Genomic DNA, 56,481 nt, shown 5'->3' with positions numbered 1-56,481 from the left:
GAGTACGCCCTGCTGCGCTTCCTGGTGCGCAACGGCGGCCGGATCGTGCCCAAGGAGCAACTCCTGCGCCACGTCTGGCAGTACGAGCACACGCCGCCCGAGTCGACCGTCGTGGAGACCTACATCAGCTATCTGCGGCGCAAGCTGGACACCCTGGGACCGCCGGTGATCACCACCCGGCGCGGCGTCGGATACGGGCTGGCATGAGGCTCGCCGGGATCCTCGACGTCTGCCGCCGGCGCGGCATCCACTCGCTGCGCGGCAAGCTGACGCTGGCGAACGTCGCGCTGCTGGCCGTCGGCATCGTCGTGGCGACCGCGGTCAGCCTGATGACCGCGCGGTTCTACCTGCTCGACAAGGTGGACACCGAACTCCAGGGGGCGCGGACCGCCCTGCGGAACGCCGGGTTCACCCTGCGGCAGATCGAGTCGCTGAGCGAACTGGGCATCGCGCTGGACAGGTTCAACGGCGGCGGAGCCACGGACACCGATCCGCTGCCGAGCCCGAGCATGGTGTACGTCGCGGTCGGCTCCGGCGGGAAGCCGGTGGCCCTGGGCCCCTTGCAGCCGACGCCCCGGCAGCAGGCCCTCGCCGCCGCCGCGAAGGACCCGGTCGCGTTCGCCGCCGACGAGGAGCCACGGGACGTACGGGTCGAGGGTGACCGGCACCGGATGGTCGGCGCACGGCTGTCGGACGGCACCGTCGTGCTGATCGCCATGCCGACCGAGGGCCTGCACGAGGGCATGGGCAAGGCACTGCGGATGGACCTCGCCGTCGGTGCCCTGCTGCTCGCCCTGCTCGGCTGTCTGACGATGTTCAGCGTGCGCCGCCGGATGCGCCCGCTGGAGGACATGGTGGAGACGTCGTCGGCGATCGCCGAGGGCGATCTGACCCGGCGCGTCCCCTCCAGCCGCGACCCGACCCTGGAGGTCGAACAGCTCCGGGTCGCCCTCAACTCCATGCTCCACCAGGTCGAGTCGGCCTACCGCACGCGCGAGCGCAGCACGGCCCAGCTGCGCCGGTTCGTCGGCGACGCCTCGCACGAACTGCGCACCCCGCTGTCCGCGATACGCGGCTACCTCCAGCTGTATGACAAAGGGATGCTCACCGACCCGGCCGAGCGCAGACGGGCCTGGGACCGGATGAACGGCGAGGTCGACCGCATGGGGCGCCTCGTCGACGAGCTGCTCACCCTGGCCCGCCTCGACCAGCGGCCCGAACTGCGCCTGCGCAACGTCGACTTGAGTCGCCTCGTGCGCGAGGCCGCCGAGGACCTGCGGGTGCAGCAACCGGAGCGGCCCATCGCCGTCGACGCCGACGGCACGCTGCTCGTGCACGCCGACGAGTCGGGGCTGCGGCAGGTGCTGGGCAACCTGCTGAGCAACGTCCGCACGCACACGCCGGCCGGTGTGCCGGTGCGGCTGGGGGTGGAGCGTGAGGACCGGGTCGTACGGCTGTGTGTCGCGGACAAGGGGCCGGGGCTGTGCGAGGAGGACGCGGCCCGTGTCTTCGACCGGTTCTTCCGGGCCGGCGGGGGCGCGGGCAGCGGGCTGGGGATGGCGATCGTGCAGGGGGTGGTGGAGGCGCACTGCGGGGAGGTCGCGGTGCGGACCGCGCCGGGTGAGGGGCTGGCGGTGACGGTCACACTGCCCTCGCGGTGAGTCATGAGTTGGCGTCGGCGAGGACGAGTGCCCACACCGTCTTGCCGTGCCGCCCCCGGCTCCACACGCCCCACGCCGCGGCCAGGTTCTCCACCAGGTGCAGGCCGCGGCCGGCCTCCTCCGACTCCCCCACCGACCGCAGGCGCGGCGCGTGTTGCCCCTCGTCCGACACCTCGATCAGACAGGAACCGTCGGCGAGTGCGGTCACGGCGACCTCGAACTCGCGCTCCAGCAGAGGGCCGTGGCGCACGACGTTGGTGGCCAGTTCGGAGACGAGCAGCACCGCGTCGTCCAGCGCCGCATCCCGCTGCCCGTGCCCCCAGTCGGCCAGGTGGTCACGGACCCGGCGCCGGGCGAGACCTACCGACGCCGGATGCCGGGGCAGCCGGAAAGCGTTGCGTCTCAGCACGTTTGCTCCTCACCCCGCGCACACCTTCGACACATGGTGCAGCGCCGAGTGGTACCTGGCATCACCGGGCGGATGTCAAGGGCGCGAGAATGCGTCAGATCCGGGTGAGGCGTCAGGGTCGGATGGGACATCAGGGATCGGATGGGACGCAGGGTTCGGGTGGGACGTCAGGGTTCGGGTGGGACATCAGAGATCAGGTGAGACATCAGATCCAGTTGAGGCTCCAGAGGCGGAAGAGACCGGTGCCGTCCGACAGATACTGGCCGCCGCCGACGTCCTCGCTGGTGACCGCGTACTCCTTGGCCTGCCACAGCGGGATCACGGGGACGTCGCGGGCGACAGCCTCCTGCAACGAGCGGAAGTCCTTCGTGGCCTCACTTCGGTCGGCGTACTGCTGACTGGCCGTGATCAGCCGGTCCACGGCCTTGTCGCTGTAACCGGTGTTCATGGTGCTCTTGGTGCCGACGAGCGGGCCGCCGTAGGTGTCCGGGTCGGGGAAGTCGGCGACCCAGCCGACGGCGTACGCGTCGAGCTTGCCGTCCGCCCAGCGCTTCTGGAAGTCGGTCCACTCATAGCCCTTGACCGTCACCTTGAACAGCCCGCTCGCCTCCAACTGCCGCTTGAGCTCCGCAGCCTCCTCGGCGGTCGCGGCGCCCCGCCCGGTGGCGTAGCCGTAGGTGAAGCGGACGGGCAGGCTGACGCCGGCCTCGTCGAGCAGGGCGCGCGCCTTGGTGGGGCTCAGGCTGGGGTAGCTGTCGAAGAACGACGTGGTGTGGCCGGTGATGCCCGTCGGGATCAGCGAGAACAGCGGGTCCACGGTCCCCTTGTAGACCGTGGCCGCAAGCCGCTCGCGGTCGATCAGCCAGGCCAGGGCCTGCCGCACCCGGACGTCGTGCAACGGCGAGCCCGCCCGGGTGTTGAAGTACAGATTGCGGATCTCGGAACTGTCGGCCTCGGAGACGCGCTGGTCCGGGTCGGCGGAGTTCAGACCGGCCAGGACCTCGGGCGGCAGCGTGCGGGTGGCGACGTCGATCCGCTTCGCCTTCCACGCGCTGTCGAGGGCGTCCGCGTCGGAGTAGTAACGCAGTTCGACGGGGCGGCCGGTTCCCTTGAGGGTGCCCTTGTAGAGGGAGTTGGGCGCGAGGACGGCCTTGTTGTCCTTCGTATACGCGGTCAGGGTGTACGGCCCGGTGCCGTCGACAGCGTTGTCGGTGCGCAGCGCGTCGGCCGGGTACTTCTCACGGTCGACGATCGCGCCCGCCCCGGTGGCCACCTTGAGCGGGAACGTCGCGTCGGGCGACGACAGTTGGAAGGTGACCGTACGGCCGTCGGCGCTCACCGAACCGAGGGTGTCCAGCAGGGAGGACGGGCCGACGTCCGACTTGATCCGCTTGACCCGGTCGAAGGAGTACTTGACGTCCTGCGCGGTCATGGCGCGCCCGCTCGGGAAGGTGAGTCCCTCGCGCAGCTCGCAGCGGTATGTACTCAGGTCACTGCCGACGAACTCGCAGCTCTGGGCCGCGTCCGGCACGGGTGTGACCCCGCCCGGCTCGAACGTCAGCAGTGACTGGAAGACGTTGTTGAACAGCGCCCACGAGCCGGCGTCATAGGCGCCGGCCGGGTCGAGCGACGTGACGGCGTCCGTCGTGCCGACCGTGATGGTCCTGTTCTCGTCCCGCTGCGACGGCAACAGCTGCCAGCCGCCCACTCCCACGGCCGCCAGCACGAGCAGCGTCGCGAGAATCCGCATGCGAACCGAACGCATGGGTGTGCCCTCTCCCCGGCCCTGAACGGGCCCCGCATGAGCAGTGAATTGCGCCGCCTCCCCTTGGCGGCGCGCACACCTAATCACACGTGTTTCAGCAGGGGGAAGAGGATTCTGGTGACATGGGAAAGAACTTACCTACGGGCGTTTCGGCCGTGTTTCACAGGTGGTCCGTAGTTCATTCACAGGCCGGGAAAGGCGAGTTCAGTTTCAGGCCTGACGGGACGCCAGCTCGATCACCGTGATGTCCGAGGGGGCGCCCACGCGCGTCGGAGGGCCCCAGGCGCCCGCGCCCCGGCTGACGTACAGCTGGGTGTCGCCGTACCGGTCCAGGCCGGCCAGGGTCGGGTTCGCCAGCTCCGCGACGAGATTGCCCGGCCAGAGCTGGCCGCCGTGGGTGTGGCCCGAGAGCTGGAGGTCGACGCCGTGGTCGACGGCGTCGTGGATCTGGATCGGCTGGTGGGCGAGGAGCACGCACGCGCGTGCCGTGTCCCGGTCGCCGAGGGCCTTGGCGAAGTCGGGGCCCTGGCCCTCGCTCTCGCCCGCGATGTCGTTGACGCCGGCCAGATCGAAGTGGGGCAGTTCCGTGCGGGCGTTCTCCAGGGGGCGCAGGCCCAGGCGGCGTACCTCCTCGACCCACTGCTCGGCGCCCGAGAAGTACTCGTGATTGCCGGTGACGAAGAACGCGCCATGTCTCGCCCGGAGCCCGGCGAGCGGGGCCGCGGCCGGGCCGAGGTCCTTCACGCTGCCGTCCACCAGGTCGCCGACCACCGCGATCATGTCGGGCTGCGTGCCGTTGATCGTGTCGACGACCTTCTGCGCGAAACCACGGCCCAGTACCGGGCCCAGATGGATGTCGCTGACGACGGCGATGCGGTAACCGTGCGCCGCTCGCGGAAGCTTGGCCAGCGGGACGGTGACCCGCTTCACCTTGGGGCCGCGCACTACTCCGTACGTGCCGTAACCGACGGTCCCCACGGCAGCCGCGGCCGCGGCACCGGCGAGGACTCTGGAGACGAAGAGGCGGCGGGTGGGGGCGGCCAGGGGGCGGGAAGGGGCTGTGGGGTCGGGGGTGGGGGTGAGGGCTGGGGTGGAGTCGGGCGCGGTTGTCGGGGCCGATCCGTTCGCAGACGCCGGAGCCGCCCCGTTGGCAGACGCCGGGGCCGATCCGTTCGCGGACGCCGGAGCCGCCCCGTTGGCAGACGCCGGGGCCGATCCGTTCGCGGACGCCGGCATCGGGTCCGTCACGGGCGCCGAGGACGTGCTGGTGGTGAGGGTCGGAGACGGGTCGGTCGTGAGCGCCGGGGCCGCGCCGGCCTTGGTCGCTGCGGTAGCGCTCGTCGAAGGGGCCGCGGTCGAACCTGTCGTAGGTGCCGTGGCGGGGCCCGCCGCGGGCGCCGTGGCCGGGACTGTCGTGGGCGCCGTGGCCGAGCCCGTCGCAGGCTCCCCGGTCGGGGCGGCCGTACGCGCCGAGTCCGGAGCGGCCGTACGCATCGGCGTCGGGCCGGACGCGTGGGTGAGGGTCTGGCGGTCGGCTGTGCCCGTGTCGGGTGACGTGACCGGCGCCACACCGGCCGGCACCGGCTTCGGCTCGGGCTCGGGCTCGCCCGCGCGCGCCCGCCGCTCAAGCCACCGTCGCAGCAGTGGTCGTACTACCTCACCGGCCAGCACACCCAGCATCAGGTACATCGACAGCGCCAGCCACAGGAAGCCCGGCCAGGCCAGGACCTGCTGGAGCCAGAAGGGCGCGCCCGAGCGCTCGGCGACGAGGGCCCCGATCGTCAGCGCCCAGCCACCGGCGATGACCACGACGCCCGCGCGGCGCACGAACCCGGGGCCGCGGGTCGTGTCGCGGAACAGACGGCGCCACAGCCACCAGTTGCCCGTGACCAGGACGGACAGCACCAGCAGTGCGACAAGCGCGAAGACGATGACCACGCGGACGTTCCCTTTCCGTTGCGTGCTGAGTGAACGCCCGACGCGATGGCCGAGTTCCTATGACGTCCGGCGCAGTGCGCGCACTCCACGCAACCCGATGACCCCGACGACCGTCCCCAATACGAAGGAGACGACGGCGAGCAGCAGATGCACCCAGAAGTACGCCGTCGGGTGACCGTCGTCGAACGCGAGCCCGCTGCTGTCCTTGATCAGGTTTTTGACGAAAGTGACCCAGATGACCCAGCTCCACACCCCGAAGGCGAGCAGGAACCAGGAGACGGGGCGGCTGAGCTTCATGCGTTCAGTATCGCCGTCGCGTGTCCGGCCCTCCGAGCGGGGTGGGGGCAGAAGCGGGACTTCCATGGGAACGGCATGTACGTTCTCGCTCGTGTCCGCACCCAAGAAGACCACCGGGCGAGCCCTGCTGGTCACTTCAGCCGTCGTGTCGTCCCTCGCGCTGACCGCGCCCGTCTCCTACGCGGCCCCCAAGCCGTCACCGAGTACGAGTCCGTCGGCCACTCCCCCGGCGAACATGTCGACCGTGGGCGGCGAGCGGCTGGGGCAGCCCGGCACTCAGGCCAACCTCGCGAGCGGCGTCCCCGTCCTGCCCAAGGACCTGACCGCTCGCTCCTGGGTCATCGCCGACGCCGAGTCCGGCGATGTGCTCGCCGCGCACAACGCGCACTGGCGGCTCGCGCCCGCGAGCACCATGAAGATGCTGTTCGCCGACACGGTGCTGCCGAAGTTCCCGAAGGCCACGGAGCACAAGGTCGTCCCGTCCGACCTGGCGGACATCGGGTCCGGCTCCAGCATGGTCGGGATAAAGGAGGGCGAGACGTACAGCGTCCACGACCTGTGGCTCGGGGTCTTCCTGCGCTCCGGCAACGACGCCGTGCACGTGCTGTCGAAGATGAATGGCGGAATCGACAACACCGTCAAGGAGATGAACGAGCACGCCGAGGAACTGCAGGCCCTCGACACGCATGCGGTGTCCCCCGACGGCTACGACGCTCCGGGCCAGGTCTCGTCGGCGTACGACCTGACGCTGATCGCCCGCTCGGGGCTGCAGAAGAAGGACTTCCGGGAGTACTGCTCGACCGTCAGCGCCAAGTTCCCGGGCGAGACGAAGAAGAACAAGAAGGGCAAGTCCGTCCGGGAGACCTTCGAGATCCAGAACACCAACCGGCTGCTCAGCGGCGACTCCGACATCTCCGTCTACCAGGGCATCGCGGGTGTCAAGAACGGCAACACCACGAACGCCGGCTCCACCTTCACCGGCGTCGCCGAGCGCGACGGCAAGGTGCTGCTCGTCACCGTCATGAATCCGGAGAAGAGCGAGCACAACGAGGTCTACAAGGAGACCGCGAGGCTCTTCGACTGGGGCTTCCAGGCGGCCGGCAAGGTGCAGCCGGTGGGTGAGCTGGTGCCGCCGAAGAGCGCGGCGCAGGCCACCGCCCAGCCGGGTGCGAACGACTCCGGGGAGGCCGGCGGCGCCGGGGACTCCGGGAAGTCCTCGAAGTCGGCGGTGGGTGCCTCGGCCGCGGACGGCTCAAGCGGTGTCGGGGTCGCGCTCGGGATCACCGGCGGGGCGCTGGTGCTGCTCGCAGCGGGCGCGTTCCTGATCAACCGCCGGTGGCCGCTGCCCGACCTGGTGCGGCGTCGGGGCCGTTCCTGACCTCGGGCTGCCCGGGCTGACCCTTTCCGGGTTCGTCCGTCCCGGGCTCACTCGTCTCGGGCTCACCGGGGTCTTCGGACTCGTCGGCGAGCTCGACCTCCTTGCTCTGCGTCGCCGTCCAGGCGGCGCAGAAGACCACCAGCTTCGAGGTGAAGTTGATCCACAGCAGCAGGGCGACGGGCACACCGAACGCGCCGTACATGCTCTTCGTGGCCACGCCCTGCATATAGCCGCTGAGCAGCAGCTTCAGCAGTTCGAACCCGATCGCGCCGATCAGTGCGGCCACCAACAGCCGGCGGCGCGGCGGTTCGACGCCGGGCAGCAGGGTCAGCACGTAGAGCAGAAGCAGGAAGTTGGCGAGTACGGCGACCAGGATCGCGGCGATCTGCAGCAGGATCCCGCCCCAGCCGCCCTCGTCGATGCCCAGCTGCCGGGTGATCCAGCCCACCAGGGCGGAGGCGACCGTGGAGGCCGCGATCGTCACGAGTACGGCGCCGCCGAGGCCGAGGAGGACGCCCGCGTCCTTGGCCCTGCGCAGGATGGGGTTCTCCTCGTCGTCGGGGAGCTCCCACACCGCGCGCAGGCACTCGCGCGTGGCGGTGACCCAGCCGATGCCGGTGAACAGCAGGGCAGCACCGGCGATGAGGCCGATGGTGCCGGCGTTCTGCACCAGCGCTTCGATGTTGAGCTGGTCGGAGATGCCCGGCACCTGGTCGGCGATCTTGTCCTCGAGCTTGTTCTGCTGCTCCGTGCTCAGCGTCGCGGCAGCGATCGCCGCGGCCACGGTGAGCAGCGGGAACAGCGCCACGAAACTGGTGAACGTCATCGCGGCGGCCAGCCGTGTCCAATGCACCCGGTCCATGCGCTCGTACGACCGCCACGCGTGCGTGGTCATCAGCCGGGTCACCGCGGACCCGACGACGGGGAGCTTCTTCAGCCAGTCCATGATCCGACTCTGCCCTCCCTCCGGAAGACCAATGTGCGAGTGCCCCAAAACCGCAGGACCGTAGCCAGCACCATCCCGATTCCGGCTCCGGAGACCGTGTCCGCGCGCTGGGAGGTGAAGCCGAGCCCGTAGTGGCTCACGGTGAGACACAGCAGCTGTACGGCCGCTCCGGCGGCGTTCACCACGAGGAAGAGGGCGTAGGGGCGTAGCCCCCTCGGGTGGGTGTGGCGGTAGGTGCCGAGGGCGTTCCCGGCGTAGGCGACCGTGCAGGCGGCCACGAAGGAGAGGGCCTTGGCGGTGAGGGGGTCGAGGGCGGCCGGGCCTCGCAGCCAGGTGAAGAGGGCGAGGTCGACGGTGTAGGCGAGGAGGCCGGCGCCGGCGAAACCGAGGAGTTCCCGCCGGTCCCCCCTCACACGCGTGCCACCCTCGCCCTCGCGCTCCCGCTCCCGCTCCCGCTCCCACACACGCGTACTCCCCGCCTCACCCCAGGGCTCGCCCACACGCGTGCCGACTCCCTCACCCCCGCTCTCCCCCTCACGCAGGCCATCCCCGTCACCCCCGAGCTCAGCCACAGGCGCCCCGATCCCCTCGCCCCCGCCTTCCCACGCACGTGTGCCGGCCACTTCGCGCCGGCCCCCTCCACACACGCGTGCCTACCAATTGGCCACCGCCAACCCGTACATGGCCAGCCACACCACGCCGATGAGGGCGAGCGCGCGGTCGCGCAGGACGACGTCCTCGGGTTCGCCCGCGGTACCGCGGTCGGCGAAGACGGCGTAGCGCAGGATGGCGAGGATGAAGGCGACCATGGACAGCTGGCGCCAGGGCAGCACGCTCGCGTGCGGGACGCCGCCCTCCTCCAGGGCCCACAGGCAGTAGGCGAGCACGGCGACCCCGGCCGCCAGCTGCCAGACGAAGCGCAGATAGCCGGTGGTGTACTCGGTGAGCAACGCGCGCGTGGCGCCCGCTTTCCCGGCCATCTGCACGGCTTCGGAGTACCGCTTGGCCGACACCATGAACAGCGCCCCGAACCCGGTCGTGATCAGGAACCAGCGCGACAGCGGGATGCCCAGCGCGAGCCCGCCGATCATCGCCCGCATCAGGAATCCGGTCGTGACGACGGCGAGGTCGACGACCAGGACGTGCTTGAGGCTGACGCAGTACGCCAGTTGCATGCCGATGTACGCCGCGAGAAGGGCCGCGGCGGCCGGTGAGGTCAACCAGGCCGCGGCGGTCGGCGCGAGGGCGGCAAGGGTGCCTCCGACGGCGTAGGCGACCGGCACGGGGACCTGTCCGGCGGCGACCGGGCGGTGGCGCTTGGTGGGGTGCGCGCGGTCCGCCTCGGCGTCGCGGGCATCGTTGATCAGGTAGACGGCGGCGGCACTGGCGGTGAAGAGGGCGAAGACGAGGCCGAGTTGAGTGAGGGCGTGGGCCGAGAAGAGCCGACCGGCGGCTGCCGGGGCGGCGATGACCAGGATGTTCTTGATCCACTGCTTGGGGCGCGCGGTCTTGAGGAGGCCTTTCAGCAGCGCGTGGAGGCCGCCTCTGGGGGGTGGCGGTACGGCCCGCCGCGGGGGTGTGCGCTGCTCGTGGAGCGCCGCCTGCCTGATGCGCGCGGCGCTTGTCAGGTGCGCGGTCTCAGGCACGGGCGTCCCCCGTGCTCATCCAGCGCGCCCCGGCGCGCGCCGTGAGCGCCCCGAGCGCCACGCCTGCCGCCACGTCCGAGGGGTAGTGCACCCCGACGACCAGGCGCGACACGCACATCGCGGCGGCGAGCGGCACGATCATGTGCGCGCCGAGCGCGCCGTAGGCGACGGCGGCAGCCGCCGCGGAGGCCGCGTGGGAGCTGGGGAAGGAGTGCCTGCCCAGTGTGCGCACCAGGGGCTCGACATGCGCCGGACGCGGGCGGCACACCACCCGTTTCACACCCATGCTGACGAGGTGCGCACCCGCGGTGAGCGCCGTCCCGCGCAACCATGCGCCACGTCGCGCACCGTCCACAGCGGCCCCCGCGACGCCTGCCGCCAGCCACAGCGCGCCGTGCTCGCCCGCCCGGGAGAGGGCACGAGCGGCGGCGGCGACCCGTGGGTCGCCGCCACGGGCATGAAGTGCGGAAAGGATTCGGCGGTCCGCGCCCCGAAGGCTTCGCTGATCGATGTCGTCGAGCTGGTCCATGTGGACTCACTGTTCACGCCCACAGGGCCAGAATTACGGCAATATTGAGCGACATCCCATTAATCACCCATTTCGGGGAGAAGCTGGATGTTTCAGAAGTAATCCCTCAGAGACGGGCGCTACGGTCGCCGACATGCCTGCCGACACCGTCTCCGTCACGGGATGGGGCCGCACCGCCCCCACGACAGCCCGCCTGATCCGCCCCAGGACGTACGAGGAGGCGGCGGCCGCCGTCCGGGGCTGCGGGGCGCGCGGAGGCATCCCGAGGGGCCTGGGGCGGGCGTACGGGGACGCGGCGCAGAACGCCGGGGGCGCGGTGTTCGACATGACCGGCCTGGACCACATCCACGCGATCGACGCCGACGGCGGCATCGTGGCCTGCGACGCGGGCGTCTCCCTGCACCGGCTCATGGAAGTGCTGCTTCCGCTCGGCTGGTTCGTGCCGGTGACGCCCGGCACCCGCTATGTGACGGTCGGCGGCGCCATCGGGGCCGACATCCACGGCAAGAACCACCACGTCTCGGGCGCCTTCTCCCGGCACGTCCTGTCACTGGAACTCCTCACCGCCGACGGCGAGATCCGCACCGTCCGGCGCGGTACGCCCCTGTTCGACGCGACCACCGGCGGCATGGGCCTGACCGGCGTGATCCTTACGGCCACGCTCCAACTCCAGCCGGTGCAGACCTCGCTGATGTCGGTCGACACGGAACGCGCGCTGGACCTCGACGACCTCATGGCCCGCCTCGCCGCCACCGACGACCACTACCGCTACTCGGTGGCGTGGATCGACCTGCTGGCACGCGGCGCGACGACGGGGCGCGCAGTGCTCACCCGCGGCGACCACGCGCCCCTGGAGGCGCTGCGCGAGGGCACACGCGCGTGGCGAGACCCGCTCGCCTTCCGCCCCTCCCGTCTGCCGGCCGCGCCCGCGTTCCTGCCGGAGGGCCTGCTGAACCGCCGTACCGTGGGTTGGTTCAACGAGTTCTGGTACCGCAAGGCGCCACGCGCGCGTACCGGCGAACTGCAGCGGCTCTCCGCCTTCTTCCACCCGCTGGACGGCGTCCCGCACTGGAACCGGATCTACGGCCGGGGCGGCTTCGTGCAGTACCAGTTCGTCGTCGGACACGGCCAGGAGGAGACGCTTCGCCGGATCGTGCGGCGCATCTCCGAGCACCGCTGCCCGTCCTTCCTGGCCGTCCTCAAACGCTTCGGGGAGGCCGACCCCGGCTGGCTCTCCTTCCCCGCGCCCGGCTGGACCCTGGCCCTGGACATCCCGGCCGGTCTGCCCGGCCTCGGCACTCTCCTCGACGCGCTGGACGAGGAGGTGGCCGCGGCGGGCGGGCGCGTGTACCTCGCCAAGGACTCCCGGCTGCGGCCCGAGTTGCTCGCCGCGATGTACCCCCGCCTGAACGCCTTCCGCGCGCTGCGCGCGGAGGTGGACCCGCACGGCGTGTTCGTGTCCGACCTGGCCCGCCGCCTGAGCCTGTAGCACCGACCAACGGACCTCTCGCACCGTACGGACCTCTCGCACCGTCACCCCCTCATCCCCCGGACCCTCAGATCCCTAGGAGCTGTCGTGAAGGACGCCTTCGGCCTCCCCCAGTCCCTGCTCGTCCTCGGCGGTACGTCCGAGATCGCGCTGGCCACCGCACGCCGCATGATCGCGCGCCGTACCCGCACGATCTGGCTGGCCGGCCGCCCGTCGCCCGCCCTGGAGCAGTCCGCGGCCGATCTGCGCGCTCTGGGGGCCGACGTCCACACGGTGGCCTTCGACGCGCTCGACCCCGAGTCCCACGAGACGGCGCTCGGCAAGGTCTTCGCGGAGGGCGACATCGACATGGTGCTGCTCGCCTTCGGGATCCTCGGCGACCAGGCCCACGACGAGCGCGAGCCGCTGAGCGCGGTGCGGGTCGCCCAGACCAACTACACGGGTGCCGTGTCGGCGACCCTGGTCAGCGCGAGCGCCCTCCAGAACCAGGGCCACGGCTCCCTGGTCGTCCTGTCCTCGGTCGCCGGCGAGCGGGCCCGGCGCGCCAACTTCATCTACGGCTCCAGCAAGGCCGGCCTCGACGCCTTCACCCAGGGCCTTGGCGACGCCCTGCACGGCACCGGCGTCCACGTCATGATCGTCCGACCCGGATTCGTACGGTCCAAGATGACCGCCGGCCTGGAGGAAACCCCGCTCGCGACCACCCCGGAGGCGGTCGCGACGGCAATCGAAGTGGGCCTACGGCGCCGCTCGGAGACGGTGTGGGTCCCGGGCGCACTCAGGCTGGTGATGTCAGCCCTGCGACACGTACCCCGAGCAATGTTCCGCCGCCTGCCGATCTAGGCCCCGCTGCAACCCCCTAGGGGCGCGGGAAACCACGCGACCGGCCACCACAAGCCCGCCGGCGAAGAGGGGCCACCGCACCAATACCGCGGCCCGTCAACGCCCCTAGGGGCGCGGGGAACTGCGCAACCAGCCACCACGAACACGAACCCGCAGCCAATCAACGACCCAGCACCACCAGCGAAGCCAAAATGGCGCCACCGCACCAACACCGCGGCCCGGCAACGCCCCTAGGGGCGCGGGGAACTGCGCAACCAGCCACCACAAGCCCGCAGCCAATCAACGACCCAGCACCACCAGCGAAACCAACTGGGGCGTCGCATCAATACCCCGCCCCGACAACCCCCAGGGGCGCGGGGAACTGCGCAACCAACCACCACGAACACGAACCCGCAGCCAACGACCAACCGCCCCCGCCAAACCAGCGGAGCTACCCCGCCGGGATGGACCCGCGCTCCACCGCCCCCGCCTGCGGCGGCACCACGGAGCCGCCGAAGGCGAAGTCCCTCAGCCTGCGCCACACGCCGTCGGCGCCCTGCTCGTAGAGGGCGAAGCCGTTGCAGGACCACGCGGCCTGGTAATCGGCCAGCTCCTCGAAGGCGCGGTCCATCGACGCCTCGTCGATGCCGTGCGCGACGGTGACATGCGGGTGGTACGGGAACAGCAGTTCGCGGGCGACCGGCCCGGAGGCATGGCGGATCTGCTTCTGCAGCCAGGTGCAGGCCGCGGCGCCCTCGACGACCTGGACGAAGACGACCGGCGAGAGGGGCCGGAAGGTGCCGGTCCCGGACAGCCGCATCGGGAAGGGGCGGCCGGCGGCCGCGACCTCGACGAGGTGCGCCTCGATCGCGTGCAGCAGCGAGGCGTCGACCTCTGTCGGCGGCAGCAGTGTGACGTGCGTGGGGATGCCGTGAGCCGCGGCGTCGCCGAAGCCCGCGCGCCGCTCCTGGAGCAGGCTGCCGTGAGGCTCCGGGACCGCGATCGACACGCCGATCGTTACGGTCCCCACGTCGTCTCCTGTCGTCTGTCGGTGAGCTCGCGCATCGCGAGGCTCGTCCTGTTGTGAGCTCATACCCCTGTTGGTGAGCGTGAGCGGCCGCCGATACGGTCGCTCGGCTATCGACTGTACGGCCACGGCAGTGCTGCGGGCAGGCGCAACCGTAGTGATGTGCAGCGCTGTGCGGTGGTACGGCCGTGTTCCGGTCGCCTGCCGTGGCGCGGGCTCAGTGCTTGGCGGGCAGGAAGCCCACCCTGTCGTACGCCTGGGAGAGCGTCTCCGCGGCGACGGCACGCGCTTTCTCCGCGCCCTTGGCCAGGATCGAGTCCAGCGTCTCCGGGTCGTCCAGGTACTGCTGGGTCCGCTCCCGGAACGGCGTCACGAACTCGACCATGACCTCGGCGAGGTCCGTCTTGAGCGCACCGTAGCCCTTGCCGTCGTACTTCTGCTCCAGTTCCGCGATTCCCGCCCCGGTGAGGGTCGAGTAGATCGTGAGCAGGTTGCTGACACCCGGCTTGTTCGCGACGTCGTAGCGGATGACGGTGTCGGTGTCGGTGACCGCGCTCTTGACCTTCTTGGCGGTGGCCTTGGGCTCGTCGAGCAGGTTGATGAGGCCCTTCGGCGTGGACGCCGACTTGCTCATCTTGATCGACGGGTCCTGAAGGTCGTAGATCTTCGCCGTCTCCTTGAGGATGTACGGCTTCGGGACGGTGAAGGTCCGGCCGAAGCGGCCGTTGAAGCGCTCGGCGAGGTCGCGGGTGAGCTCGATGTGCTGGCGCTGGTCCTCGCCGACCGGGACCTCGTTGGCCTGGTACAGCAGGATGTCCGCGACCTGGAGGATCGGGTACGTGAACAGGCCGACGGACGCCCGGTCCGCGCCCTGCTTGGCGGACTTGTCCTTGAACTGGGTCATGCGGGACGCCTCGCCGAAGCCGGTGAGGCAGTTCATGACCCAGGCGAGCTGGGCGTGCTCGGGGACATGGCTCTGGACGAAGAGCGTGCAGCGCTCGGGGTCGAGGCCGGCGGCGAGGAGCTGGGCGGCGGCGAGCCGGGTATTGGCGCGCAGGTCCGCGGGGTCCTGCGGGAGCGTGATCGCGTGCAGGTCGACGACCATGTAGAACGCGTCGTGGGTCTCCTGCAAGGCCACCCACTGGCGGACGGCGCCGAGGTAGTTGCCGAGGTGGAACGAGCCTGCGGTGGGCTGGATTCCGGAGAGCACGCGGGGTCGATCAGAGGCCATGTTCACCATTCTCTCAGGTGTCGGGGGCCGATCCGGAACGGCACGGAAACAGATGCGACACGGGTGGGAACCGATCCGGTCCGGGCGGTGTACCAAGAATGTGAGAACGCGGGAGGGGGCCGCATCGTCGATGAGGCCGCGGTGATCGCACGCGTACGCGCCGGAGAGCCGGAGGCGTATGCGCAGCTGGTGCGAGCCCATACGGGCATCGCGCTCAGAGCGGCCGCCGCGCTCGGGGCGGGTGCGGACACGGAGGACGTGGTGCAGCAGGCCTTCGTCAAGGCGTACTGCTCGCTGGGACGGTTCAAGGACGGCTCGGCGTTCAAGCCGTGGCTGCTCGCGATCGTGGCCAATGAGACGAGGAACACAGTGCGCACGGCGGCCCGCCAGCGCTCGCTCGCCGGGCGCGAGGCGGCATTCGTGGAGGCGGAGCCCCTGATAGCGGAGTCGGCGGACCCGGCGGTGGCCGCGCTGGAGATAGAGCGCCGTGTCGCGCTGCAGTCCGCCCTGGAGAAGCTGAGCGAGGAGCATCGCCTGGTCGTGACCTACCGCTATCTCCTGGAGATGGACGAGTCCGAGACGGCCCAGGCCCTGGGCTGGCCCCGGGGGACGGTGAAATCCCGGCTGAACCGCGCGCTGCGGAAGCTGGGGCGCTTGCTGCCCGATTTTCAGCCGCGGGAAGGGGGTGATGAGCATGGGTGACGGACGGAGGCCGTACGACGGCGACGGTCCGGGGGCGTCCGAGGGTGAGGGTGACGGACGGCGTACGTACGGGCGCGACGGCGCCGGGGCCGGCACCGGCGCCGGTCGGAGCGGTCGGGGAGCCGGCAGCGCGGGCACCGGTGATCGCGGCCGACGCGACGCCGCCGAAGGGCTTCCCGCGGAGCTGCGGGCACTCGGGCGTTCGCTGCACGCGCCGGGCGCGGCGGACGGCGCTGAGACGATGGTCGAGCGGGTGCTGGGGCAGCTGCTCGCCGAGCAGGTACCGGTTCCGGTGGCCGAGCCACCGGGCGCCGCGGAACGGCTGCGGGCGCTGCGCCGCTGGACGCGGATGCGGTGGCGTTCGCTGACGGCGGCCCTGTGCGGCCTGCTGGCGGTGCTTGTGCTCACGCCCCCGGTGCGGGCTGCGGTGTTCGACTGGTTCGACTTCGCCGGGGTCGAGGTGCGGTACGACCCGTCCGCCGTCCCCACGCCCGGCGCCGAGGTTCCCGGCTGCGGCCGCTCGGTGTCGCTCGCCGAGGCGGAGCGCCGGGCCGGGTTCGAGCCGCCGGTGCCGGAGGGGCTCGGCATGCCGGACACGATCGCGGTGACGAGTGAGCCGCAGGGAGGGGTCGTGGTGAGCCTGTGCTGGCGCGAGGACGGGCGCACGATACGGCTGGACGAGCGGCGGGCGAGCCTGGACGCCGGCTTCGCCAAGACGGTGCGCGAACCACCGGAATGGATCTCCCTGGGCACCGACACGTCGACCGGCGGCACGACCGACCCGGCCTTGTGGTTCGCCCGACCGCACCTGCTGACTTTCTGGCTGGTGGACGCGAGCGGCCGGCGCCATGCCCACGAGGAGCGGACGTCCGGGCCGACATTGCTGTGGACCCACATGGCCGGGAGCGAGATCGTGACGCTGCGGCTGGAGGGTGTGGCGTCGAAGGACCGAGCGGTGAAGATCGCGCGATCGCTCGAAAGGCCGGCTGAGGTGTCCTCGAATTAGGCAGGACCGACCCCGAAGGAACCGGTCCGGAAATGGTGGGCCGAGGGTGGGAACCCCGACGGGTCGGGCGGTGTACCAGAAGTGACATGCGGCTCGGGGACGGGCCGGACGGGCATCGCTCGACTTGGGGGTTCGGATGTGGGGACATGAGATCGGCAGCTCGGGAGATCGGCCGCCTGGTCGCGGGGGCGGCTGGAGGAGCAGGTGTCGTGAACTGACGGCCATGACGGGGGCGTTGGCCGCCACACTCGCCCTACTGCTGTGGGGTGCGGCGCCCGCCTCGGCCGGAGGGCCGACAAGCGTCTTCCTGGCCTCGCCGGAGAGCCAGAAGACGGCTTCGCTGTACTACTCGGACGAGGAGTACGGCGAGCTGGACCGGCTGCTCGGCACCGTAGGCCGGGGCACGCGGGACAAGCCGCCCGAGGCCGACCTCATGGCGGCCCACCAGGTCAGCGTCACATGGATGGCCCATGACGTGACGCCGTGGCGCCTCGACCGGGTCTACGAGATGGACGACGGGCGGAACGTCTGGATACACACCGCTGTGGGCCGCAACCAGCCGGCGAACGGCACCTGGCATCGCGCCGAGCAGCCGTCCCAGCTGCGCACCCTGTTCAAGGACCTGGGCCTGATGAGCAAGACCTCGGCGGGGGGAAGCCCAGCGGCCGTCCCTCCGCAGTCGAAGGCACCCGGAGAGGGCGAGGGCGCGCAGGACTCGTCCGGCACTGCGACCGACGCCATGGACACCGCGACCGAGGCGCCGCCGGCCCAGTCAACCGGGTCGGGTGACGGCACCGACTGGTGGTGGGCGCTGCCGGGCGCCGCAGCCGGAGCGGTGCTTGCGCTGGTACTGCGGCCCTTTGCCGCACGGCTGACTCTGGCGCGCTTGCGGGGTGAGCCGGGGCCCAGGCAGGAGCTGCGCGACGTGTGAGGGCGGCCTGAGAAGTGGGTCACGGACCGGGGCGGGGCTTGGAGGCCCTGCCGGGCAAGGACCGGTGAGCCCGTTGTGCGGACTGATGTGGCTGATGAGACGTGAGGGGGAGTTGTGGGGGCACGCGTCGGAGGACGGAGAGTGTGGAGATGGTGGAGGCCAGGCAGGTGTGGCACGGCACGGCTCGCGCTGCTCGTCCCGCTGTCGGCTGCGCTGGTCCTGTGCGGAACAGCGACGGCCGCCGCGGCGGGGCCGGCGCAGGGGCGGGACGTTCCCGATGTGGCGGTGGTCGTCGCGGGCGGCACGGGACGGACGACGACCTTGCGCTCCGGCGAGTCGGCCTTCGCCCGCCTCTGGCAGCTGCTGCAGCCGACGTATGTCGGGACGGAGCGGGTGTCCGAGGACTGGGTCGAGGGGCGTCATCCGCAGATGCGCATCACGGTGATCTGGGGACTGACCGGGATTGGAGGCTGGCCCCGGACGAATCGGCCGCCGGGAGGAGACGTGGCCATCCAGCGCCAGGACCAGCTGTTCGTGGCCGGGGACGGCACACCCTGGGTGCGCTCGGATCTCGCTCCCGATGTGGAGGACGACGACATCCGCTGGCACCGGGCGCCACGCTCCGTCTTCGAGCGGCTGGACCTGGCAGGTCTCCTCGGAGAGACCGACGAGCAGCTCGTCGAGGCCACTGGTGCCGTGGATCAGCCCGGCCCGGCGATCGGTGATGCCGGGTGGGCGGTGGCGGGGCTGGCCCTCGGGTTCGCGACCGGAGTGGGCGGCACGCTGCTGATACGCCGCGCGGCGGCCCGGCCGGGAGCCGGACCGCCGCGGGAGGAACCACGCCATGAGTTGATCGACCTGGATCTCTGAGAGCGTCAGGACGAGGCCCGAGGCGTCAGCCCAGGTCTACCTCCGGGTACAGCGGGAAGCCCGCCACGAGGTCGGTCGCGCGGTGGGAGATCTCGTCGGCGACCTTCGGGTCCAGGATGTGCTGAGCCTTGGAGGGGGCGCCCTTGCTGGTGGTGCCCGGCTCGGTCGTGGTCAGGACACGGTCGATGAGGGCGGCGACCTCGTCCATCTCCGCGGTGCCCAGGCCACGCGTGGTCAGGGCGGGGGTGCCGATGCGGATGCCGGAGGTGTACCAGGCGCCGTTGGGGTCGGCCGGGATGGCGTTGCGATTGGTGACGATGCCGGACTCGAGGAGCGCGGCCTCGGCCTGGCGGCCGGTGAGGCCGTAGGAGGAGGCGACGTCGATCAGGTTGAGGTGGTTGTCGGTGCCGCCGGTGACGAGGGTCGCGCCGCGGCGCATCAGGCCTTCGGCCAGCGCCCGGGAGTTGTCGACGATGCGCTGGGCGTAGTCGCGGAAGGACTCCTGGCGGGCCTCGGCCAGGGCGACGGCCTTGGCGGCCATGACGTGCGGGAGCGGGCCGCCCAGGACCATCGGGCAGCCGCGGTCGACCTGGTCCTTGAGGGAGTCGTCGCACAGGACCATGCCGCCGCGCGGGCCGCGCAGCGACTTGTGAGTGGTGGTGGTGACGATCTGGGCGTGCGGGACCGGGTCGAAGTCGCCGGTCAGGACCTTGCCGGCGACGAGACCCGCGAAGTGGGCCATGTCGACCATGAGCGTGGCACCGACCTCGTCGGCGATCTCGCGCATGATCCGGAAGTTCACGAGACGGGGGTAGGCGGAGTAGCCGGCGACGATGATCAGCGGCTTGAAGTCGCGGGCGGAGGCACGCAGCGCCTCGTAGTCGATCAGGCCCGTGGTGGGGTCGGTGCCGTAGGAGCGCTGGTTGAACATCTTGCCGGAGATGTTCGGGCGGAAGCCGTGGGTGAGATGGCCGCCGGCGTCCAGGGACATGCCGAGCATGCGCTGGTTGCCGAAGGCCTGGCGGAGCTCGGCCCAGTCGGCCTCGGTGAGGTCGTTGACCTGGCGGACGCCGGACTTCTCCAGGGCGGGGGCCTCGACGCGGGCGGCGAGGACGGCCCAGAAGGCGACAAGGTTGGCGTCGATGCCGGAGTGGGGCTGGACGTAGGCGTGGCGGGCGCCGAAGAGCTCGCGGGCGTGCTCGGCGGCGAGGGACTCGACGGTGTCGACGTTGCGACAGCCCGCGTAGAAGCGGCGGCCGACTGTGCCCTCGGCGTACTTGTCGCTGAACCAGTTGCCCATCGCCAGGAGGGTGGCCGGGGAGGCGTAGTTCTCGGAGGCGATCAGTTTGAGCATCTCGCGCTGGTCGGCGACCTCCTGGCCGATGGCGTCGGCCACGCGCGGCTCGACGGCGCGGATCACGTCGAGGGCGGAACGGAAGGCGGTGGACTCGTTGGAGAGGGGCTCGGCTGGCATGGGGACCTCCGGACGTCGTGTGCAGCGTTCACGGTTCGGCCCAGGCGCACGGCACTCGGTGCTGGACGACGAGGCCCAGTGGGCCGCTCCCCGATGGTCGGTCCCATCCCAGCGCGCCAGTCACGGCCCGTCGATCAGACTACCGGGCGCGCCGACACGGCATGGTCCCGCGTCCGCCATGCGAGCAACGATAGGAAGGGCCGCAAAGCACTCGAACAGCCAGAAATAGACAGTGGCCACGAGCCTCGTGACTGGCGCAGCGCGAGCCCTCGTGGCAGCGGAAACGGAGAGCCCGTGAGTACGTCGAGCACCACCGAATCCCTGATCGCCGCGGTCGACGCGCACAGCGCCCACAACTACCACCCGCTGCCGGTCGTGGTGGCGACGGCGGAGGGGGCGTGGATGACGGACGTGGAGGGGCGGCGGTATCTGGATCTGCTGGCCGGGTATTCGGCGCTCAACTTCGGGCACGGCAACCGGCGGATCGTGGACGCTGCGAAGGCGCAGCTGGAGCGGGTGACGCTGACGTCGCGGGCGTTTCATCACGACCGGTTCGCGGCGTTCTGCGAGCAGCTCGCCGAGCTGTGCGGGATGGAGATGGTGCTGCCGGTGAACACCGGGGCGGAGGCGGTGGAGACGGCGGTGAAGACCGCCCGGAAGTGGGGCTACCGGGTCAAGGGGGTGCCTGCGGAGATGGCGAAGGTCGTCGTCGCGGGCAACAACTTCCACGGCCGTACGACGACGATCATCAGCTTCTCCACCGACCCGGAGGCGCGGGCCGACTTCGGGCCGTACACGCCGGGCTTCGAGATCGTGCCGTACGGGGATCTGACGGCGATGCGGGAGGCGTTGACGGAGAACACGGTGGCGGTGCTGCTGGAGCCGATCCAGGGCGAGGCGGGGGTGCTCGTTCCGCCGGCCGGTTATCTGCCGGCGGTGCGGGAGCTGACTCGGGAGCGGAACGTGCTGTTCATGGCGGACGAGATCCAGTCGGGGCTGGGGCGCACGGGCCGGACGTTCGCGTGCGAGCACGAGGGGGTGGTGCCGGATGTGTATGTGCTCGGGAAGGCGCTCGGGGGCGGGGTCGTGCCGGTGTCGGCGGTCGTGTCGTCGGCCGCTGTGCTCGGGGTGTTCCGGCCCGGGGAGCACGGGTCGACGTTCGGCGGGAATCCGCTGGCCTGTGCGGTGGCGCTGGAGGTGATCGCGATGCTGCGGACGGGCGAGTTCCAGGAGCGGGCGACGCAGCTCGGCGCGCATCTGCACCGGGAGCTGGGCCTGTTGGCCGGGACGGGGCGGGTGACCGCGGTGCGGGGGCGCGGGCTGTGGGCCGGGGTCGACATCGCCCGGATGTACGGCACGGGGCGGGAGGTGTCGGAGCAGCTGATGGAGCGCGGTGTGCTGGTGAAGGACACCCTCCCTCACAGCCTCAAAGGCGTGGGCGGTGCCCCCATGGCGACGATCCGCATCTCGCCGCCGCTGGTGATCGGGAAGGAGGATCTGGACTGGGGGCTCGCCCAGTTGCGGGGTGTGCTCGGGATGTGAACCGGCGCCGTCGGCCGTCCGGTTTCCGCCGGAAGCGGCGGCCTCGACGAGGGACGTGGGGGTGTCGGCGTTGTACTCCAGGAGTTTCGCCGGGCCGGTGCCGTCGTGGCGGAGGTCAAAGCGGCCGTAAACGGAGGGCAGTTCGGCGCGGCGGTGCCAGGCTTCGGTGACCGCGTGCACGATGCGCGGATCGGTGATGCCGAGGTCGGCGAAGCGGTTCTCGGCGACGATGTGCTCGGCCGCCGTCAGGCACATGCGGTGTCGACGCAGCGGCGGTCCGGGTCCGAGCTGCATGAGGTGAGGGCCGCGGCAATGACTCCCATGCCGCCGAGTACGACTGTGCTGGAGCGCAGCCTGCGTCGTGTTTCCGCCATGTGGGTCTCCCCCGAGGTTCCCGTTGTTCCCGCCGTTCCCGAACAATCCGACTGATCCGATGAACCCAATCAATCCGATGATCCGGTTGTTACTCGTCCGGCGGACAGTCTCGAGATCGTTTCGTGTGGGGCTGTCGAGGGGCTGCCCTTCGACCGCTCACCTAGAGTCGGTTTGTGCTGTTTGGGATGTTGTGTGCGCTGGGTGCGGCGGTCTGTTTCGGTACGGCCACCGTCCTTCAGGCGATGGCCGCGCGGACGGCGAGTGCGCAGGGCGGCCGGGGTGGCGAGGCGGGGGTGCTGCTGCGGGCGCTTCGGCAGTGGCGATATCTCGCCGGGCTGGCCCTGGACGGGCTGGGGTTCGTGTTGCAGGTCGTCGCCCTGCGGTCGCTTCCCATCTACGCCGTCGGGGCGGCGTTGGCGTCCAGTCTCGCGGTGACGGCGGTCGTCGCGGCGCGGTTGCTGCGGGTGCGGTTGCGGCGCAGCGAGTGGGCCGCGGTGGGGGTGGTGTGCGCCGGGCTCGCGATGCTGGGGCTCGCCTCGGGCGCGGAAGGGGATGGGGAGGGGTCGGACGCGCTCAGGTTCGCGATGCTCGGGGTGGCTTTGGCGGTGCTGGGGGTCGGGCTGGCAGGTGGGCGGTTGCCCGAGCGGGGGCGGGGGTTGGTGCTGGGGTTGGCCGCGGGGTTCGGGTTCGGGGTGGTGGAGGTGGCCGTGCGGTTGATCGACTCGGTGGCGGTGCCGGAGCTCTTGGCCAATCCGGCGACGTATGCGCTGTTGCTCGGGGGCGGGGCTGCGTTTCTGGCCTTGACGTCGGCGTTGCAGCGGGGGTCTGTGACGACTGCGACGGCGGCGATGGTGATCGGGGAGACGGTGGGGCCGGCGCTGGTCGGGGTGGTGTGGTTGGGGGATCGCACGCGGGAGGGGTTGGCCTGGCTGGCGGTGCTGGGGTTTGTGGTGTCGGTGGTGGGGGCGTTGGCGTTGGCGCGGTTCGGGGAGGCGCCGGTTGCCGCCGGCGGGGAAGGAGACGGGTACGGGGACGGGGAGGGGCGGGCTCGGGTGGCCGACTGAGCTGTCAGCCCTGCACGGGCCTCGTCCTCAAACGCCGGACTGGCCGAAATGCCTGTACCGGCGCCGCACACCACGGCTCACGCTCCGCACCCCACACCCCGTGCCCCGCAACTCCGTGCCCGCACCCCGCACCCCGTGCCCCGCAACTCCGCACCCGTGCCCCGTGCTCCGCACCCCGGACCCAGCACCCGGCACCCGGCACCCGGCACCCGGCACCCGAGCAAACCCTCCCCCCCTCACGGCAACACCCTCCCCAACGCCTCCAACGCCCCCGCCCACGCATGATCCGGCGGGGTCCCGTACCCCACGACCAGGGCGTCCAGCGGGGGCACCGTCGCCGACTCGTGGCGGTAGGCGGTCAGGCCGTGCAGGGCCAGGCCCTGCCAGGTTGCTGCCTGGGTGACGGACTGTTCCGTGCCGGGTGGGAGGCGGAGGACGGCGTGGAGGCCGGCGGCGATGCCGGTGACCTGGAGATGGGGGGCGTGGGTGGCGATGGTGCGGACAAGGGCGTCTCTGCGGCGGCGGTAGCGCAGGCGGGCGGCGCGGACGTGGCGGTCGTAGGCGCCGGAGGTGAGGAACTCCGCCAGGGTCAGCTGGTCCGGGGCGCCGCAGGTGTCCACGCCGCCCTTCGCCTCCGTCACCTCCTCCAGCAGGGCCGGCGGCACCACCATCCAGCCCAGGCGCAGGCCGGGGGCGAGGGACTTGCTGGCCGTACCGAGGTAGACGACGCGGTCGGGGTCAAGGCCCTGGAGTGCGCCGACGGGCTGGCGGTCGTAGCGGAACTCTCCGTCGTAGTCGTCCTCCAGGACCACTCCGCCGGTGCGGCGCGCCCAGTCGACCACCGTGGCCCGGCGGTCGCGGTGCAGGGGCACTCCCATCGGGAACTGGTGGGCGGGGGTGAGGAGGGCCGCCCCCTCGTCGCTCAACTGCCCCGGGTTTGTGCCCAGTTCGTCGAAGGGCAGCGGGGTGGTGGACAGGCCCGCTCTCGTCAGCTGCCTCCAGTGGGGTGGTAGGCCGTACGACTCCACCGCCACCGTCTTCAGGCCGCGCGCCCGTAGCACGGTGGCGAGCAGATGCAGGCCGTGAGCGAAACCGGCGCACACGATGATGTGGTCGGGGTCGGCGCGGACGCCGCGGGCTCGGGAGAGGTAGCCGGCGAGGGCGGTGCGCAACTCGACGCGGCCGCGCGGGTCGCCGTAGCCGAGGGCGTGGTTCGGGGCGGCGAGGAAGGCACGGCGGGCCGCCTTGAGCCACTCCGTGCGGGGGAAGGCGGAGAGGTCGGGGGTGCCGGGGACGAGGTCGTAGGCGGGGCGTGGGCGCTCCGGACGGGGAGTCGTGAAGGATCGGGCGGGGGCGTGAGGTGGGGCGATCGCGCGGGGTGCGGTGCCGACACCGCCAGGGGCGGACGTGGAACCGGGGGCGGATCCGGTGCCGGGTGCGGGCCTTGCGCCGGAAGCGGGCCCTCCGCCCGAAGCCGTCGCCCCTCCCGCCCCTCCCGTCGCCCCTCCCGTCGGCGGGATCACCTCCCGGTCGGCCACCCTCGTGCCCGAGCCCTGGCGGGCGGTGAGCCAGCCCTCGGCCACCAGTTCGGCGTAGGCCTCGGCGACCGTGTTGCGGGCGATGCCCAGGTCGGCGGCGAGGGAGCGGGAGGAGGGCAGGCGGGTGCCCGGGGCGAGGCGGCCGGTGCGGACGGCTTCGCGCAGGGCGTCTGTCAGGCCCCGGCGCAGGCCCCCTCCCGCCGGTTCCAGGTGGAGGTCGACGCCCAGAGTGGCCCAAGGTTTCGGCATGGAAGTGGACCATACTCCTGGGCTGCTTCACTCCTAGGGTCGAGATCATGACGACGACGGACACGACCTTGACCTCGACCTCGACCAGTACCTCGACCTCGACCTCGACCTCGACCTCGGCCTCGACGATCGAGTACGCCCCCGAACGCCCCGCCCGCCTGCAGTGGGCCCAGCTCGCCCCCGACGTCTACAAGGCGATGATCCGGCTCGACACCGCCGCCAAGCAGGGCCTGGACCACAGGCTGTACGAGCTGGTGAAGATCCGCGCGTCGCAGATCAACCACTGCGCGTTCTGCGTCGACATGCACAGCAAGGACGCGATCGCGGCGGGTGAGAGCGTCGAGCGGGTCATTCAGCTCAGCGCCTGGGACGAGTCGCGGCACTTCTACACCGAGAAGGAGATCGCCGCCCTGGAGCTGACCGAAGCGGTGACCGTCCTCACGGACGGCTTCGTGCCCGACGAGGTGTACGAGCGGGCCGCCAAGCACTTCGAGGAGGCCGAGCTGGCTCAGCTGATCTCGGCGATCGCGGTGATCAACGCGTGGAACCGGTTCGGCGTGACCTTCCGCATGGCCCCCGGGCACCACCAGCCCGCCCAGCACGCAGCCGCGGGCTCGGTCGGGCACAAGTGACCGCCCAAGCAGCCCAAGCAGCCCAAACGGCCCAAACGGCCCAAACGCTCCGGACACGGCGTCTCGACCAAACGGTCGGGCAGGCCATGTCAGCCCTCAGCGCCACCGCGAAGAAGGGGCTCGGCGACCCCGCTCTCGCCGAGCTCGTCGTGATCCGGGCCTCGCAGCTCAACCACTGCGCCTTCTGTCTGGACATGCATCTCACCATCGCCCGCAAGTACGGCGTGAGTGAGCGGCAGCTCGATCTGCTGGCCGCCTGGGAGGAGGCCGAGGACGTCTACGACGAGCGGGAACGAGCCGCGCTCGCGCTGACCGAGGCCGTCACGGTCCTCACTGGGGGCACCTCCCAGGCTTTCGGCTCTGGGGGAGGCTTCGTGCCGGACGATGTGTACGAGCGGGCCGCCGTGCACTTCGACGACTCCGAACTCGCCCATCTCATCGGGCTGATCGCCGCCATCAACAACTGGAACCGGGTGATGGTCGCCCGCCGCATTCCACCAGGGGGATACCCGACGTGACCGAACGACGGACGGAAACCGTGAGCAAGGTCGATGCCTTACGCGCACTGCACCGGCGCCGCTCCCCCGGCGACCCGCTGGTCCTGCCCGGCCCCTGGGACGCCGCCAGCGCCCGTGTCTTCGTCGAGGCGGGGTTCCCTGCGCTCGCCACGCCGAGTGCGGGTGTCGCCGCCTCCCTGGGCCACGAGGACGGGCAGACCCCGGCCGACGAGATGTTCGCGGCGGTCGCGCGGATCGTACGGGCGGTCGACGTGCCGGTGTCGGCGGACATCGAGGGCGGATACGGGATCGCGCCGAAGGAGCTGGTGGAACGGCTGCTGGAGACCGGGGCCGTGGGGTGCAACCTGGAGGACTCCGAGGGCGGGGTCCTGAAGGATCCGCGCCGGCACGCCGAGTGGCTCGCCGAGGTGCGGCACGCCGCCGCCGACCGGCTCTTCGTCAACGCCCAGATCGACACCTTCATCCGGGCACGTCAGGACGCCGACCCCAAGAAGGCCGCCGAACAGACCATCGAGCGCGCCGCCCTGTACGTCGCTGCCGGCGCCGACTGCGTCTATCCGATCGGCGCCCCCGTGGACGTACTGCCACTGCTGCGGTCCGGCATCCAGGGGCCGATCAATGTGCACGGCACGGTGACCGGCGGCCCCTCGCCCGCCGAACTCGGCGAACTCGGGGCCACCCGCATCACGTTCGGGCCGGGACTTCACCGCACCGCCACCCAGGCGCTGCGCGGCATCGCGGCCGACCTCACGACGTGAAGGTCAGGACATCCACGCCTTCCATGTGGACTCGTGGCTGTCCACCCACTTCTTCGCCGCCTCCTCGGGCGACATCTTCTGGTCGGCGATCATCAGGGAGACCTCGTTCTGGTCCTCGGTCGTCCACTTGAACTTCTTCAGCAGGGCCGCCGCCTTGCCGCCCTCCTTCGAGAAGTCGGCGTTGAGGTACTTCTGCAGCGGGGTGTGCGGATAGGCGCAGGCGACCTTGTCCGGGTCCGCGTCGCAGCCCTCCTTGTAGGCGGGCAGCTTCACCTCGGTCATCGGGACCTTCTTGAACAGCCACTGCGGTGAGTACCAGTACGTCAGGAAGGGCTTCTTCTCCTTGGCGAACTGCTTGATCTGCGTGATCTGCGCGGCCTCGGAACCGGCGAACACGACCTGGTAGTCCAGGTCGAGGTTCTTCACCAGTGCCTTGTCGTTGGTGACGTAGGAGGGCGAGCCGTCCATCAGCTGGCCCTTGCCGCCGCTCTCGGCGGTGCGCATCTGATCGGCGTACTTGTCGAGGTTCTTCCAGTCGGTGACGTCCGGGTGCTGCTTGGCGAAATACGTCGGGACGTACCAGCCGATGTGCCCGGTGACCCCGAGGTCGCCGCCGGGCACGATCGTCTTCTTGTCCTTGACGTACCGCTGCTCCTCCTCCGGGTGCCCCCAGTCCTCCAGGAGCGCGTCGACGCGGCCCTGGCTGAGGGCGTCCCAGGCGGGCACCTCGTCGATCTGGACGGTGTCGACGCGGTAGTCGAGCTTCTTCTCCAGCAGGTACTGCACGACGGCCACGTTGGCCTGCGCGCCGACCCAGGACTGGACGGACAGCGTCACGGTCTTGGCGCCCTGCGCGTTGGCGAACGGCGAGGCCTGCTTGGTCATGTCGGCGGCGCCGCAGCCGGTCAGCAGCGCCAGCGAGGACACGCCGGCCACTACGGCAGTCGTACGAGACGCACGAGTACTACGCATACGAAGTCGCATGTCACGCTCCCTTCTTCGCGCGGCGTTCCGTCGGCTGGGTGACGCGGTCCAGCATCAGGCCCAGGCAGACGATCGCGGCGCCGGCCACCAGACCGGTCGCGAGGTCGCCCTGCGCGAGTCCGGCGACGACCTCGTAGCCGAGCGCGCCACCGCCGACCAGGCCGCCGATGATGACGACGGCGAGGACCAGGACCACGCCCTGGTTGACGGCGAGCAGCAACGCCGGCCGGGCGAGCGGGATCTGGACCTGCCGCAGTTGCTGGGCGGGGGTCGCGCCGAGTGAGCGGGCGGACTCCAGGGCGGCCGGGTCGACCTGGCGCAGGCCCTGGGTGGTGATGCGGACCACGGCGGGCAGGGCGTAGACGACGGCTGCGGCGACCGCGGGTGCGCGGCCGACGCCGAACAGCGCAACCACCGGGATCAGGTACACGAACTGCGGCATCGTCTGGAAGACATCCAGGACGGGCCGCAGCAGGCGTTCGACGCGGTCGCTGCGGGCCGCCGCGATGCCGGTCGCGAAGCCCAGGACCAGCGTGACGGCGACGGCCGCGAGGACCTGGGAGAGGGTGTCCAGCGACGGGCCCCACACGCCCAGTACGCCGATCGCGGCCATGGCGAGCACGGCGGTCAGCGCGGTGCGCCAGGTGCCGATCAGCCAGGCGAGGGTGGCGACGATGAGCAGAACCGACCACCAGGGCAGCCACTGCAGGCCGTCGCGCACGGGGTCGAGGACCCAGGTGGTGAAGTGGGCCGCCCAGTCGGCGGTGCCGCCGATGACGGGGACGCCGGAGTAGAGGTGGGCGGTCATCCAGTCGACGGCGCGGTTGACCGGCTCGGCGATGTTCAGGGTCCAGGCGTCGGGCCAGTCGAGGCGGCCCAGGAGACGTCCGGCGACGGCTACCGCTACGGCGGCGCCCAGGGCGTACAGCCAGCGTGCCCGGCCGTTCGGCTGAGGATCGTCTCCGAGGCTCTCCCCGGCCGCGCAGGTCACCCGGTCCAGTACGACGGCGAGGAGCACGATCGGGATGCCGGCCGCGAGCGCCGCGCCGACGTCGACCGAGGCCAGCGCCTGGTAGACGCGGTCACCGAGGCCGCCGGCGCCGATGACGGAGGCGATGACCGCCATCGACAGCGCCATCATGATCGTCTGGTTGAGGCCGAGCAGGAGTTCCTTGCGGGCCAGCGGGATGCGGGCGGTCAGCAGGCGCTGCCGTGCGGTGGCACCGAGCGACTCGACCGCCTCCAGCACCTCCTTGTCGGCGCCGCGCAGGCCGAGGGCGGTGAGGCGGGCCATCGGCGGGGCGGCGTAGACGACGGTGGCCAGGACGGCGGCGGGGACGCCCATGCCGAAGACCAGGACGACGGGGAGCAGGTAGGCGTACGCCGGGAGCACCTGCATGGTGTCCAGGACGGGACGCAGGACCCGGTCCATACGGTCGGACAGTCCGGCGGCGAGGCCAAGCAGCATGCCGACGACGACGGAGGCGAGGACCGCCACGACCATCAGCGCGAGGGTCTGCATGGTCGGGATCCACATGCCGAGGAACCCGCAGGCCAGGATCGCGGCACCGGTACCGGCGGCGAGCCTCCAGCCCGCGACGCGCCAGGCGATCAGGGACGCGGCGGCCGTGACACCGGCCCAGCCGGCGGCGAGCAGCACCAGGTACACGGCGCGTACGCAGATCACGACCGCGTTGCTGAGGTGCCCGAAGAAGTAGACGAACAGCGGGTGGCTGTCCCGGTTGTCGATGATCCAGACGCTGGCCTTGGTGAGCTGGTCGGAGAAGTCGACGGTCAGTGCGGAGGGCCAGGTGCCGCTCGCCCAGCGGGCGTTCGCCAGCGGCACGAGGATCGCGGCGGCGAGGACCAGCAGCAGGAGCTTGCGGACGACCGGGTGCTTGAGGACGCCGGGCGCGGTGGCCCGAGGGGCGGCGGCAGTGACGGTGGCCATCACGCCACCTCCTTACTCTTCTCCGCGCCCGCTGCGGACCTGTTCTCCGCGTCCGCTGCGGCGGCACCGTGCGCCGCACCCGCCGCGGCACCCTGCTGTGTCCCCGCCACGACGCCGAGGAGCCGCTCGTGGTCGACGACTCCCAGGCACCGTCCGCCTTCCATGACCCGGGCCGGGGCACCGGTGCGCGCCACGGCCTCGATCGCCTCGGACACCGTCGCGTCCGGCGCGATCGCCGGGCCGTTGCCGGTCTCGTCCGCCGACGCGGCCCGCATGGCCGACCGCACGGTCATGACCTGCTCGCGCGGGACGTCCCGGACGAACTCGCGGACGTAGTCGTCGGCCGGGGAGCCCACGATCTCCTCGGGCGTGCCCAGCTGGACGACAGCGCCGTCGCGCATGAGGGCGATGCGGTCGCCGAGCTTCAGGGCCTCGCTGAGGTCATGCGTGATGAAGACCATCGTGCGGCCCTCCTCGCGGTGCAGGCGCACGACCTCCTCCTGCATGTCCCGGCGGATCAGCGGGTCGAGCGCGCTGAACGGCTCGTCGAAGAGCAGCACCTCCGGGTCCACCGCCAACGCCCGCGCGAGGCCGACGCGCTGGCGCTGCCCGCCGGACAGCTGGCCCGGCCTGCGGTGCTCCATGCCCTCCAGGCCGACCTTGGCGACCACCTCGGCGGCCCGCTCCCGGCGCTCCGCCTTGCCGACGCCCTGGATCTCCAGGCCATACGCCACGTTGTCCAGGACCGTGCGGTGCGGGAGCAGTCCGAAGTGCTGGAAGACCATCGCGGCGCGGTGGCGGCGCAGTTCGCGCAGCCGGGTCTTGTCCATGGCGCGGACGTCCTCGCCGTCGATGGCTATGGAGCCCGCCGTCGGCTCGATGAGCCGGGTCAGACAGCGCACCAGCGTGGACTTGCCGGAGCCGGACAGGCCCATGACGACGAAGACCTCGCCCTTGCGCACGTCGAAGGAGACGTCCCGCACCGCCGCCGTGCAGCCGGTGCGCGCACGCAGCTCGGCGGGCGCGAGCGAGGCCAGCTCCGGGTCGGCGGGGACACGGTGCGCCTTCGGACCGAAGACCTTCCACAGACCTTCGACAGAGAAAACAGGGGTACTCATCACGCCTCACTTCCCATCAGGTCGACGGCCTTCTCCCCGACCATGAGCACCCCGATCATCGGGTTCACGGCGGTCATCGTCGGGAAGACGGAGGCGTCGGCGATACGAATTCCGTCCAGGCCGCGGATCCGCAACTGCGGGTCCACCACGGCCAGTTCGTCGTCGGCGGCGCCCATACGGCAGGTACCGGCCGGGTGGTACACGGTGTGCGCGACCTTGCGGGCGTACTCGCTCAGCTCCTCGTCGCCGGTGACGTCCGGGCCCGGGCACACCTCGCGCTTGAGCCAGTTGGCGAGCGGTTCGGTCTTCGCGATCTCGCGGGCGATGCGGATGCCGTCCACGAGGGTGCGGCCGTCGTAGTCGTCCTCGTCGGTGAAGTAGCGGAAGTCGAGCGCCGGCTTCACGGACGGGTCGGCGCTCGTGAGGTAGAGCCGGCCGCGGCTCCTGGGCTTGGGGATGTTCGGGGTCATGGACACCCCGAACTCCGGCCGCTCGTAGCCCAGTCGCTCCGGGTTGTCCGTGAACGGGATCTGGTAGAAGTGGAACATCAGGTCCGGGCCCTGGTGTTCGGGGTCGCGGCGGACGAAGAGGCCCGCGTCGGAGTCCATCGCGGAGTTGTCCGGGATCGGACCGTCGGTCTCCCAGACGATCACCGACTCGGGATGGTCGAGCAGGTTCTCGCCGACGCCCGGCAGGTCGTGGACCACCGGGATGCCCAGTTCGGTGAGGTCTTCCTTGGGCCCGATGCCGGAGTGCATCAGCAGCCGCGGCGAGTCGACGGCGCCGGCGCACAGGACGACCTCGCGCCGGGCGCGGACGAGAAGTTCCTCGCCGTCCTTGGTGCGCACGTGGACGCCCTCGGCGCGGGTGCCGTCGAGCTCCAGCTTGTACGCCCAGGTCTCCAGCAGGATCGTCAGGTTCTCGCGCTCGTCCATCACCGGGTGCAGATACGCCACCGACGCGGACGAGCGCTTGTTGTTCTCGGGGTGGTAGGCGAGGTCGAAGAAGCCGACGCCCTCGGTGAAGGGCTGCTTGTTGAAGCCCTCGACGCGCGGGACGCCGAGCGCGCCCTGGGCGGCGTCGACGAAGTCGCGGGCGATGGCGTTGCGGTCCTTCTCGTCGACCGGGACGACGTTGTTCTTCAGCCGGGCGTAGTACGCCTCCATCGGCACCGCGCCCCAGCCCGTGGCGCCGGCCTCCTCCCACTCGTCCCAGTCGGACGGCAGCGGCTTGAAGGCTATGAGGGTGTTGTGGCTGGAACACCCACCGAGGACGCGGGCCCGGCTGTGCCGGATGTGCGAGTTGCCGCGTGGCTGCTCGGTGGTCGGGTAGTCGTAGTCCAGCTCGCCGCCGAGCAGGCCCATCCAGCGGCGCAGCGTGAGGACGTCGTCGCGGCCGACGTCGCTGGGTCCGCCCTCGATCACGGCGACCGTGACGTCGGGGTTCTCGGTGAGGCGGGAGGCGATGACCGAGCCGGCCGTGCCGCCGCCGATCACGACGTAGTCGTAGACATGGGTGCTCTGGGACATGGTGGGGGTGGCTCCAGGGGCGTGCGAGGTCTTACGGGGTTGAGAGGGGCGGGACCGGACCGGTCAGCCGGCGAACCAGCGGACCGGCTTCGGCGCGAGGTTCTGGTAGACGTGCTTGCTCTCGCGGTACTCGGCGAGTCCGGCGGGGCCGAGTTCGCGGCCGACCCCGCTCTTGCCGAAGCCGCCCCACTCCGCCTGCGGGAGGTAGGGGTGGAAGTCGTTGATCCAGACGGTGCCGTGCCGCAGCCGGCCGGCGACCCGCCGGGCGCGGCCCGCGTCGGCGGTCCAGACGGCGCCTGCGAGGCCGTACTCGGTGTCGTTGGCGAGGGCGATCGCCTCGTCCTCCGTGCGGAAGGTCTCGACGGTGAGGACCGGGCCGAAGACCTCCTCGCGCACGACGCGCATCTCGCGGTGGCAGTGGTCGAGGACGGTCGGCTCGTAGAAGTAGCCGTTCACCGGGCGCTCCGACGACGGTTCGGGCCGCCTGCCGCCGGAGCGCAGCACCGCGCCCTCCTTGAGCGCCGAGTCGACGTACGCCTCGACCTTGGCGCGCTGCTGCTCGGAGACGAGCGGTCCGCACTCGACGCCGTCGGCGGTGCCGCGGCCGAGCCGGATCCGGCCCGCCCTGCGGGAGAGTTCGGCGACGAAGCGGTCCCTGACGGACTCCTCGATGATGAGGCGGCCGCCGGCCGAGCAGACCTGGCCGCTGTGGATGAAGGCGGCGTTGAGGGCCTGGTCGACGGCGGTGTCGAAGGCCTCGTCGGTGGCGCAGGCGTCGGCGAAGACGACGTTGGGGTTCTTGCCGCCGAGTTCGAGGGCGACCTTCTTGACGGAGGGCGCGGCGGCCTGGGCCACCTTCGTGCCGCTGACCAGGCCGCCGGTGAAGGAGACGAGGTCGACGTCGGGGTGCTCGGCGAGCCGGGCGCCGACGGTGTGGCCGGGCCCGGTCACGATGTTGGCGACCCCGGCCGGCAGCCCCGCCTCGACGAGCAGCTCGATCAGGGCGATGGTCGTCAGGGGGGTGATCTCGCTGGGCTTGACGACGAAGGTGTTACCGGCGGCGAGGGCCGGGGCGATCTTCCAACTCGCCTGGAGGAGGGGGTAGTTCCAGGGGGTGATCAGCGCACAGACACCGACCGGCTCATGGACGACGACGCTGTGGAGGTCGGGCGAGCCCGCGTCGACGACCCGGCCCGGGGCCTCGGCGGCGACGAGGTCGGCGAAGTAGCGGAAGGCGTCGGCGACGCAGTCGATGTCGACCCGGCCCTCTTCGACGGTCTTGCCGGCGTCGCGGCTCTCCAGCAGGCCGAGTTGCTCGCGGTCACGCGTCAGCAGGTCGGCGACGCGGCGCAGCAGGGCGGCGCGCTCGGCGACGGGCGTGCGCGGCCACTCGCCCTGGCCGCCGTCGAAGGCACGGTGGGCTGCCGCCACCGCCAGATCGGTGTCCTTCTCGTCGCCCTCGGCGACCACGGCGAACGGCGTGGCGTCCGCGGGGTCGAGGATCTCGCGCGTCGCGCCGGAGACGGCCGCCCGCCACTCTCCTCCGATGTGGAGGGTGCCGCGCGCCTGGAGTTCCGTACTGTCCGCCATGATCGGTGTTGCCTTCCGTTCCTGTTCAGAGCCCCTGTGTCACACACGTGTCACTCACGGGACCGAGTGCGCCTGCCCCCGACCCTCGAATGCATGCGCGATCCGCGGTCGAAAGTGCGCTGCGTCACGGAAGATGCGAACAAAAGCGACAAAAGCCAGCGGATTCCTCCCCCGCTCGGCGCAGCGTGTCGGGGCGGGAGGCCGGCAGCGCCGGAGCTATCGTCGCGGTCCGACCGTCGACATCACGGCGAGGCCGGCGCGACGTCGGATCGGAGCCGGACGGAGTGCCATGACATCAGCGGGGTCCGGGCAGCAGCAGCCGCGCGCACGCGCGGTCGTCGTCGCGCGGCACGGAAGGCTCTGGTTTGTGCCGACCGTCCTGTCGGCGCTGGTGGCACTGTTCCTGTCGCTGCTCTACATGGGCGGCATCGTCAATCCGAACGACAGCCTGCGTGATCTGCCGATCGGCCTGGTCGACGCGGACGAGGGCCCGCCGCTGCCGGGACAGCGGCAGCCCGTGGGGGCACAGTTGAGCCGGGAGGTCATCGCGGCGACTCCGTCGAAGGCGGTGCAGTGGCGCAGGCTGAACCAGGCCCAGATGCAGGAGCAGTTGGCCGCGGGCAAGATCTACGGCGCCCTCGTCGTCCCGGCCGACTTCACCAAGTCGGTGGCGGCCCTGACGACCTCCCGTGCCACGGCACGTCCGGCCCTCACCATCCTCACCAACCCCGGCCTGGGAAGCCTCGGTTCGTCCCTGGCCAACCAGATCTCCCAGCGCGCCGCTCACCAGAGCTCCCTGAAGATCGGCCGACAGCTGACGGACCAGGCAAAGGCCGGCGGTTCCGACGCGACGCTCCGCGCTCTGCTGGCCGACCCGGTCACCGTCACCACCCGTGTGGGCCACCCGATCGGCCGCCACAGCGGCCTGGGCCTGTCCGCCTTCTACTACACGCTGCTCCTGGTGCTCACCGCGTTCGTGGGCGGCAACATCATCAACAACGGCGTCGATGCGGGCCTGGGCTACACCGACAACGAGATCGGACCCTGGCACTCGCGACGCCCGACGGTCCCGATCAGCCGTACGCAGACCCTGTTGCTGAAAATGATCATGTCTGCCGGCATTGCCGTGCTCACCACCAGCCTGACCATGGTCGCCACGGTCGCGATCCTGGGCATGGACGCGTCACATCTGCCGTTGCTGTGGATCTTCTCGTACTGCGCCAGCCTGGCCGTGGGCCTGGGCGTGCAGGCCATCAACGCGGCCTTCGGCGGCATCGGCCAGGTGGTGTCCATGTTCGTGTTCATCGCCCTGGCCCTCCCGTCCTCGGGAGCGACGGTGCCCCTCCAGGCGGTCCCCGACTTCTACCGCTTCCTGGCCCTGTTCGAGCCGTTCCGCCAGGTGACCGACGGCGTGCGCGCCATCCTCTACTTCGACGCCCGCGCCGACGCCGGCCTGACCCGAGGCTGGACCATGATCGCCATCGGCCTCGCCGTCGCTCTGCTCTTCGGCTTCGCCATGACCCGCTACTACGACCGCAAGGGGCTGCACCGCCTGGCCCTCCAGGAGGCCTGAGTGGCGCGTGTGCCGCAGCCGCTGCCTTCGCCCAAGTGACTACATGGTGTGCAGGGGCTCCTTGAAGGACTTGCGGAACACCGGCCCGGCGAAGGGAATGATCGGAGACATCATCTTCGCCTTGAGCGAGGTGGGATGCCGTTCGAGGTCGACGTCGATGCGCGTGCCGTCATCCGTGGGAGTCATCTGGAACTCCCACCCACCCGAGCCGAAGGGCTTCGAGTCGCGGGTCGTGACAGTGACGTGGTTCGTCGACGGGTCCCATTCGTAGCGAGCCCGCTCCCACGATTTTTCATTTCCCTCGGTGACCTCGGCCCAGGTGTCCCCCCGCTCGTGGACCTGGAAGTGCTCGGCGTCGATGGAGGGCCACTCCTCGACGCGGGTGGGGCTGAAATTGGTCAGTACCCCCATGACCTCGGATGGGCTCATCGAGGAGTTCACGTGGAAATGCAGGGATGGCATGACCTGCTCCTTCGTTCGAGAAGACCGCTGAAGGACCACTTCTCAGGATGCACCCCCGCCCAGCGCCGCGCACCGGCAGGTTCGCGGCCCGGCCGGGGTATGGACGCCCGCGACACCTTTGACTAAAGTCAAAGAAATATGGAGCCAGTGACGACGGACCATGTGACGGCCTTCCGCCGCTTCAACCGTTACTTCACGCGCCGCATCGGCGTACTGGACGACCACTACCTCGGCCAGGACCGCCCCCTCGGCGAGGCCCGGCTGCTGTTCGAGATCGGGGACGGCGCGTCCCTGCGGGAGCTCAGGAGCCGGCTCGGTCTGGACGCCGGGTATCTGAGCCGGATGGCCAAGGCGCTGGAAGCCCAGGGCATGGTCAGGCTGAGCGCGCACCCGCAGGACAACCGGTCGCGCATGATCGAGCTGACCCCGGCGGGGCGGGTGGAGGTGACGGAGCAGGACCGGCGGGCGGGCGTGGCCGCGGCCGGGCTGCTGGCCGGCCTGAGCGCACCGCAGCGCGCCGAACTGACCGGGGCGATGGCCACCGCCCAGCGGCTGCTGCGCCTCGCGGGCATCACCGTCGCCCTCGTCGACGGCGCCGCACCGGACGCCCGGTCCTGTCTGGACGCCTACGCGGCCGACCTCGACGAGCGGTTCCCCGAGGGGTTCGACAAGGACGACCTCGTACGGCCCGAGGAGGTGTCCGGCGACGCCGGCGCCTTCTTCGTCGCCTACGAGGAACGCCGCCCCGTGGGCTGTGGAGCGCTACGGCGCCTCGAACCCGGCCTCGGCGAGATCCGCCATGTCTGGGTGCACCCCGACGCCCGCCGCCTGGGCCTCGCCCGCCGTCTCCTCGCCGCCCTCGAACAGGAGGCCTCCGCACGGCACCTGACCGCGGTACGCCTGGACACGCACACCGCGCTCACCGAGGCGCAGGCGATGTACCGGGCCTGCGGATACACGGACATCCCGGCGTATGACGACAACATCTATGCCAGCCACTGGTTCGAGAAGCGGCTGCCCACCCCCTGACCGCCCGCTGCCCCACCCGCTGACCGCCCCTGAAGGCTTCAGCTCGGCGTGAACGCCGCCCTGACCGTCTCCAGCGTCTCCTGCGTCCCGGGCCAGTCCTCCGTCGTGCCGCGCACGACCATCGCGTACAGGCGCCCGTCGTCGGTCTGGAAGACCCGGTCGACGGCCTTGACCCGCTCGCCGAGGTCCTTGCTGTCGTACTCGTAGACGAGTTCGCTCGCATACGTCTCGCCCGGGACGGCTCCCCGGCTGACCTGGGTGAAGCCGGGCTGCCCGGAGAGGCTGTCCACGGCGATGTCGAGGGCGTCGTCGGGGGTGTAGCCCGGTTCGACCACCTCGAAGATCTGCAGCAGGCCGAGTTCGTCGGGCGAGGTGTAGAAGACGACGGCTCCGCCCTTCTGCTCGCTGCGGGTCCAGTCCTCGGGGACGACGGTGGAGAAGCCCGAGGGATCCTCGACCGCCCGGAACCCGCCGGGCACCTCGGGCGACTCGGAGGCCGCGGTGAACGGGTCCTCGGAGGTGGGAACCGGGTCGGACGAGGCATCCGAGGGCGGTTCGGACCGGCCGTCCCGGGACGTGGTGGCCGTACTCGACGCGGCGCCGCCCGCCTTGTCGTCGTCCCCTGCCCGGTCGACCGCGAGCCAGGTCGCGAGCGCGGTGACCGCGACCGCCGCGCCGACCGCGCCGGCGATGACCCTGTTGCGGCGGCCACGCGGGGCCCCGGGCGGTACGGCGGGCGGCTGCGGCCAGTCGGGGCCCGGGGCAGGCGGTAACGGCCCGCCCACCTGTTCCCCGGCGGGCCACTCCCCCGGCCCTCCGGCCGTCGGCGGCCTCTCGGGCGGCGGAGGCGGGGCGGAGGGACCGCCTGGGCCCACCGGCTCCCACGACTGTGTGTCCTTGTTCCACCGGACCTCGCCGGCGCCCCCGCCGCGCATCGCTCAGCCCCCGATGAGGCCGGCCACGGCCGTGCCGAGGGCGGTCGCGGAGGTGATCGCGCCGAGGACTCCGCTCGACGCCTCCAGGGCGGTGCGGAGCCGCTCCAGGACGCCGGGCTGGGCGCGGCCGGTGGTGGTCACCTGTCGCTCGGTCTCGTCCAGGCTCGCGGAGAGCTCCTCCGTCTCGGAGGTGGCGGGATACCTCTTCAGGTCCTCGCTGAGATCGCGGACGGCCTTCAGCAAGGCCTGATGCGACTCGTCGGCCGGCGCCGACATCGAGGTGTACGCGGCACTGGCACCGGCACCGACGGCGATGCCGTTGCCGGTGACGGATCCCCCGACGTACGTACCGGAGCCGGGTCCGTCGGCCGCTGGCGGCTGGTTCATGTGGTCCCTCCGTTGTCTGCTGCTGTTCGACGGGCTACTTCGACGCGCTATTTCGACGCACTGCTCCGACGCGCTATTTCGACGCGCCGCCGGCACCGGCCGACGAGGCCGGGGGCGGCTTGCCCGCCGGGGAGCCGACCTTGCTGTCCTTGCCGATCGCGATCCCGTTGCCCTGCACGTTGCCTCCGACGAAGGTCCCGCTGTTGTTGAACACGTTGGTGACCTTCTGCTCGAACTCGGCGACCTCGTACCCGGCGTTCCACAGCGCCTCACCCACCCCGCTCGCGATCCGGTCCTGGATGGACTTGAGATAGCGGGCGATGTCCATCTCCTGGAAGAGGGTCGCCCGGTCGTCCGCGCCCAGTTCCCGCACGGAGGCACCGGGCCCGTCCGGCAGCGTGTCCGCGTGGACGTCGGTGAGCTGCCGCCACGTCTGGGCGATGGCACGGGCGAGGACCCGCAGGGCGTCGCCGGTCGCGGCCGGGATGCGCAGCAACGCAAAGAGGTAGCGGCCGAAGCCGCCGCGGTGCAGATGCTCGTGCGCCTTCCTGTCAGCGGTGGCGAACAGCGCGTTGACCGGCGGCAGTACGTGCGGGGCGACCTCGAGCATCAGCATGCCGCCCTGGGTGTGGACCCGGACGAAGACGGTGACGACGATCTCCTCGTCCCACCCGCCGACGCGCACCCGCAGGAAGTGCCGCCGCTGCTCGCCGCCTTCCTCCACCGCGTCCGTGCGGTGCATCAGATACGTGTCCTTGGTGTACGGGAAGGCCATCCGCCCCGGCAGCCCCTCCGCGGGCAGGAACACGCACTCGTCCACGACGAGTTCGCGCAGCCGGTCCAGCACGGCGTCGGCGGCCTGCGGGGAGGTGCGCGCCGAGGGCTCCCGCAACTGCTCCACCAGGGGCTTGATCTTCTCCAGGACCGTGGCGTTGTCGAGCGGCTCCGCGGGCGTGGGCGTGGCGTCGGTCTTCCTGAGCGCGTCGAGGGGGGAGTCCCCGTCGCCGGCCGTGCGGGGGCGCAGTTCGATCGACAGGGACCACGGTTCGAAGGGCAGTCCCGCGCCGCGGAACGGCTCGGCCTTCGTGTAGAGGATGAGCGGCGCGTGCTGCTCCTGGCGGATACGCCGGCTCAGTTCGCCGAACCGAGGTGCGGATGCCGCCTCGGCCGGGTCGTCGGCGACGTTCGGGAAACGCTGCTTGGACAGCTCGCCCGCGATCGTGCGTGCGAACTGGCCCCGCTGTCCCACGCTGAGCAGGGCCAGCAGCAACGGCAGCGCCAGCAGGCACGCGGCGGTGAAGCGTCCGGGTTCCGCGAGGGTCGCGTTCAGCAGGTCCAAGGGGGTGCCGAGGTCGGCGCCGTCCGACGAGTCGAGGAAGCTGTCACCGGAACCACCGTAGGAGTCGGACGCGTACTCGTCCGGACCGGCGATGAGCAGCCGGAACAGGGTGACGTAGACGAAGAGCAGGGTGAGACGCCCGTACCAGCGCAGTACGAAGGCGAGGAGCCGCCGGAACATGGCGAACTGCGGGAACTTCCCGTCGATGTCACGGCTGCCGCCCAGCCGGCGGCCCAGCGCGATCAGGAGGATCGGCCAGATCACCACGGTGATGTGGAACTTGGTGAGCGCCGCCACGACCACCCACAGGGCGATCATCCCTGCCGACCACGCCACTTCCTGGCGGCGGGAACGCAGGGCGTGGGCGAGGACGCGGGCCGCGTCGTAGCCGTAGGAGGGCGCGGCGAACCGCTCGCGGTGCACGTACAGTTCGTCGATCACCGCGTCCCGGTAGCCGACGTGCAGATACGTCCCCGCACAGAGCAGGCGGCACGCCTCGCTCCGCGCCGGGTCGACCGGACGGCGCGGCCCGGATCTCGGCTCTTGCCCCCGCTGGGGCGGGAGCTGCGGCTGGGTCATGGATCGTCCCCCGATTCAGGAACCAGTCATGGCAGGTTGCCCTGTCATGGCGCGACCAACTCTCTTACCCTGCACAGGAGTTGACCGCATCAGGATCGACTAGCATAGGCCACACGTGTGACACGGGTCACCCGAAGCCGCGGTCTCCCCCCTTCCGCTCACGTTTCCTGCGCAGCGCCTGCACCAGGCCGGTGCCGAGGGAGTGGGTCCGCGGTGAGTGGCGAACTTGGCCTCCTGTCACGGGAGTTCAGGCCACAATGTTGCGGTGTCCACCTTCTTGGAATCAGAGTTCGACGACGGAACGGCCGTAAGGTTCCTCCTCGCTCCAGCAGCGGCCACCGGACAACCCTCCGCGCAGGACGACGACCTGCCCGAGGGCATGGGGCGGGCCGTCCCCGTCGCCGCGGGAGGGCGGGCCGCCGTAGCCAACCTCGCCGCAGCGACCTTGCGCGGGGCGCTCAGGCCGCTCGGGCCGCTGCTGCAGGAGGTGCACGACGTGGCGTCCTCCGTGCCGGATCCGCCGAGCGAGCTCAGCGTGACGTTCGGCGTCCAGGTCGGCCAGGACCTCAAGCTCGGGATCGTCGGTGGCAACGGGCAGGCGCACCTCACCGTCACCGCCAGTTGGAAGCCGTCACCCGGCGCGGAGTGATGGTGGACTGGTTCAGGCAGGTCGGGGCAGCGCCGGACACCGAGGGGAGATCCCGCGTCGCGTCGGTGCGCCGTACGACCGACGGCAAGACGGCCGGCGCGGCAGTGGCACTCGGCGGTGACGCGATGCTGACCTGCGCGCATGTCGTCAACGACGCCCTGGGCAGAGCGCTGTTCGAGACCCGGCCGCCCGGGCTCGACCCGCTGTTCGTCGAGGTGCAGGGGGCGCGGAAGACGGAGCGGTACCCCGCGCGCGTGGCGCACTGGATCGCCCCACGCACACGCGAGGGCACGGCCGTGCGGGACGGCGACGGGGAGTGGCTCGGCGATCTGGCGGTACTGCGGGTCGACGCGCCGCCCGTCGGCATGCCCGCGGCCGACCGGCGTACGGCCATGGTTCCCGGTCAGCAGGTGCGGGCCTGGCACGGCAGCGGGCACAGCGCGACCTTCGCCGATCTACGGGTCGCCGCCCTCGACGGCTCCGTCGGTTACCTCGACGGCAAGGCCACGGGCATGGCGGTCGGCCCCGGCTACAGCGGCGGCCCGCTGTGGTGCGAGGAGGACGGAGCCGTGGTCGGACTCCTCGCCGCGCATTTCATGCCGCCGTGCGATCCCGGCGGGGCCCCGCTTCCGCACAGCCCGCAGCACATGGTCCGACGCAGCTGGGCGATTCCCTGGCAGCAGGTCGAGGCCGAGCTGCGGCCCCTCGGCGTCCTCTCCGAGGAGGGTGCCGAGCCCGCCGATCCGGACGACCCCGCCTTCGGCATGCTCGTGACCGCAATCGGGAACGCCCTGCCGTCGCCGTACTCGCTCGGTGACACCGCCCGCCAACTGGCCCTCGCGTGCGGCGTCGCACAGGGGAGCCCGGTGAGCCCGCCCCCCATCGAGGAGTTCGCGGCGTTCCTGCTCCGCGATCGCCGCGCCCTGGCCGCCTTCACCGAGATCCTGCGCCCCAGGGACCCGATGGCGACCAACCGCGTGCTGGTCGCCGGCCGGCTGTCGGAGACTCCGCTGCTGCTCTCACCGCGCGAACACCGTCGCCTCCACCAACTCCTGCGCAACGTCGACCGGTCGGTGCTCGACCGGTTCCCCGAGGCGGTGCGCGAGGCCACCAAGCGGGTCGCCGCCCTGACCGACGGCGCCACCCTGGACGTCCTGCTGGACGACCTGGAGAAGCTGCCCGGAGACGGCCACTCGGACGACGGCGAGACACGGGTTCCGGCCCTGCTGCGGGTCGTCGAGTACGTCGCCGCGCTGTGCCCGGCGCCCCGGCAGGCGGAGCTCCGGCTGTGGTCGGACGGCGTGGCGGGCCGGCTCGGTATCCCGGGCGCCGCTGTCAGAGAGCGGCGCTCGGACGCCCAGGACTGGGCCCGCGTGCTGCGCGGCAGTGTCCGGCGCAAGCGTGTCCTGGTCCAGGTGGCGCGAGCCGGTCGGGGGCGGCACCGGCTGCGCATCTGGTGCGACGAGGGCACCGGCCCACGGCAGGTGTCGGTCGACAGCGCCGCCTCGTACTCGGCGCCCGAGGCGGCGCGCGAACTGCTGCGTGTCATGGAGTCCCTCACCCCCTCGGACCGTGACGTCGGCCGGCCGCTGGTGGAGGTGCTCGTGGACCGTGCCGACCTGAACCTGCCGATCGACGAGTGGGCGGCCCAGGTACCCGGCGAAGTCGTGCCGGGCATGCTGGGCGTGGAGTTCCCGCTGGTCGTGCACTGTCCGGAACTCCTGCGCCGGCACGAGCGTTTCCTACCCGACTGGCGTGAGCGGTGGAGCCAGCTCGACTCCGGGGAGACCCTGGTCGTATCGGACGCGTCGCAGGACCCGCATCAGATCTACTACGAGCTGATGGGCCGGCTCGACACGGTCCGGGTGTCCGTCGACGTGCCCCCGGGGCCGCGCGACGCGATCGTTCAGATCTGTCTCGCCGTGGGCATACCGGTGGTGGTGTGGGACCGCGGCCGGGACACCCCCTCGCATGTCACCAAGCACATGGCGGATGTCGCCACCCGTGAACTGCCCGACGGAGTACGGGTCTACCGGGCCAACGCCCGGGGCACCCGCGCCCCCGATTTCCCCGGGCGCCCGGTCCTGGCCTGGGCGGACGCCGACCGTACGGTGCCCCGACTGCACCTGAGCGAACCACAGGAGAGCGCATGACCTCCGCTTCCGAGGCCGACTGGCGCCTCTTTCGCGGTGACGGCGTCCCCCGCGCCGTCACCCTGCCCTCGGCGCCGCCGTGGCGCCGGTTCAGCCCGGCTCCGGCCCTGCGCCCCGAACTGCCGTACCTGATCCAGCCGGAGCACGCCGACGTCGTCAACGCCGCCCTGCATCTGCGCCGACCGCTGCTGGTCACCGGGCCGGCCGGCACCGGTAAGTCGTCGCTGGCCCGGGCGGTCTCGCACGAGCTGCGGCTCGGCGAGCTGCTGCGCTGGTCCATCAACAGCCGGTCGACCGTACGCGAGGCGCTCTACCAGTACGACGCGATCGGCCGCCTGCGCGAAACCACGCTCAGCCGCGACCGGGGCGAAAGCGAGCCGTCGATCGGGACGTTCATCCGGCTCGGCCCGCTGGGCACGGCCCTGGTGCCGTCGGCCACACCGCGGGCGCTGCTGATCGACGAGATGGACAAGGGCGACGTGGACCTGCCCAACGACCTGCTCACCGTCTTCGAGGAGGGGTTCTTCGACATCCCCGAACTGACCCGGCTCCCCGAGGACATGGCGGATGTCGAGGTGCAGACCGCGGACCACCGGGGCTCGGTGACGGTTCACCAGGGCCGGATGCAGTGCGCCGAGTTCCCGGTCGTGGTCATCACCAGCAACGGCGAGCGCGAGTTCCCGCCGGCTTTCCTGCGCCGCTGTGTCCGCCTCGCCCTGCCGGTCCCCGACGAGGCACGGCTGCGCGCGATCGTCACGGCCCACCTCGGCGAGGAAGCCCTGCGCGACGCGGACGAACTCATCGAGGCCTTCCTGCGCCGCCGCGCTCCCGGCGAACTGGCCACCGACCAGCTCCTGAACGCGGTGTTCCTGCGTACCGGCGGTGTCGACCTGGACGCGGAGGGCCTGCTGGACGCCGTGCTGCACCAGCTGACCGGGGCGCTGTGACGGCGGTGTGGACGGGCGCGTCATGAGCGTGGGTGGGGGCGGGGCGCGGCTCGTGGCGGCTCTGCGGGTGCTGGCGGCCTCCGGAGAGGAGCTGGACGCCGACCAGGTGCTCGACGTGCTGTGGCTGGCGCGGCGGATGCCGGGCGGGGACGACGCGCCGCTCAACCGGCTCGCCCGCGTCGAGCAGCCTGCGCCGCAACCACCGCCCACCGTCGAGCCGGAGGGGGCCACGCCGCCCCGGCCCACACCGGAGCCCGACCCCGACGACCCGGACCTGCCCGACCTCACCGCCCCCTCCCTGTACGCGGCCGCCAGGCAGACCCCGCCGCCCCTTCCCGGGATACGACTGCGCCAGGACCCCGAACCGGGCAAGGCGCTGCCCGTACGGGTGCCGGAGGACAAGGCACTGACCCGTGAGCTCGAACTGGGGCGAGCGCTGCGACCGCTGCGGCGCAGGCAGGCCAGTCCGCACCGGCGGGAGATCGACGAGGAACGCACCGCCGCCGAGCTCGCCGAGACCCTGCTGCCCGACGTGGTGCTGCGACCCGTGCAGGAGCGCTGGCTGCATCTGGCACTGCTCGTCGACGACGGCCTGTCGATGCTGCTGTGGCACCGGCTGGGTGCCGAACTGCGCACCCTGCTCGAACGCCTGGGCGCCTTCGCCACCACCCGCGTCCTCGGCCTCGACTCCCGCAGCGTCTCCCAGCCGCGCCTGCACGCCCGCCCCTTCCGGCCCGACAGCACCCCGGTGCCGCTGAGCGCGGTCGGCGACCCGTCGGGCCGCACCCTCGTCCTCGTCATCAGCGACGGCATGGGCGGCTCCTGGCGCAGCGGTGCCCTGCACGACCTGCTCTCCTTCTGGGCCTCCCGCGGCCCGGCCGCGGTGCTGCACACCCTGCCGTCCGGCCTGTGGGAAGGGTCCGGCATCCACGCGGAGCGGTGGCAGGCCACGACTCGGCGGATCGGCGGTGCCAACACCTCCTGGGAGATCACCGATCCTGTGCTGCCGTCCGACCTCGCCCGCTTCGACGGCGTGCCGGTCCCGGTCCTGGAGCCGACGGCCGCCTCCTTGCGGGACTGGGCCCACCTCCTCGCCTCGCCCGGCGCCACGGTCGAGCTGCCGATGCTGGCCCGGCCGCTCCGGTCGGGCACCGTCGCTGCATCCGCCGGCCAAGGGGATTTGCAGCACTTCCGGGACGCGGCCACGCCGGAGGCCTACCGGCTCGCCGCCCATCTGGCGGCCGTGTCGCCGCTCACCGTGCCGGTCATGCGGCTGGTCCAGACAGCGGTCCCGTGGCAGGCGCGAACCTCCCATCTCGCGGAGGTCTTCCTCGGCGGCCTCATGCGGCCGCATCCCGCGCCGGTGTCCGGGCCGCTGCACGCCAAGCACCAGGTGTTCGACTTCTCCGACTCATCACGGTCGGCGCTCCTCGACGCGGTCCCGCAGTCCGAGCTCCTGAGGACCAGCCGCAGCATCGGGCGGCGCCTGGAACAACTCGCCGGGGTCTCCCCCGACTTCCCTGCCTGGCTCGCCCACCCTGACGGCTCGGCCCAGCTGCCGGGCTCGCACCGTCCGTTCACGAATGTCGAGCGCAGACTGCTGACCCGGTTCGGGGTGTCGTTCGACCGGGACGTGCACGGGCTGGAGCGAGAGCCGGGCCGGAACGGCCCCACGGCGGACGGCTGGCAGCCGCTGACCGACGACGATCCCCGGCAACTGGGCCCCTACCGGCTGCACGGCCGACGACGGCTGCGCCGGACGGTGGAGTACGACGGCGTCCATCGGCAGGGCACCCGCGCCATGGTTCGCACCGCCCGGCTCGATCTGCCGGTCGGCGCACACGAGTTGATCTCGCTGGAGGCCGAGGCGCTGGTCAGGCTGAACCGGCAGTACGCCCCCGCAATGCTCGCGCAGGGGCGCGACAACAGCAGCGGCCGGCTCTGGCTGGCGACGGCACCGATCCAGGACGACTCCGGGACCCAGCCGCCGCCACGGCTCGCGGAGATCTTCAACCAGGCCCACACGACGAGAACCGCCCCCTTCGACAAGCTCACCGCACTCCTGGTCGGCTGGCATCTGGCGAGCGCCGTGGCCCTCTGCCACCTCCACGAGATCGTGCCCGCGGACCTCAGCGCCGAGAACATCTTCGTGCTACGGCGCACCGTGCTGCTCGGCGACCTGTCCGACTGTGCCGTAGCCGGCCGCTACGCGGGTACCGGCCCCGTACCCACCCCCGAGGACAACGTGCGCGCGCTGGGCGATCTGCTCCAGCTGGTCAGCAGCAAGGCGGGCCGGGAGCTGCACCGGCATGTTCCCGGCCCCGAGGGCATGCATCTGTGGCAGGGCGACACCTGGGCACGGCTGCGGCGGGTCGTGCTGCGCTGCCTTGACCCGGATCCGGCCGAGCGGCCCTCCGCGGGCGAGGTCGCGGACGTCCTGGCCAACTACATCGCCCAGTCCCGCGCCGAACGCCCTCCCACGCCCAGGTCGCCCTCCGCAGGCAGGCCGGCGGTGGACGCACCACTCGCGCTGCCGCGGACCACCGTGCCGCCCACCGGAGTTCCGCCGATCCGCCCGCCACGGTTCGGCTCCGCCCGCCGCGAGCGGGAGGCCCGGCTGGCCCGGCTGCGGACACCTCTGAACCGAGCCAGGCGGCTCACGCTGATCGGCGCCTATCACTACAGCGGCCGGGCCACCACGACCATGGCGCTCGGCTCCCTCCTCGCCGCCGTCCGGGGCGAACCCGTGCTGGCCCTCGACGGAGCGGCCGACGAGGGCGCGCTCGGCTCCTTCCTCACCCGCCGGAACCCCGCGACCGTGCGCGATCTGGCCGACCTTCCCGCCGAGGCCTCGTACGAGGAGGTCGGCGCCCGCACCACGCACCTGTCGTCGGGCCTGGAGGTCGCTGCGCACCCGCCGGGCCACGTCCCCCCGAACCTCGCCCACACCCAGGCGTACACGCATGCCTTGGCGCGGACGGCGCCGTACTACTCCTTCGTCCTCACCGACTGGGCCCCTCTGCGGCTCGACCGGTCGGCCGACACCGTCCTCGATCTGACCGACCGGCTGATCCTGTGCTGCGGCAGTGCGGGCTGGTTCCTCGACGCCGCCTGGCGGGTGCTCGACCAGCTGCGGGGCAGCGGGCGCCGTCAGCTGGCGGACGAGGCGATCGTCGTGGTGACGCGGGTGGAGGGGGTCTCCAGCCGACCGGTACCGGCCGATCTGCCCGGCCGCTTCGACATCGGTGCCGACCAGGTCGTCGCCGTCCCGTTCGACAAGGCGCTGCACTCCCCGGGCTTCCGGGAACTGGAGCAGCTGCGGACGCCGACGCTGAACGCGTTTCTGGACCTGGCCGAGTTGGTCGTAGGGGGCTGAACGGGGCGACTGAGAGGGAGCGGGGATGCGGACGCACCGATCCCCGGGCAGCCGTGCCGCCCGGGGATCGGTGTGAGTGAGTGCCGGCTCTCGCCTGTCAGATGAGGCCGAGGGAGCGGACCGCCTCGCGCTCCTCCTCGAGCTCCTTGACGGAGGCGTCGATGCGGGCGCGCGAGAACTCGTTGATGTCCAGGCCCTGGACGATCTCGTACTTGCCGTCCTTGGTGGTGACCGGGAAGGAGGAGATCAGGCCCTCCGGGACGCCGTACGAGCCGTCGGACGGGATGCCCATGGAGACCCAGTCGCCGTCGGCGGTGCCGTTGACCCAGGTGTGGACGTGGTCGATGGCGGCGTTGGCGGCGGAGGCCGCGGAGGAGGCGCCACGGGCCTCGATGATCGCCGCACCGCGCTTGGCGACGGTCGGGATGAAGTCCTCGGCCAGCCACTTCTCGTCGTTGACGACCTCGGCGGCGTTCTTGCCGGCGACCGTGGCGTGGAAGATGTCCGGGTACTGGGTCGCGGAGTGGTTGCCCCAGATCGTCAGACGCTTGATGTCGGCGACCGTCGAGCCCGTCTTCTTCGCGAGCTGGGTCAGCGCGCGGTTGTGGTCGAGGCGGGTCATCGCGGTGAAACGCTCGGCCGGTACGTCCGGGGCCGCGGCCTGCGCGATGAGCGCGTTGGTGTTGGCCGGGTTGCCGACGACCAGGACCTTGATGTCGTCCGCGGCGTGGGCGTTGATGGCCTGGCCCTGGGGCTTGAAGATGCCGCCGTTGGCCTCCAGGAGGTCACCGCGCTCCATGCCCTTGGTGCGGGGGCGGGCACCCACGAGCAGCGCGACGTTGGCGCCGTCGAAGGCGACGTTCGGGTCGTCCGAGATGTCGATGCCCGCCAGGAGCGGGAACGCGCAGTCGTCGAGCTCCATGGCGGTGCCCTCGGCGGCCTTGAGCGCGGGGGTGATCTCAAGGAGGCGCAGCTTGACCGGCACGTCCGCGCCGAGCAGCTGGCCGGAGGCGATGCGGAAGAGCAGGGCGTAACCGATCTGGCCGGCCGCGCCGGTGACGGTGACGTTCACGGGAGTGCGGGTCATGGCGTTCTCCGTATGACAGCTGGCGGTGAGGGCATCCCTGCCCCGGGGTACGGGACGTAGAGATGATCGATCTCTTGGCGTCGAGAGATCCACCGGTCAGGCTATCGCGCCTCCGGGATCTCGCACGGCCGGGTCCGTGTGGCCCGGCCCACAGAAAGCCGCCACTGGGGCAAAAGCGGCGGCCGCCCGGTCCGGGAGAGGGTGGACCGGGCGGCCGCCGGGTGGGGGTACCGGTTGCCGGACTCCCGTGGGGGTACCGTGCGCGTGCCCACTTTGCCGGCGGCCATTCCTGTCCGGCCCGAAATTGTTTCGGGTCGCTCCTTCCGCCCCGGTCGCCCCGATCCCCCGGCCCCTCCGAACGCCCGACGCCGGCCAGGCTGCGATTGCCTGACCGGCGTCGAGATGCCGCTCCGTTGCCCTTTCGGGTGCCTCGCTACTGCGTGCACCCCTCCTGGCCGGCGGCCAGCGTCGCGCAGGCGATGGCCTCGCCCGCGTCCTTCACGGACACCATCGGCGTGTACGCGATCGTGTCGCCGACGACGGTGATCGTGCCGTTCTGCTTCTTCTTGCCGACCGTCACCACCACCTCGTCCCCCTGCGCGGCCTGCGTGATACGGCCCCACGCGGCGCCGCACGCCTCGCTGTAGCGCACCTCGACCACGGCCGTGCCGACGGTCGCCGTCTTGGCGGTCGTCACGAGGTCGCCGCTGCACCCCATGCTCTCCGCGTCCTTGCCGGTGCAGGAGTCACCGCTGCACTTCACGCCGGGAGGCAGGTCGGGGTCGGTCGTCGCGGACGGCGAGGGCGAGTTGGCGGCCTCGTCGCCCTTCTGCCCGCGGCCGGCGTCGGTGAGGAAGAACACCGCCGCGATCACGACCAGCACACCGACGACCCCCGCGAGGAACATCGTCAGCCGCCGCTTGCCCCCACCGCCCCCGGCGGACCCGCCTCCGGGGCGGGGCCCCTGCGGGGGCTCGCCGTACGGCTGGGACGCGCCCTGCGCCCACATCGACGCGGCGCCGGACGCCTCGGAGGCGCCGGATGCCCCGGACGTCGCAGACGCCCCGGACACACCCGACGGCACCGCCCCCGACGTACGGCCGCTCACGGGCGCCGGACCTCGATACCCCGCCAGTCCCCACGAGTTGCCCCCGGAGGCGGCCCCGTCCTCGCGGACGTCACCTCCGCCGGAGTCCCGGACCGGCGAGTCCCGTACCGAGGAGTCGCGTACCTGGGAATCCCGGACCGCGTCCCGGACGGAGGAATCCCGCACCGGCGTATCGCGAACCGCGGAATCCCGGACCTCCGGTGCCGTCGGCTGTGCCGGCACCGGCGGTACCGTCGGTGCCACGCCCGCCGGACCCGCGATGCCGGGCGTCGCCGTCGCGCTGCCGCTCTTGCGCGCCGTCCGGCCCGCCTTTGCGCCCCCCTTGGCATTCGCCGGGGGTGCCCCGAACTCGCTCAGCGCCGCGCGGGCCTGGGAGATCCGGATGGCCTCCATGGTCATGTCGTGGCGCATCTCCGAACGGCTCCAGGCACGTTCGGCGAGCTCCCACATCGTCGTCAAGTGGACCGGATTGGTACCCGTGACCTCGGCAAGCGCCACGATCGCGCCCTTGGGCGCGAGCAGCCGCCCGTTCAGATACCGCTCCCAGGACGTCTTGCTGTATCCCGTGCGGTCGGCCAACGCCGCGATGCTCAGACCGCTGCGGTCCACAAGCCGGCGCAGCTGGCTCGCGAACTCCCTGACCTGCGGATCGAGTTCATCCGGCAAGGCCCTCCAACGAGGCATTGCTTCCCCCTCTTCCCCCCGGTTCGTGCTGGTGTTTCTCGCGTTCCCCCGCGCGTGGTGCCCTCTGCCGAGTCCCCGATGTGGCTACCCACAGGGATGCGCCCAGTAAGGATCTCAGTTCCCGGGGTGGGGGCGCACGGGAGCATTGGGACCGTGGGCATGCACCGTTACACGCCCATCGGGTGGCGTCCAGTGTTCCACCGGCGACCCTCCCCGGCCGACGCAACCCTGGTAGTAAGCCCTTGCCAACACGTGGGACGACCCCGGGCGTCCCGGTCGACCACGCTAGCCCGCCTGTTGAGTGACTTCCTCGAAATTGCCGAACTTGTCAACACATCGACACACAGAAAGCACATAAACGATCACGCGCGTCACATGTGCTGTATTCGGGCAGGTCCGACGCGACAGTCCCACCGGGCTCACCCCAGCGCAAGGGCCCCGATCAGCGCCGTCAGCACCAGAACCACGGCGAGCACGACGGCGGCCACCAGCAGCCGACTCGACGACGGCTCCGGCGCCTTCGGCGGCGCGTCCCACCACGGCAGGGTGGGGTCGTCCTCGTACTCCTCGCGCTCCTCGTACTCCCTGGGCGCCCCGCCCGCCGCACGCGGCCCGTGCACCTCGTGCTCCGCCTTCGTCGGCATCACCGCGGGCTTCGGCCATGCCTGCACGGCCAGTTCCCACCGCACCCCGAAGCGCTCCGCCTCGTCCCTGCCGGTCCCCGCCACCCGGCACAGCGCGATGACCGCCTGCCGGGGCGGGGGCTGGGTGGCGTTGAGGTAGCGCTGCCAGGAGGACTTGCTGTACGCGGTGCGCGCGCCCAGCGCGACCAGGCTCAGGCCCGTGCGGTCCTTGAGCTGCCGCAACTGCTCCACGAAGTGCCGCACCTCCGGCGGCAGATCGTCGGGCAGCGGCTGCCACGCACCCATCGCTCACCTCCGAACCAGATCCGATCGGGTGACGACACCGGGCGGCGCATTGGTTCCCGATGTGCTGCGACGTAGCGGAACGGTCACTTCCGTGCCACAGCGCACTGACAGGCGTTGAACAGCCCCTTCGCCGTGCCCGAGGGTTGACGCAGACGGCGGCCCGTCCTTCCTCGGGGGAGAGGACGGGCCGCCGTCGCACCGTGTGCCGTCGGGGCCGGGAGGCCTCAGCTGTCCACCGTGAAATGCAGGGCGTCCTTCAGGAACGGGATCCTCAGCCACGGGTCGGGCTGCGCCATCAACGCCAGCAGTACGATCACGAGGCCCAGCACGCCGTACGTCACTATGTCCGTGAAGCGGGAGCGCACTGCCAGCATGCCGACGCTGGGCAGGAGCCACCGCAGCACCGCGCCGGCCAGCAGGGCGCTGCCGATCACCAGGGTGCCGACCCGGAACACGTCGAGCGCGGTGATCAACAGACCCACCGCGACCAGGCCCAGCACCAGCAGGACCGGCCACTGCCGGGCGGGCGCCGGGGCGTCACCGGAAGCGGCGCGGCCGCCGCCCTCGGGGCGTGCCGTGTCCCTGGTGAACAGGGGGAAGCGGCGGGTGGTACGCCGGGGCCTGCCCTCCGCGTCCGGTGCGCTCACCGGGTCCCGGACCTCGATCTCCTCGACGTCCTCGGTGTCCCGCGTCTTGCCGACGCCGCCCTCAGCCGACACTGCGCTCCGCCGCCTCGACCACGTTGACCAGCAGCTGCGCCCGCGTCATCGGGCCCACGCCACCGGGGTTGGGGGAGATCCAGCCGGCCACCTCGGCGACGCCGGGGTGGACGTCGCCCACGATCTTGCCCTCGGCGCTGCGCGAGACGCCGACGTCGAGGACGGCGGCGCCGGGCTTCACGTCCTCGGGGCGGATCAGGTGGGCGGAGCCCGCGGCGGCGATGATGATGTCCGCGCGCTTCAGGTGTGCGGACAGGTCCCGCGTGCCGGTGTGGCACTGGGTCACCGTCGCGTTCTCACTGCGCCGGGTCAGCAGCAGCGGCATCGGGCGGCCGATGGTCACGCCGCGGCCGACGACCACGACCTCGGCGCCCTTGATCTCGACGCCGTAGCGGCGAAGGAGGGTGAGGACGCCGTTGGGGGTGCAGGGCAGCGGAGCGGGCTCGTTGAGGACCAGCCGGCCCAGGTTCATCGGGTGGAGGCCGTCGGCGTCCTTGTCCGGGTCCATGAGCTCCAGGATCCGGTTCTCGTCGATGCCCTTGGGCAGCGGCAGCTGGACGATGTAGCCGGTGCAGGCCGGGTCCTCGTTCAGCTCGCGGACGGCCGCCTCGATCTCCTCCTGCGTGGCCGTGGCGGGCAGCTCGCGCTGGATGGAGGCGATGCCGACCTGGGCGCAGTCGCGGTGCTTGCCGGCGACGTACTTCTGGCTGCCGGGGTCCTCCCCGACCAGGATCGTGCCGAGGCCGGGCGTGACGCCCTTCTCCTTCAGCGCCGCCACGCGGGCGGTCAGATCGGACTTGATCGCGGCTGCGGTGGCCTTGCCATCGAGAATCTGGGCGGTCATGACACCCATCCTCCCGGATGACGCCCTCCCGGTTCCAATCGGACGCCCGGCCCGTGACGCACATCGCCCTTGCAAGATCCCGAAGATTGCATCTGCACAACAGGTTCCGCCTCAGACTGGACAAAATCGCACGTTAGCTAGAACGATGAACGGCGCAGTTTCGCGGAACGTGTTCGGGGGGCAAAACCGCTCAAATCGTGAAGTTCCTCCGCGCAATGCCGCATCGTCCCCGCATTCGCAACGGAGGAATCCGGCCATGAGTTTCGGCTCGCCCAACCCGCCTTACGGTCAGCCGCAGGACCCGAATCAGGGCTACGGGTACCCCCAGCAAGGACAGCAGCCCGGCTACCCCCAGCCGGGACAGCCTCCCTACCCGCAGGGCGGGGCCGGTTACGGCTACCCGCAGTCGCCGCAGGGCGTGCCCCCGCAGGGCGGTTACGGCTATCCGCAGCAGCCGGGTTACCCCGGCGGCGGCGGTCCGGGCTTCCCTCCCCGCGTGGCGTCCATGGGCCGCCGCTTCGGTGCGCGGCTGATCGACGGTGTGGCGTTCACCGTCATCTACATCATCCTCGCCGCCGTCGGTGTCGCGGGCTCCTTCAACGCGGCCAATGACTGCGACCCCAACGCCGTCGACTACAGCACCTGCGTGAACGACGCCAGCTCCGACATCGTGGCCTCCGTCGGCGCCGTGTTCGGTGTCTTCGCGGTGATCGGCCTGCTGTACGAGTGGCTGATGGTCGGCCTGGTGGGTGCCACCCTCGGCAAGATGGCCGTCGGCCTGCGGGTCGTGAAGGCCGACACCGGCCAGAAGCCCGGCCTGGGCTCCTCGTTCATCCGCTGGATCATCCCGATCGTCGGCAGCCTGGCCTGCGGCATCGGCCAGCTCCTCGTCTACCTGTCCCCGTTCTGGGACAAGTCGGGCCGCCAGCAGGGCTGGCACGACAAGGCCGCGAGCACGATGGTCGTACAGAACTGACCTGACCGAGGGTCCCGTTGGGGCGGGACTCAGTTCACGCCAAACACAGCCGATGGCCGTGTCTCACTCGTACGAGGGGGGCGCGGCCTCGCTGCGTCGCCCTACTCTGACGTGGGTAGCCGTCAGGCACGGGGAGACGCACCTTGTACAGCATCATCGTGGTACCTCCGCCGACCACGGAGGACGAGACCGACCGTACCCAGCTCCGGCTGGCGCCCGGCGAGCGGCTCGGCTTCGGCCGTTCCGCCTCCGACAACGACCTCACGATCGCGCACGACGGCGTGTCCCGCAGAGCCGGTGAGATCACCGCGCAGGGCGCCTTCTGGATACTGAGCAACCTCAGCCGGGAGCAGACGTACGTCGTGGAGAACCCGGAGGGCGCGGGCGAGCACATCAAGGTCGGGCCGGGGCGGCTCGACGCGCCGGTCCCCTTCGAGTTCTCGCGGATCGTGCTGCCGGCGGCCGGTGATCTGCTGCCGATCGAGGTGTGGGCGCCGCGCCACGACTACCTCAGCTCCGAGGGCGGCCTGGACGGCGCGACCACCGCACCCGCCTTCTCGGTCGACCGCACGAAGCGCTACTTCGCGGTCCTGGCCGCCCTCTGCGAGCCCCGGCTGCGCGGCGAACCGCACGCCCCGCTGCCCACCGTCGACCAGGTCGTGGACCGGCTGCGCCCCAACTGGCCCGCCGCGTCCCGTACCTCGGTCCAGTGGAACATCGACTACCTCGCGGTGAAGCTGCGGCTCAAGCCCGGCCCGGAGACAGCCGACACGGGGCCGCGGCTCAACGGAAAGAAGGAGTCGCTGGTCTCGCTGGCGCTCCGGTTCGACCTGGTGCGCGAGGACGATCTCGTCGTCCTGCGCGCGTCCTCGCCGCCGGGTCCGTCACTCTCGGCTTCGTCGGCGTCGGCGTCCGGCCGGGTGGCCCGGTGACCGAGCCGTACGCCGTGCCGGTGCCGAAGGGGTACCGGGTGGGTGCGTGGGAGGTGCGGGAGCCGATCGCCACGGGGGCGTTCGGGAGCGTGTACGAGGGCAGGCGCGTCGGAGACGACGAGGCCCTGCCGAAGACGGTCGCCCTGAAGTTCCTCCCCACCGGCACCGGTACTCCCCGCCAGCTCACCCACCTGCGCGAACTCATCGAGCGCGAGGTCGACTTGCACCGCCGGCTGAAGCAGCCGCGGCTCATCCGGATGTACGACACCCTCACCGTCGACGACCCGGCCCGTCCCGCCCTCGACGGTGCCACGATCCTCGTACTGGAGAAGGCGGAGGGCTCCCTGTCCGCGCTGCTCGCGGCTCAGCCGCGCCCCGCCGCCGGTCCCGTACTGCTCGCGCAGATCTGCGAAGGGCTGGCGCAACTGCATCACGCGGGCTGGGTGCACGGGGACCTGAAGCCGGCCAACGTGCTGCTGATGAGGGACGGTTCGGCCCGGCTCGCCGACTTCAACATGGCGGCGGAGCTGGAGGGCACGCACGCGTACACGCCCGCCTTCTCCACACCCGACTACACGCCGCCGGAGCTGCTCTGGTCGGAGATCGGCGAGCGTGGCCGGCGTATCCGCCCGTCGGCCGATGTCTGGGCGTTCGGCGTCCTGGCCCATCTGGTCCTCACCGGCTCCTTCCCGCTGCCCGGCGCCACCCCGTCGACCCGCCGCGACGCTGCCGCCGCCTACGCGCGCGGCACCGACGAACTGCGTCTGTCGCCCGAACTCCCGGACGTCTGGCGGGAGATCGTGCGGGACTGCCTGACCCGAACACACGGCGACCGGATCGGCACCCAGGCGCTGCTGCGGCGAGTCGGTGCCGCCGCGGGAACGGGCCGCCCGCCGCGACTGCCGCGGGCGCTCCTCCCCAGCCGCCGCTCCCGCCGTACGACCATGCTGACCGCTGCGACCGCCGTGGTGGCGGTGGCTGCCCTCGGCTACGGCGTCAGCAACTGGGCCGACACCGGCGCCGACAAAGGCGGGAGCGGGGCCGGCGGGCCGGGGCGCGAGACCACGAGGGTCACGGCCGCCACCTACGGCGCCTCCGAACTCCGTACCGACAAGGGCGTCCCGGTGGCCTACCGGCGCCTCATCGTCGACTCCGCCCACGACTGCGTCCGGCCCGAGGTCACCCCCGCGCTGATCGCCGCCCTGCTGAAGGCGGAGAGCAACTTCGACCCGGACCTCTCCGACCCGTCCGTGGGCGAGGAGGGCGAGTACGGCATCGCCCGCTGGACGCCGAGTCTGCTGCGCTGGTGGATCCGCGCGGACGGCGTGCCCGCGACGGCGACCCCCAAGCCTCCCCTCACGCCGGCCCAGTCCATCCCCGCCGTGGGCCGCTACCTCTGCTACATGGAGCCGCTCCTGGACCGGACCGGCCTGTCCGGCGACCGCCAGGTGCTGCTGGCCGCCGCCTACCGCACCTCGACCAAGGTCGTGAACAACGCGGGCGGAGTTCCCCCGAAGTACCGCGACTACGCCGCCCGCGTCGCCCACTACCTCAAGGAGTACACGCCGCCCGCGAAGAGGTGACCCTGAGAGTTCTCAGGTACCGCTCGGGGCCGCTCGGCGTCACGGTGTTGCTGTCCACCAACGGGGGTGGCAATTCCGGAGGGACACCGACCATGAAGCGCATGCTCGCCTCGCTGGGAGCCGTTGCCGTACTCGCCACGGGCGCCGTGGCCCTGACGCCGGCGGGGGCTTCGGCGGCACCGAACGGCTGCTGGGGCAGCGGGCCGAACAACTCCCGCTAC

Annotated in this window: 50 protein-coding genes, 1 pseudogene and 1 riboswitch (2 of these 52 cut by a window edge); of the genes and pseudogenes, 24 read left to right on the top strand and 27 right to left on the bottom strand. The window is 71.5% G+C overall.

Going from position 1 to position 56,481, the window contains the following annotated elements:
* Positions 1–207 carry the 3' end of a response regulator transcription factor gene (locus ACZ7L5_RS39115; RefSeq protein ID WP_383237288.1) on the top strand. The gene continues 483 nt to the left of window position 1, outside the view, so 207 of the gene's 690 nt are visible here — the last part of the coding sequence; its start codon lies beyond the left edge, outside the window; the stop codon is at positions 205–207.
* Positions 204–1,661: a sensor histidine kinase gene (locus ACZ7L5_RS39110; RefSeq protein ID WP_471523158.1), complete on the top strand. Its 1,458-nt coding sequence runs from the start codon at positions 204–206 to the stop codon at positions 1,659–1,661. The genes ACZ7L5_RS39115 and ACZ7L5_RS39110 overlap by 4 nt, the downstream gene beginning before the upstream one ends.
* A 1-nt stretch (position 1,662) precedes the next feature.
* Here ACZ7L5_RS39110 and ACZ7L5_RS39105 read toward each other — a convergent pair whose 3' ends face one another.
* The 4 genes from ACZ7L5_RS39105 to ACZ7L5_RS39090 form a co-directional block, all read right to left on the bottom strand.
* Entirely contained in the window at positions 1,663–2,070 is a 408-nt protein-coding gene (locus ACZ7L5_RS39105) for an ATP-binding protein (RefSeq protein WP_471523156.1), read from the bottom strand.
* A gap of 205 nt (positions 2,071–2,275) precedes the next feature.
* On the bottom strand, positions 2,276–3,835 hold the full coding sequence (locus ACZ7L5_RS39100) for an ABC transporter substrate-binding protein (RefSeq protein ID WP_471523154.1): 1,560 nt from the start codon (positions 3,833–3,835) through the stop codon (positions 2,276–2,278).
* A 210-nt stretch (positions 3,836–4,045) separates the two neighbouring features.
* A complete protein-coding gene (locus ACZ7L5_RS39095; RefSeq protein WP_471523152.1) occupies positions 4,046–5,773 on the bottom strand; it encodes a metallophosphoesterase in 1,728 nt (575 codons plus the stop codon).
* Positions 5,774–5,830: 57 nt separating this feature from the next.
* Positions 5,831–6,070 carry an SCO4848 family membrane protein gene (locus ACZ7L5_RS39090; protein ID WP_062702372.1) on the bottom strand — a complete coding sequence of 80 codons (240 nt, stop codon included), beginning with the start codon at positions 6,068–6,070 and terminating at the stop codon, positions 5,831–5,833.
* 91 nt (positions 6,071–6,161) lie between these two features.
* Between ACZ7L5_RS39090 and ACZ7L5_RS39085 the strand changes: the two genes are divergently transcribed.
* Positions 6,162–7,448 carry a D-alanyl-D-alanine carboxypeptidase family protein gene (locus tag ACZ7L5_RS39085; RefSeq protein ID WP_471523150.1) on the top strand — a complete coding sequence of 429 codons (1,287 nt, stop codon included), beginning with the start codon at positions 6,162–6,164 and terminating at the stop codon, positions 7,446–7,448.
* Here ACZ7L5_RS39085 and ACZ7L5_RS39080 read toward each other — a convergent pair.
* From ACZ7L5_RS39080 to ACZ7L5_RS39065, 4 genes are all read right to left on the bottom strand, one after another.
* Positions 7,396–8,394 carry a YihY/virulence factor BrkB family protein gene (locus tag ACZ7L5_RS39080; protein ID WP_471523148.1) on the bottom strand — a complete coding sequence of 333 codons (999 nt, stop codon included), beginning with the start codon at positions 8,392–8,394 and terminating at the stop codon, positions 7,396–7,398. The genes ACZ7L5_RS39085 and ACZ7L5_RS39080 overlap by 53 nt on opposite strands.
* A complete protein-coding gene (locus tag ACZ7L5_RS39075; RefSeq protein WP_471523292.1) occupies positions 8,382–8,807 on the bottom strand; it encodes a GtrA family protein in 426 nt (141 codons plus the stop codon). The genes ACZ7L5_RS39080 and ACZ7L5_RS39075 overlap by 13 nt, the downstream gene beginning before the upstream one ends.
* Before the next feature lie 240 nt (positions 8,808–9,047).
* The gene (locus ACZ7L5_RS39070) at positions 9,048–10,040 is read right to left on the bottom strand and encodes a decaprenyl-phosphate phosphoribosyltransferase (protein WP_471523146.1); all 993 of its coding nucleotides are present in this window, start codon (positions 10,038–10,040) and stop codon (positions 9,048–9,050) included.
* Entirely contained in the window at positions 10,033–10,569 is a 537-nt protein-coding gene (locus ACZ7L5_RS39065) for a phosphatase PAP2 family protein (protein ID WP_471523144.1), read from the bottom strand. The genes ACZ7L5_RS39070 and ACZ7L5_RS39065 overlap by 8 nt, the downstream gene beginning before the upstream one ends.
* Before the next feature lie 133 nt (positions 10,570–10,702).
* Between ACZ7L5_RS39065 and ACZ7L5_RS39060 the strand changes: the two genes are divergently transcribed.
* Together ACZ7L5_RS39060 and ACZ7L5_RS39055 are read left to right on the top strand one after the other, a co-directional pair.
* On the top strand, positions 10,703–12,058 hold the full coding sequence (locus ACZ7L5_RS39060) for an FAD-binding oxidoreductase (RefSeq protein WP_471523142.1): 1,356 nt from the start codon (positions 10,703–10,705) through the stop codon (positions 12,056–12,058).
* An 87-nt stretch (positions 12,059–12,145) separates the two neighbouring features.
* Positions 12,146–12,901 (top strand): decaprenylphospho-beta-D-erythro-pentofuranosid-2-ulose 2-reductase, encoded by a 756-nt coding sequence (locus tag ACZ7L5_RS39055; protein ID WP_471523140.1) that lies wholly within the window; start codon positions 12,146–12,148, stop codon positions 12,899–12,901.
* Between the two features lie 430 nt (positions 12,902–13,331).
* Here the strand turns inward: ACZ7L5_RS39055 and ACZ7L5_RS39050 are convergent, their stop codons facing one another.
* A complete protein-coding gene (locus tag ACZ7L5_RS39050) occupies positions 13,332–13,910 on the bottom strand; it encodes a 2'-5' RNA ligase family protein (RefSeq protein ID WP_365061255.1) in 579 nt (192 codons plus the stop codon).
* A gap of 214 nt (positions 13,911–14,124) precedes the next feature.
* Positions 14,125–15,138 carry a tryptophan--tRNA ligase gene (trpS, locus tag ACZ7L5_RS39045; RefSeq protein ID WP_365061256.1) on the bottom strand — a complete coding sequence of 338 codons (1,014 nt, stop codon included), beginning with the start codon at positions 15,136–15,138 and terminating at the stop codon, positions 14,125–14,127.
* Positions 15,139–15,279: 141 nt separating this feature from the next.
* Between trpS and ACZ7L5_RS39040 the strand changes: the two genes are divergently transcribed.
* From ACZ7L5_RS39040 to ACZ7L5_RS39025, 4 genes are all read left to right on the top strand, one after another.
* Positions 15,280–15,840 (top strand): RNA polymerase sigma factor, encoded by a 561-nt coding sequence (locus ACZ7L5_RS39040; RefSeq protein WP_471523137.1) that lies wholly within the window; start codon positions 15,280–15,282, stop codon positions 15,838–15,840.
* Positions 15,833–16,846 (top strand): hypothetical protein, encoded by a 1,014-nt coding sequence (locus ACZ7L5_RS39035; RefSeq protein ID WP_471523135.1) that lies wholly within the window; start codon positions 15,833–15,835, stop codon positions 16,844–16,846. Before ACZ7L5_RS39040 ends, ACZ7L5_RS39035 begins: the two co-directional genes overlap by 8 nt.
* 223 nt (positions 16,847–17,069) lie before the next feature.
* Positions 17,070–17,777, top strand: a complete 708-nt coding sequence (locus tag ACZ7L5_RS39030; RefSeq protein ID WP_471523133.1) for a hypothetical protein — start codon at positions 17,070–17,072, stop codon at positions 17,775–17,777.
* 141 nt (positions 17,778–17,918) lie between these two features.
* On the top strand, positions 17,919–18,647 hold the full coding sequence (locus ACZ7L5_RS39025; RefSeq protein WP_471523131.1) for a hypothetical protein: 729 nt from the start codon (positions 17,919–17,921) through the stop codon (positions 18,645–18,647).
* A 25-nt stretch (positions 18,648–18,672) separates the two neighbouring features.
* On the opposite strand, the gene ACZ7L5_RS39020 is transcribed toward ACZ7L5_RS39025, so the two are convergent.
* A complete protein-coding gene (locus ACZ7L5_RS39020; protein ID WP_471523129.1) occupies positions 18,673–20,121 on the bottom strand; it encodes a glycine hydroxymethyltransferase in 1,449 nt (482 codons plus the stop codon).
* Between the two features lie 31 nt (positions 20,122–20,152).
* Positions 20,153–20,255: riboswitch (ZMP/ZTP riboswitch) on the bottom strand.
* Positions 20,256–20,415: 160 nt separating this feature from the next.
* Between ACZ7L5_RS39020 and rocD the strand changes: the two genes are divergently transcribed.
* On the top strand, positions 20,416–21,663 hold the full coding sequence (gene rocD / locus ACZ7L5_RS39015) for an ornithine--oxo-acid transaminase (protein ID WP_328879783.1): 1,248 nt from the start codon (positions 20,416–20,418) through the stop codon (positions 21,661–21,663).
* Positions 21,664–21,696: 33 nt separating this feature from the next.
* On the opposite strand, the pseudogene ACZ7L5_RS39010 reads toward rocD, so the two are convergent.
* A pseudogene (locus ACZ7L5_RS39010) lies at positions 21,697–21,924 on the bottom strand (glutathionylspermidine synthase family protein); the annotation flags it as partial.
* A 299-nt stretch (positions 21,925–22,223) separates the two neighbouring features.
* Between ACZ7L5_RS39010 and ACZ7L5_RS39005 the strand changes: the two are divergent.
* Positions 22,224–23,102 (top strand): DMT family protein, encoded by an 879-nt coding sequence (locus ACZ7L5_RS39005; RefSeq protein WP_471523290.1) that lies wholly within the window; start codon positions 22,224–22,226, stop codon positions 23,100–23,102.
* A gap of 236 nt (positions 23,103–23,338) precedes the next feature.
* Here the strand turns inward: ACZ7L5_RS39005 and ACZ7L5_RS39000 are convergent, their stop codons facing one another.
* Positions 23,339–24,889 (bottom strand): aminotransferase-like domain-containing protein, encoded by a 1,551-nt coding sequence (locus tag ACZ7L5_RS39000; protein ID WP_471523127.1) that lies wholly within the window; start codon positions 24,887–24,889, stop codon positions 23,339–23,341.
* A gap of 47 nt (positions 24,890–24,936) precedes the next feature.
* Here ACZ7L5_RS39000 and ACZ7L5_RS38995 point away from each other — a divergent pair, with 47 nt between their 5' ends.
* From ACZ7L5_RS38995 to ACZ7L5_RS38985, 3 genes are all read left to right on the top strand, one after another.
* A complete protein-coding gene (locus ACZ7L5_RS38995) occupies positions 24,937–25,521 on the top strand; it encodes a carboxymuconolactone decarboxylase family protein (RefSeq protein ID WP_471523125.1) in 585 nt (194 codons plus the stop codon).
* Positions 25,522–25,607: 86 nt separating this feature from the next.
* Positions 25,608–26,039, top strand: a complete 432-nt coding sequence (locus ACZ7L5_RS38990) for a carboxymuconolactone decarboxylase family protein (protein ID WP_471523123.1) — start codon at positions 25,608–25,610, stop codon at positions 26,037–26,039.
* A 20-nt stretch (positions 26,040–26,059) separates the two neighbouring features.
* Positions 26,060–26,797: an isocitrate lyase/PEP mutase family protein gene (locus ACZ7L5_RS38985; RefSeq protein ID WP_471523122.1), complete on the top strand. Its 738-nt coding sequence runs from the start codon at positions 26,060–26,062 to the stop codon at positions 26,795–26,797.
* A gap of 3 nt (positions 26,798–26,800) precedes the next feature.
* Here the strand turns inward: ACZ7L5_RS38985 and ACZ7L5_RS38980 are convergent, their stop codons facing one another.
* The 5 genes from ACZ7L5_RS38980 to ACZ7L5_RS38960 all read right to left on the bottom strand — a co-directional run bounded on the left by ACZ7L5_RS38980 (position 26,801) and on the right by ACZ7L5_RS38960 (position 33,969).
* Positions 26,801–27,769, bottom strand: a complete 969-nt coding sequence (locus ACZ7L5_RS38980) for an ABC transporter substrate-binding protein (protein WP_471523120.1) — start codon at positions 27,767–27,769, stop codon at positions 26,801–26,803.
* Between the two features lie 13 nt (positions 27,770–27,782).
* A complete protein-coding gene (locus tag ACZ7L5_RS38975) occupies positions 27,783–29,732 on the bottom strand; it encodes an ABC transporter permease (RefSeq protein WP_471523118.1) in 1,950 nt (649 codons plus the stop codon).
* Entirely contained in the window at positions 29,732–30,850 is a 1,119-nt protein-coding gene (locus tag ACZ7L5_RS38970; protein ID WP_471523116.1) for a quaternary amine ABC transporter ATP-binding protein, read from the bottom strand. Before ACZ7L5_RS38970 ends, ACZ7L5_RS38975 begins: the two co-directional genes overlap by 1 nt.
* Entirely contained in the window at positions 30,850–32,379 is a 1,530-nt protein-coding gene (locus ACZ7L5_RS38965; RefSeq protein ID WP_471523114.1) for a GMC family oxidoreductase, read from the bottom strand. Before ACZ7L5_RS38965 ends, ACZ7L5_RS38970 begins: the two co-directional genes overlap by 1 nt.
* A gap of 63 nt (positions 32,380–32,442) precedes the next feature.
* Positions 32,443–33,969 carry an aldehyde dehydrogenase family protein gene (locus tag ACZ7L5_RS38960; protein ID WP_471523112.1) on the bottom strand — a complete coding sequence of 509 codons (1,527 nt, stop codon included), beginning with the start codon at positions 33,967–33,969 and terminating at the stop codon, positions 32,443–32,445.
* Between the two features lie 289 nt (positions 33,970–34,258).
* On the opposite strand from ACZ7L5_RS38960, the gene ACZ7L5_RS38955 reads away from it, so the two are divergent.
* Positions 34,259–35,542: a YhgE/Pip domain-containing protein gene (locus ACZ7L5_RS38955; RefSeq protein WP_471523110.1), complete on the top strand. Its 1,284-nt coding sequence runs from the start codon at positions 34,259–34,261 to the stop codon at positions 35,540–35,542.
* A 39-nt stretch (positions 35,543–35,581) separates the two neighbouring features.
* On the opposite strand, the gene ACZ7L5_RS38950 is transcribed toward ACZ7L5_RS38955, so the two are convergent.
* Entirely contained in the window at positions 35,582–36,004 is a 423-nt protein-coding gene (locus ACZ7L5_RS38950) for an SRPBCC family protein (protein WP_328879797.1), read from the bottom strand.
* Positions 36,005–36,142: 138 nt separating this feature from the next.
* On the opposite strand from ACZ7L5_RS38950, the gene ACZ7L5_RS38945 reads away from it, so the two are divergent.
* Positions 36,143–37,033 carry a bifunctional helix-turn-helix transcriptional regulator/GNAT family N-acetyltransferase gene (locus ACZ7L5_RS38945; RefSeq protein WP_471523108.1) on the top strand — a complete coding sequence of 297 codons (891 nt, stop codon included), beginning with the start codon at positions 36,143–36,145 and terminating at the stop codon, positions 37,031–37,033.
* A gap of 38 nt (positions 37,034–37,071) precedes the next feature.
* On the opposite strand, the gene ACZ7L5_RS38940 is transcribed toward ACZ7L5_RS38945, so the two are convergent.
* The 3 genes from ACZ7L5_RS38940 to ACZ7L5_RS38930 form a co-directional block, all read right to left on the bottom strand.
* A complete protein-coding gene (locus tag ACZ7L5_RS38940) occupies positions 37,072–37,818 on the bottom strand; it encodes a hypothetical protein (protein WP_471523105.1) in 747 nt (248 codons plus the stop codon).
* Between the two features lie 153 nt (positions 37,819–37,971).
* Positions 37,972–38,355 carry a hypothetical protein gene (locus tag ACZ7L5_RS38935; protein ID WP_328879800.1) on the bottom strand — a complete coding sequence of 128 codons (384 nt, stop codon included), beginning with the start codon at positions 38,353–38,355 and terminating at the stop codon, positions 37,972–37,974.
* A 73-nt stretch (positions 38,356–38,428) separates the two neighbouring features.
* A complete protein-coding gene (locus tag ACZ7L5_RS38930; protein WP_471523103.1) occupies positions 38,429–40,273 on the bottom strand; it encodes a hypothetical protein in 1,845 nt (614 codons plus the stop codon).
* Positions 40,274–40,538: 265 nt separating this feature from the next.
* Between ACZ7L5_RS38930 and ACZ7L5_RS38925 the strand changes: the two genes are divergently transcribed.
* The 4 genes from ACZ7L5_RS38925 to ACZ7L5_RS38910 are packed head-to-tail and all read left to right on the top strand — an operon-like array spanning position 40,539 to position 47,398.
* A complete protein-coding gene (locus tag ACZ7L5_RS38925; protein ID WP_471523101.1) occupies positions 40,539–40,922 on the top strand; it encodes a CU044_2847 family protein in 384 nt (127 codons plus the stop codon).
* Positions 40,895–43,075, top strand: coding sequence for a VMAP-C domain-containing protein (locus ACZ7L5_RS38920; RefSeq protein ID WP_471523099.1), 2,181 nt, complete (start codon positions 40,895–40,897; stop codon positions 43,073–43,075). The genes ACZ7L5_RS38925 and ACZ7L5_RS38920 overlap by 28 nt, the downstream gene beginning before the upstream one ends.
* Positions 43,072–44,022 carry an AAA family ATPase gene (locus ACZ7L5_RS38915; protein WP_363035524.1) on the top strand — a complete coding sequence of 317 codons (951 nt, stop codon included), beginning with the start codon at positions 43,072–43,074 and terminating at the stop codon, positions 44,020–44,022. Before ACZ7L5_RS38920 ends, ACZ7L5_RS38915 begins: the two co-directional genes overlap by 4 nt.
* Positions 44,023–44,044: 22 nt before the next feature.
* Positions 44,045–47,398, top strand: coding sequence for an SAV_2336 N-terminal domain-related protein (locus ACZ7L5_RS38910; RefSeq protein ID WP_471523097.1), 3,354 nt, complete (start codon positions 44,045–44,047; stop codon positions 47,396–47,398).
* Positions 47,399–47,495: 97 nt separating this feature from the next.
* On the opposite strand, the gene ACZ7L5_RS38905 is transcribed toward ACZ7L5_RS38910, so the two are convergent.
* The 5 genes from ACZ7L5_RS38905 to ACZ7L5_RS38885 all read right to left on the bottom strand — a co-directional run bounded on the left by ACZ7L5_RS38905 (position 47,496) and on the right by ACZ7L5_RS38885 (position 52,769).
* Positions 47,496–48,485: a malate dehydrogenase gene (locus ACZ7L5_RS38905; RefSeq protein ID WP_471523095.1), complete on the bottom strand. Its 990-nt coding sequence runs from the start codon at positions 48,483–48,485 to the stop codon at positions 47,496–47,498.
* A 433-nt stretch (positions 48,486–48,918) separates the two neighbouring features.
* Positions 48,919–50,277, bottom strand: a complete 1,359-nt coding sequence (locus ACZ7L5_RS38900) for a helix-turn-helix domain-containing protein (protein WP_471523093.1) — start codon at positions 50,275–50,277, stop codon at positions 48,919–48,921.
* A 419-nt stretch (positions 50,278–50,696) separates the two neighbouring features.
* Entirely contained in the window at positions 50,697–51,206 is a 510-nt protein-coding gene (locus ACZ7L5_RS38895) for a helix-turn-helix domain-containing protein (RefSeq protein WP_471523091.1), read from the bottom strand.
* A gap of 224 nt (positions 51,207–51,430) precedes the next feature.
* Positions 51,431–51,925, bottom strand: coding sequence for a DUF3017 domain-containing protein (locus ACZ7L5_RS38890; protein WP_471523089.1), 495 nt, complete (start codon positions 51,923–51,925; stop codon positions 51,431–51,433).
* Positions 51,915–52,769: a bifunctional methylenetetrahydrofolate dehydrogenase/methenyltetrahydrofolate cyclohydrolase gene (locus ACZ7L5_RS38885; protein ID WP_471523087.1), complete on the bottom strand. Its 855-nt coding sequence runs from the start codon at positions 52,767–52,769 to the stop codon at positions 51,915–51,917. Before ACZ7L5_RS38885 ends, ACZ7L5_RS38890 begins: the two co-directional genes overlap by 11 nt.
* A gap of 256 nt (positions 52,770–53,025) precedes the next feature.
* On the opposite strand from ACZ7L5_RS38885, the gene ACZ7L5_RS38880 reads away from it, so the two are divergent.
* From ACZ7L5_RS38880 to ACZ7L5_RS38865, 4 genes are all read left to right on the top strand, one after another.
* Positions 53,026–53,745 carry an RDD family protein gene (locus tag ACZ7L5_RS38880; RefSeq protein ID WP_471523085.1) on the top strand — a complete coding sequence of 240 codons (720 nt, stop codon included), beginning with the start codon at positions 53,026–53,028 and terminating at the stop codon, positions 53,743–53,745.
* Positions 53,746–53,888: 143 nt separating this feature from the next.
* A complete protein-coding gene (locus ACZ7L5_RS38875) occupies positions 53,889–54,677 on the top strand; it encodes an FHA domain-containing protein (RefSeq protein WP_471523083.1) in 789 nt (262 codons plus the stop codon).
* Positions 54,674–56,260, top strand: coding sequence for a protein kinase domain-containing protein (locus ACZ7L5_RS38870; protein ID WP_471523081.1), 1,587 nt, complete (start codon positions 54,674–54,676; stop codon positions 56,258–56,260). Before ACZ7L5_RS38875 ends, ACZ7L5_RS38870 begins: the two co-directional genes overlap by 4 nt.
* A gap of 92 nt (positions 56,261–56,352) precedes the next feature.
* Positions 56,353–56,481, top strand: the beginning of a protein-coding gene (locus ACZ7L5_RS38865; RefSeq protein WP_328879814.1) for a hypothetical protein. Its footprint extends 258 nt past the window's final position; only the first 129 of its 387 coding nucleotides appear in the window; its start codon is at positions 56,353–56,355; its stop codon lies beyond the right edge, outside the window.

This window comes from Streptomyces sp. NPDC107528, from assembly GCF_055639295.1.
The sequence above is the reverse complement of the archived record's forward strand: the minus strand, read 5'-3'. Positions and strand labels throughout refer to the sequence as shown.

Bases quoted from the DNA above. Each gene is read 5' to 3' on its own strand.
- ACZ7L5_RS39110 (WP_471523158.1), top strand. From the start codon at position 204: ATGAGGCTCGCCGGGATCCTCGACGTCTGCCGCCGGCGCGGCATCCAC.
- ACZ7L5_RS39100 (WP_471523154.1), bottom strand. From the start codon at position 3,835: ATGCGTTCGGTTCGCATGCGGATTCTCGCGACGCTGCTCGTGCTGGCG.
- ACZ7L5_RS39090 (WP_062702372.1), bottom strand. From the start codon at position 6,070: ATGAAGCTCAGCCGCCCCGTCTCCTGGTTCCTGCTCGCCTTCGGGGTG.
- ACZ7L5_RS39080 (WP_471523148.1), bottom strand. From the start codon at position 8,394: ATGGACTGGCTGAAGAAGCTCCCCGTCGTCGGGTCCGCGGTGACCCGG.
- ACZ7L5_RS39065 (WP_471523144.1), bottom strand. From the start codon at position 10,569: ATGGACCAGCTCGACGACATCGATCAGCGAAGCCTTCGGGGCGCGGAC.
- ACZ7L5_RS39060 (WP_471523142.1), top strand. From the start codon at position 10,703: ATGCCTGCCGACACCGTCTCCGTCACGGGATGGGGCCGCACCGCCCCC.
- trpS (WP_365061256.1), bottom strand. From the start codon at position 15,138: ATGGCCTCTGATCGACCCCGCGTGCTCTCCGGAATCCAGCCCACCGCA.
- ACZ7L5_RS39035 (WP_471523135.1), top strand. From the start codon at position 15,833: ATGGGTGACGGACGGAGGCCGTACGACGGCGACGGTCCGGGGGCGTCC.
- ACZ7L5_RS39030 (WP_471523133.1), top strand. From the start codon at position 17,070: ATGACGGGGGCGTTGGCCGCCACACTCGCCCTACTGCTGTGGGGTGCG.
- ACZ7L5_RS39020 (WP_471523129.1), bottom strand. From the start codon at position 20,121: ATGCCAGCCGAGCCCCTCTCCAACGAGTCCACCGCCTTCCGTTCCGCC.
- ACZ7L5_RS39005 (WP_471523290.1), top strand. From the start codon at position 22,224: ATGTTGTGTGCGCTGGGTGCGGCGGTCTGTTTCGGTACGGCCACCGTC.
- ACZ7L5_RS39000 (WP_471523127.1), bottom strand. From the start codon at position 24,889: ATGCCGAAACCTTGGGCCACTCTGGGCGTCGACCTCCACCTGGAACCG.
- ACZ7L5_RS38995 (WP_471523125.1), top strand. From the start codon at position 24,937: ATGACGACGACGGACACGACCTTGACCTCGACCTCGACCAGTACCTCG.
- ACZ7L5_RS38990 (WP_471523123.1), top strand. From the start codon at position 25,608: ATGTCAGCCCTCAGCGCCACCGCGAAGAAGGGGCTCGGCGACCCCGCT.
- ACZ7L5_RS38980 (WP_471523120.1), bottom strand. From the start codon at position 27,769: ATGCGTAGTACTCGTGCGTCTCGTACGACTGCCGTAGTGGCCGGCGTG.
- ACZ7L5_RS38975 (WP_471523118.1), bottom strand. From the start codon at position 29,732: ATGGCCACCGTCACTGCCGCCGCCCCTCGGGCCACCGCGCCCGGCGTC.
- ACZ7L5_RS38970 (WP_471523116.1), bottom strand. From the start codon at position 30,850: ATGAGTACCCCTGTTTTCTCTGTCGAAGGTCTGTGGAAGGTCTTCGGT.
- ACZ7L5_RS38965 (WP_471523114.1), bottom strand. From the start codon at position 32,379: ATGTCCCAGAGCACCCATGTCTACGACTACGTCGTGATCGGCGGCGGC.
- ACZ7L5_RS38960 (WP_471523112.1), bottom strand. From the start codon at position 33,969: ATGGCGGACAGTACGGAACTCCAGGCGCGCGGCACCCTCCACATCGGA.
- ACZ7L5_RS38955 (WP_471523110.1), top strand. From the start codon at position 34,259: ATGACATCAGCGGGGTCCGGGCAGCAGCAGCCGCGCGCACGCGCGGTC.
- ACZ7L5_RS38950 (WP_328879797.1), bottom strand. From the start codon at position 36,004: ATGCCATCCCTGCATTTCCACGTGAACTCCTCGATGAGCCCATCCGAG.
- ACZ7L5_RS38945 (WP_471523108.1), top strand. From the start codon at position 36,143: ATGGAGCCAGTGACGACGGACCATGTGACGGCCTTCCGCCGCTTCAAC.
- ACZ7L5_RS38935 (WP_328879800.1), bottom strand. From the start codon at position 38,355: ATGAACCAGCCGCCAGCGGCCGACGGACCCGGCTCCGGTACGTACGTC.
- ACZ7L5_RS38930 (WP_471523103.1), bottom strand. From the start codon at position 40,273: ATGACCCAGCCGCAGCTCCCGCCCCAGCGGGGGCAAGAGCCGAGATCC.
- ACZ7L5_RS38915 (WP_363035524.1), top strand. From the start codon at position 43,072: ATGACCTCCGCTTCCGAGGCCGACTGGCGCCTCTTTCGCGGTGACGGC.
- ACZ7L5_RS38910 (WP_471523097.1), top strand. From the start codon at position 44,045: ATGAGCGTGGGTGGGGGCGGGGCGCGGCTCGTGGCGGCTCTGCGGGTG.
- ACZ7L5_RS38905 (WP_471523095.1), bottom strand. From the start codon at position 48,485: ATGACCCGCACTCCCGTGAACGTCACCGTCACCGGCGCGGCCGGCCAG.
- ACZ7L5_RS38900 (WP_471523093.1), bottom strand. From the start codon at position 50,277: ATGCCTCGTTGGAGGGCCTTGCCGGATGAACTCGATCCGCAGGTCAGG.
- ACZ7L5_RS38895 (WP_471523091.1), bottom strand. From the start codon at position 51,206: ATGGGTGCGTGGCAGCCGCTGCCCGACGATCTGCCGCCGGAGGTGCGG.
- ACZ7L5_RS38885 (WP_471523087.1), bottom strand. From the start codon at position 52,769: ATGACCGCCCAGATTCTCGATGGCAAGGCCACCGCAGCCGCGATCAAG.
- ACZ7L5_RS38880 (WP_471523085.1), top strand. From the start codon at position 53,026: ATGAGTTTCGGCTCGCCCAACCCGCCTTACGGTCAGCCGCAGGACCCG.